50 protein-coding genes and 4 tRNA genes are annotated in these 55,541 nt (G+C 42.9%); 39 read left to right on the forward strand and 15 right to left on the reverse strand.

Going from position 1 to position 55,541, the window contains the following annotated elements:
• Positions 1-309: 309 nt before the first annotated feature.
• The 8 genes from ACTHRG_RS20770 to dnaA form a co-directional block, all read right to left on the reverse strand.
• Positions 310-1,380: an HD-GYP domain-containing protein gene (locus ACTHRG_RS20770; protein ID WP_076262902.1), complete on the reverse strand. Its 1,071-nt coding sequence runs from the start codon at positions 1,378-1,380 to the stop codon at positions 310-312.
• Positions 1,381-1,476: 96 nt separating this feature from the next.
• Positions 1,477-4,002 carry a DNA gyrase subunit A gene (gene gyrA / locus ACTHRG_RS20775; protein ID WP_076262904.1) on the reverse strand — a complete coding sequence of 842 codons (2,526 nt, stop codon included), beginning with the start codon at positions 4,000-4,002 and terminating at the stop codon, positions 1,477-1,479.
• A gap of 141 nt (positions 4,003-4,143) precedes the next feature.
• Positions 4,144-6,066, reverse strand: a complete 1,923-nt coding sequence (gene gyrB, locus ACTHRG_RS20780) for a DNA topoisomerase (ATP-hydrolyzing) subunit B (protein WP_076262906.1) — start codon at positions 6,064-6,066, stop codon at positions 4,144-4,146.
• 120 nt (positions 6,067-6,186) lie between these two features.
• Positions 6,187-6,435: an extracellular matrix regulator RemB gene (gene remB / locus ACTHRG_RS20785; protein ID WP_035328336.1), complete on the reverse strand. Its 249-nt coding sequence runs from the start codon at positions 6,433-6,435 to the stop codon at positions 6,187-6,189.
• Between the two features lie 9 nt (positions 6,436-6,444).
• Positions 6,445-7,563 carry a DNA replication/repair protein RecF gene (recF, locus tag ACTHRG_RS20790; RefSeq protein ID WP_440231885.1) on the reverse strand — a complete coding sequence of 373 codons (1,119 nt, stop codon included), beginning with the start codon at positions 7,561-7,563 and terminating at the stop codon, positions 6,445-6,447.
• Positions 7,564-7,604: 41 nt separating this feature from the next.
• On the reverse strand, positions 7,605-7,832 hold the full coding sequence (yaaA, locus tag ACTHRG_RS20795) for a S4 domain-containing protein YaaA (protein ID WP_274578479.1): 228 nt from the start codon (positions 7,830-7,832) through the stop codon (positions 7,605-7,607).
• A gap of 291 nt (positions 7,833-8,123) precedes the next feature.
• On the reverse strand, positions 8,124-9,260 hold the full coding sequence (gene dnaN / locus ACTHRG_RS20800) for a DNA polymerase III subunit beta (protein WP_076262910.1): 1,137 nt from the start codon (positions 9,258-9,260) through the stop codon (positions 8,124-8,126).
• A 176-nt stretch (positions 9,261-9,436) separates the two neighbouring features.
• Entirely contained in the window at positions 9,437-10,783 is a 1,347-nt protein-coding gene (dnaA, locus tag ACTHRG_RS20805) for a chromosomal replication initiator protein DnaA (RefSeq protein ID WP_076262912.1), read from the reverse strand.
• A 1,050-nt stretch (positions 10,784-11,833) separates the two neighbouring features.
• On the opposite strand from dnaA, the gene rpmH reads away from it, so the two are divergent.
• The 11 genes from rpmH (at position 11,834) to ACTHRG_RS20860 (ending at position 22,356) form a co-directional block, all read left to right on the forward strand.
• Positions 11,834-11,968, forward strand: a complete 135-nt coding sequence (rpmH, locus tag ACTHRG_RS20810) for a 50S ribosomal protein L34 (protein WP_019382473.1) — start codon at positions 11,834-11,836, stop codon at positions 11,966-11,968.
• A 138-nt stretch (positions 11,969-12,106) separates the two neighbouring features.
• On the forward strand, positions 12,107-12,472 hold the full coding sequence (gene rnpA, locus ACTHRG_RS20815) for a ribonuclease P protein component (RefSeq protein WP_048010274.1): 366 nt from the start codon (positions 12,107-12,109) through the stop codon (positions 12,470-12,472).
• Between the two features lie 141 nt (positions 12,473-12,613).
• Positions 12,614-13,399 carry a YidC family membrane integrase SpoIIIJ gene (gene spoIIIJ / locus ACTHRG_RS20820; RefSeq protein ID WP_035328319.1) on the forward strand — a complete coding sequence of 262 codons (786 nt, stop codon included), beginning with the start codon at positions 12,614-12,616 and terminating at the stop codon, positions 13,397-13,399.
• Positions 13,396-14,022 (forward strand): RNA-binding cell elongation regulator Jag/EloR, encoded by a 627-nt coding sequence (gene jag, locus ACTHRG_RS20825; protein ID WP_076262915.1) that lies wholly within the window; start codon positions 13,396-13,398, stop codon positions 14,020-14,022. Before spoIIIJ ends, jag begins: the two co-directional genes overlap by 4 nt.
• Before the next feature lie 340 nt (positions 14,023-14,362).
• Positions 14,363-15,748, forward strand: a complete 1,386-nt coding sequence (gene mnmE / locus ACTHRG_RS20830) for a tRNA uridine-5-carboxymethylaminomethyl(34) synthesis GTPase MnmE (protein WP_076262917.1) — start codon at positions 14,363-14,365, stop codon at positions 15,746-15,748.
• Positions 15,749-15,871: 123 nt separating this feature from the next.
• Positions 15,872-17,761 carry a tRNA uridine-5-carboxymethylaminomethyl(34) synthesis enzyme MnmG gene (gene mnmG, locus ACTHRG_RS20835; protein WP_076262920.1) on the forward strand — a complete coding sequence of 630 codons (1,890 nt, stop codon included), beginning with the start codon at positions 15,872-15,874 and terminating at the stop codon, positions 17,759-17,761.
• 43 nt (positions 17,762-17,804) lie between these two features.
• Positions 17,805-18,521, forward strand: a complete 717-nt coding sequence (gene rsmG / locus ACTHRG_RS20840) for a 16S rRNA (guanine(527)-N(7))-methyltransferase RsmG (protein WP_076262922.1) — start codon at positions 17,805-17,807, stop codon at positions 18,519-18,521.
• A gap of 140 nt (positions 18,522-18,661) precedes the next feature.
• The gene (gene noc / locus ACTHRG_RS20845) at positions 18,662-19,543 is read left to right on the forward strand and encodes a nucleoid occlusion protein (protein ID WP_076262924.1); all 882 of its coding nucleotides are present in this window, start codon (positions 18,662-18,664) and stop codon (positions 19,541-19,543) included.
• Between the two features lie 378 nt (positions 19,544-19,921).
• Positions 19,922-20,683 (forward strand): ParA family protein, encoded by a 762-nt coding sequence (locus ACTHRG_RS20850; RefSeq protein WP_048010276.1) that lies wholly within the window; start codon positions 19,922-19,924, stop codon positions 20,681-20,683.
• The gene (locus tag ACTHRG_RS20855) at positions 20,676-21,521 is read left to right on the forward strand and encodes a ParB/RepB/Spo0J family partition protein (protein WP_076262926.1); all 846 of its coding nucleotides are present in this window, start codon (positions 20,676-20,678) and stop codon (positions 21,519-21,521) included. The genes ACTHRG_RS20850 and ACTHRG_RS20855 overlap by 8 nt, the downstream gene beginning before the upstream one ends.
• A 121-nt stretch (positions 21,522-21,642) precedes the next feature.
• On the forward strand, positions 21,643-22,356 hold the full coding sequence (locus ACTHRG_RS20860) for a DUF554 domain-containing protein (protein ID WP_076262927.1): 714 nt from the start codon (positions 21,643-21,645) through the stop codon (positions 22,354-22,356).
• A 406-nt stretch (positions 22,357-22,762) separates the two neighbouring features.
• Here ACTHRG_RS20860 and ACTHRG_RS20865 read toward each other — a convergent pair whose 3' ends face one another.
• The gene (locus tag ACTHRG_RS20865; protein WP_076262930.1) at positions 22,763-23,110 is read right to left on the reverse strand and encodes a DUF4260 domain-containing protein; all 348 of its coding nucleotides are present in this window, start codon (positions 23,108-23,110) and stop codon (positions 22,763-22,765) included.
• 302 nt (positions 23,111-23,412) lie between these two features.
• The gene (yyaC, locus tag ACTHRG_RS20870; protein ID WP_076262932.1) at positions 23,413-24,042 is read right to left on the reverse strand and encodes a spore protease YyaC; all 630 of its coding nucleotides are present in this window, start codon (positions 24,040-24,042) and stop codon (positions 23,413-23,415) included.
• 277 nt (positions 24,043-24,319) lie between these two features.
• On the opposite strand from yyaC, the gene ACTHRG_RS20875 reads away from it, so the two are divergent.
• The 26 genes from ACTHRG_RS20875 to rlmH all read left to right on the forward strand — a co-directional run bounded on the left by ACTHRG_RS20875 (position 24,320) and on the right by rlmH (position 47,949).
• Positions 24,320-25,210, forward strand: coding sequence for a mechanosensitive ion channel family protein (locus ACTHRG_RS20875; protein WP_076262934.1), 891 nt, complete (start codon positions 24,320-24,322; stop codon positions 25,208-25,210).
• A gap of 2 nt (positions 25,211-25,212) precedes the next feature.
• The gene (locus ACTHRG_RS20880) at positions 25,213-25,410 is read left to right on the forward strand and encodes a DUF951 domain-containing protein (RefSeq protein ID WP_035328295.1); all 198 of its coding nucleotides are present in this window, start codon (positions 25,213-25,215) and stop codon (positions 25,408-25,410) included.
• Positions 25,411-25,437: 27 nt separating this feature from the next.
• The gene (locus ACTHRG_RS20885; protein ID WP_076262936.1) at positions 25,438-27,432 is read left to right on the forward strand and encodes a molybdopterin-dependent oxidoreductase; all 1,995 of its coding nucleotides are present in this window, start codon (positions 25,438-25,440) and stop codon (positions 27,430-27,432) included.
• Positions 27,433-27,595: 163 nt separating this feature from the next.
• Positions 27,596-28,696, forward strand: coding sequence for a redox-regulated ATPase YchF (gene ychF, locus ACTHRG_RS20890; protein WP_035328291.1), 1,101 nt, complete (start codon positions 27,596-27,598; stop codon positions 28,694-28,696).
• A 184-nt stretch (positions 28,697-28,880) separates the two neighbouring features.
• Entirely contained in the window at positions 28,881-29,168 is a 288-nt protein-coding gene (rpsF, locus tag ACTHRG_RS20895) for a 30S ribosomal protein S6 (RefSeq protein WP_076262938.1), read from the forward strand.
• A 36-nt stretch (positions 29,169-29,204) separates the two neighbouring features.
• Positions 29,205-29,717, forward strand: coding sequence for a single-stranded DNA-binding protein (gene ssb, locus ACTHRG_RS20900; RefSeq protein ID WP_076262941.1), 513 nt, complete (start codon positions 29,205-29,207; stop codon positions 29,715-29,717).
• A 58-nt stretch (positions 29,718-29,775) separates the two neighbouring features.
• Positions 29,776-30,015, forward strand: coding sequence for a 30S ribosomal protein S18 (gene rpsR, locus ACTHRG_RS20905; protein WP_009332461.1), 240 nt, complete (start codon positions 29,776-29,778; stop codon positions 30,013-30,015).
• A gap of 201 nt (positions 30,016-30,216) precedes the next feature.
• Complete coding sequence (locus ACTHRG_RS20910; protein WP_076262946.1) at positions 30,217-31,152, forward strand: YybS family protein; 936 nt, start codon at positions 30,217-30,219, stop codon at positions 31,150-31,152.
• A 31-nt stretch (positions 31,153-31,183) separates the two neighbouring features.
• A complete protein-coding gene (locus ACTHRG_RS20915; protein ID WP_076262949.1) occupies positions 31,184-33,157 on the forward strand; it encodes a DHH family phosphoesterase in 1,974 nt (657 codons plus the stop codon).
• Complete coding sequence (gene rplI / locus ACTHRG_RS20920) at positions 33,154-33,600, forward strand: 50S ribosomal protein L9 (protein ID WP_035328283.1); 447 nt, start codon at positions 33,154-33,156, stop codon at positions 33,598-33,600. Before ACTHRG_RS20915 ends, rplI begins: the two co-directional genes overlap by 4 nt.
• Before the next feature lie 185 nt (positions 33,601-33,785).
• Positions 33,786-35,150, forward strand: coding sequence for a replicative DNA helicase (gene dnaB / locus ACTHRG_RS20925; protein ID WP_076262951.1), 1,365 nt, complete (start codon positions 33,786-33,788; stop codon positions 35,148-35,150).
• Between the two features lie 203 nt (positions 35,151-35,353).
• Positions 35,354-36,646, forward strand: a complete 1,293-nt coding sequence (locus ACTHRG_RS20930; protein ID WP_048010217.1) for an adenylosuccinate synthase — start codon at positions 35,354-35,356, stop codon at positions 36,644-36,646.
• On the forward strand, positions 36,631-36,822 hold the full coding sequence (locus ACTHRG_RS20935; RefSeq protein WP_076262954.1) for a hypothetical protein: 192 nt from the start codon (positions 36,631-36,633) through the stop codon (positions 36,820-36,822). Before ACTHRG_RS20930 ends, ACTHRG_RS20935 begins: the two co-directional genes overlap by 16 nt.
• A 477-nt stretch (positions 36,823-37,299) precedes the next feature.
• A tRNA-Lys gene (locus tag ACTHRG_RS20940) sits at positions 37,300-37,375 on the forward strand.
• A gap of 15 nt (positions 37,376-37,390) precedes the next feature.
• Positions 37,391-37,462: transfer RNA gene (locus ACTHRG_RS20945), tRNA-Glu, on the forward strand.
• 61 nt (positions 37,463-37,523) lie between these two features.
• Positions 37,524-37,600, forward strand: a tRNA-Asp gene (locus ACTHRG_RS20950).
• Between the two features lie 152 nt (positions 37,601-37,752).
• Positions 37,753-37,825, forward strand: a tRNA-Phe gene (locus ACTHRG_RS20955).
• Positions 37,826-38,192: 367 nt separating this feature from the next.
• Positions 38,193-39,671, forward strand: coding sequence for a peptidoglycan DD-metalloendopeptidase family protein (locus ACTHRG_RS20960; RefSeq protein ID WP_076259550.1), 1,479 nt, complete (start codon positions 38,193-38,195; stop codon positions 39,669-39,671).
• A 229-nt stretch (positions 39,672-39,900) separates the two neighbouring features.
• Entirely contained in the window at positions 39,901-40,608 is a 708-nt protein-coding gene (gene yycF / locus ACTHRG_RS20965; RefSeq protein ID WP_048010220.1) for a response regulator YycF, read from the forward strand.
• A gap of 8 nt (positions 40,609-40,616) precedes the next feature.
• Positions 40,617-42,443, forward strand: a complete 1,827-nt coding sequence (gene walK, locus ACTHRG_RS20970; RefSeq protein WP_076259548.1) for a cell wall metabolism sensor histidine kinase WalK — start codon at positions 40,617-40,619, stop codon at positions 42,441-42,443.
• A complete protein-coding gene (locus tag ACTHRG_RS20975; RefSeq protein WP_076259546.1) occupies positions 42,440-43,780 on the forward strand; it encodes a YycH family regulatory protein in 1,341 nt (446 codons plus the stop codon). Before walK ends, ACTHRG_RS20975 begins: the two co-directional genes overlap by 4 nt.
• Positions 43,767-44,579, forward strand: a complete 813-nt coding sequence (locus tag ACTHRG_RS20980) for a two-component system regulatory protein YycI (RefSeq protein WP_076259544.1) — start codon at positions 43,767-43,769, stop codon at positions 44,577-44,579. The genes ACTHRG_RS20975 and ACTHRG_RS20980 overlap by 14 nt, the downstream gene beginning before the upstream one ends.
• 7 nt (positions 44,580-44,586) lie before the next feature.
• Positions 44,587-45,381: an MBL fold metallo-hydrolase gene (locus ACTHRG_RS20985; protein ID WP_076259542.1), complete on the forward strand. Its 795-nt coding sequence runs from the start codon at positions 44,587-44,589 to the stop codon at positions 45,379-45,381.
• A 238-nt stretch (positions 45,382-45,619) separates the two neighbouring features.
• Complete coding sequence (locus ACTHRG_RS20990; protein WP_076259540.1) at positions 45,620-46,846, forward strand: S1C family serine protease; 1,227 nt, start codon at positions 45,620-45,622, stop codon at positions 46,844-46,846.
• Between the two features lie 381 nt (positions 46,847-47,227).
• The gene (locus ACTHRG_RS20995) at positions 47,228-47,389 is read left to right on the forward strand and encodes a CxxH/CxxC protein (protein WP_076259537.1); all 162 of its coding nucleotides are present in this window, start codon (positions 47,228-47,230) and stop codon (positions 47,387-47,389) included.
• An 80-nt stretch (positions 47,390-47,469) separates the two neighbouring features.
• Positions 47,470-47,949 carry a 23S rRNA (pseudouridine(1915)-N(3))-methyltransferase RlmH gene (rlmH, locus tag ACTHRG_RS21000; protein ID WP_076259535.1) on the forward strand — a complete coding sequence of 160 codons (480 nt, stop codon included), beginning with the start codon at positions 47,470-47,472 and terminating at the stop codon, positions 47,947-47,949.
• Between the two features lie 429 nt (positions 47,950-48,378).
• Here rlmH and ACTHRG_RS21005 read toward each other — a convergent pair whose 3' ends face one another.
• The 3 genes from ACTHRG_RS21005 to ACTHRG_RS21015 form a co-directional block, all read right to left on the reverse strand.
• The gene (locus ACTHRG_RS21005) at positions 48,379-49,824 is read right to left on the reverse strand and encodes a DEAD/DEAH box helicase (RefSeq protein ID WP_076259532.1); all 1,446 of its coding nucleotides are present in this window, start codon (positions 49,822-49,824) and stop codon (positions 48,379-48,381) included.
• Positions 49,825-50,299: 475 nt separating this feature from the next.
• On the reverse strand, positions 50,300-51,235 hold the full coding sequence (locus tag ACTHRG_RS21010) for a sensor histidine kinase (RefSeq protein WP_076259530.1): 936 nt from the start codon (positions 51,233-51,235) through the stop codon (positions 50,300-50,302).
• A gap of 9 nt (positions 51,236-51,244) precedes the next feature.
• Positions 51,245-51,943 (reverse strand): LytR/AlgR family response regulator transcription factor, encoded by a 699-nt coding sequence (locus tag ACTHRG_RS21015; protein ID WP_076259527.1) that lies wholly within the window; start codon positions 51,941-51,943, stop codon positions 51,245-51,247.
• Between the two features lie 161 nt (positions 51,944-52,104).
• Here ACTHRG_RS21015 and ACTHRG_RS21020 point away from each other — a divergent pair, with 161 nt between their 5' ends.
• Both ACTHRG_RS21020 and ACTHRG_RS21025 read left to right on the forward strand, forming a co-directional pair.
• The gene (locus ACTHRG_RS21020) at positions 52,105-52,854 is read left to right on the forward strand and encodes an ABC transporter ATP-binding protein (RefSeq protein ID WP_076259525.1); all 750 of its coding nucleotides are present in this window, start codon (positions 52,105-52,107) and stop codon (positions 52,852-52,854) included.
• The gene (locus tag ACTHRG_RS21025; RefSeq protein WP_076259524.1) at positions 52,847-54,001 is read left to right on the forward strand and encodes an ABC transporter permease; all 1,155 of its coding nucleotides are present in this window, start codon (positions 52,847-52,849) and stop codon (positions 53,999-54,001) included. The genes ACTHRG_RS21020 and ACTHRG_RS21025 overlap by 8 nt, the downstream gene beginning before the upstream one ends.
• Before the next feature lie 358 nt (positions 54,002-54,359).
• Here the strand turns inward: ACTHRG_RS21025 and ACTHRG_RS21030 are convergent, their stop codons facing one another.
• The gene (locus tag ACTHRG_RS21030; protein ID WP_076259522.1) at positions 54,360-54,839 is read right to left on the reverse strand and encodes a PAS domain-containing protein; all 480 of its coding nucleotides are present in this window, start codon (positions 54,837-54,839) and stop codon (positions 54,360-54,362) included.
• Positions 54,840-55,336: 497 nt separating this feature from the next.
• The coding region (locus ACTHRG_RS21035; RefSeq protein ID WP_440231890.1) for a VOC family protein at positions 55,337-55,541 on the reverse strand (205 nt) is incomplete at its 5' end.

The following is a 55,541-nucleotide window of genomic DNA, read 5'->3' on the forward strand; positions in this document are numbered from 1 at the left end:
GATCAAACTCTCCATATAAGAGTTGATTAAGCTCGAGTTGTCTTTTCGAAAAAGACTAATGATTTAAACGTTGACGTTTTGTTCGTTCAGTTTTCAAAGATCAATCTGCCGCTTTAGGCGACTTAATTAATATATCATTTCTGATAATCAATGTCAACAAGTTTTTTCTCATCAATTTGATGTTGTTTATCTCTTGCTGACTTGAATAAGTATACCAGCCCTTCTCTATTAATTGCAAGTACTTTTTAATAGAAACTTAATTTTTTTTAAAGTAAAGGAATTATATAAAAAAATGACCGCGGGATGCCGTCATTTTAATACTTCATCAATAAATATCTGGCGGTTTTTCTCTAAATGAATAATATCGCCGGTTTCTAAGAGTTTTACAAGGGGTCTCGTTGGTGATTTATCTTCTATAAAAAGGATTTCTGCAGTCTGGCCATCCGAGAGCTTCACCAGGCTGCCAATGGAAAAAGTCATGATGCCGGAGCCCAGCGCCTGGATGGATGGAATATCAAATTTGCCGAAGCTGTCCTGTATCAGCATTTCAAGCACCTTGAACGGGGATTGCTTCCTTCTGTAGAGCCTTTGGGAAGTCATGGCATGAAATGCATCCGCAACAGCAATGATTCGTCCAGCCTGATTGATTTTGCTGCTTTGTTCTCCAAACGGATAACCGCTGCCGTCCAGACGCTCATGATGCTGAATAATGCCGATCTTAGTGCTTTCTCTTAACAAAGAGATATTTTGAACCATTTTAAAACTGAGGGTCAAATGCTTTTTTATTTCTTCAAATTCCTCGGAGTTTAATGTAGTGCTTTTGTGCAGAATGGATGGGTTTATTTTAGCCATGCCAGCATCAGCCAGGCACCCTCCCAGGGCAAGCTGCACAACTTCTCCCTTATTAAAATTCAGTTTTTTTCCTATAAAGGCGCTGATCATTCCCACTGCTACTGAATGCTGGTATAAATAATCTTCATTTGTTGAAAGATGATGCAGCGAAAAGATAATGGAGGGATTTTTCTCCATTTTTTCAATCAGCGGAATCATAATATTTCTTATTTTGGCGATATCCACCGGAAGGCCTGATTGCCAGGATGTGAATTCCCTTTTGAAATGCTGAACGCCTTTTAGGAATGTATTAATATAACTTGATTCCACTTCAATTTCGGTTTCATCCATGTTTCCGGCAGAAGTCATTGACTTTCCGCTGACCATGGTAGTTTCAACTTCTGCTTCCTCAATCAGAAATATTTTCATAATATCCAGCAGTTCCTTCGTCAGCACTGTTTTCTTGCTGATAATAGGGCGATTCGTCAAACTGAAAACATCCTCCGATAAGATGCAGCCTTCTCTTAATTCCTGTATGGGTACACGCACTGTTACCACACTCCAAATGTGAGTCTTTTTTACTATTTTACATTATTTGGACAAAAAAAAGGAACACAAATCTGTGTTCCTCGAAATTTATTCCAGTTATTCTTCGCTATTATCGCCAGTTACTTCTTCTTCTGGAAGTGAATCCGCATCTTCAAGAGGCTTTGTTAATTCTTCATCATCTTTTTCCTCTTCTTTTTCAACTCTGGCTACAGTCGATACCGCTTCGCCTGCTTCTTCATTTATGCGGATGAGTCTGACACCCTGCGTGTTTCTTCCCATGGTGGAAATATCACTTACTGCCATACGGATCAGTACGCCGCCTGTTGTAATAAGCATAACGTCTTCTTCCCCTGTGACAGCTTTCATGGAAACAAGGCTTCCGTTCTTATCAGTGATGTTGCAGGTCTTGATTCCTTTACCGCCTCTGCCCTGAACACGGTATTCTTCGGCAGGAGTACGTTTCCCATAGCCGTTTTTGGTTACAATCAGGACTTGGCTGTCATCCTCAAGAACTTCCATGCCTACAACTTCATCGCCATTGCTTAGGTTAATTCCCTTAACACCAGTTGCCGTTCTTCCCATTGAACGGACATCTTCTTCAGGGAATCGGATCAGCATGCCATGGCTGGTTCCAATAATGATCTCCTTGCTGCCATCTGTCAGACGCACTGAAATTAATTCATCATCTTCTCGCAGATTTAAAGCAATTAAGCCATTATTGCGGATATTCGCAAAGGATGATAATGGTGAACGCTTGGAAATCCCCTGTTTAGTGGTAAAGAACAGGAACCAATCATCGGCAAATTCTTCAACAGGAATTATCGCATTTACCCATTCATCTTTGTCCACTCCAAGAAGGTTAATGATTGGAATCCCCTTCGCTGTACGGTTGAATTCAGGTATTTCATATCCTTTAGCGCGATAAACCTTTCCTTTGTTCGTAAAGAAAAGAATGGTATCGTGTGTGGATGTGGTAATGAGGTGTTCCACAAAATCATCCTCATTTGTTCCCATTCCCTGGATTCCCCGCCCTCCGCGTTTTTGGGCGCGGTAAGTCGAGACTGGAAGACGCTTAATGTATCCCTTATGAGTTAGTGTCAGGACAATATTCTCGCGTGGGATCAGGTCTTCGTCTTCAATGTTTTCGATGCCGCCTGCGACTATTTCAGTCCGGCGTTTATCGTTAAATCTTTCCTTGATCTCCGTTAATTCTTCACGGATGATTTCCAGTACTTTTTCTTCGTCAGCCAAAATAGCTTTTAATTCTGCAATTAGGGCCAGAAGGTTTGCATATTCTTCTTCAATCTTTTCACGCTCCAAGCCTGTCAGACGCTGCAAACGCATGTCCAGGATAGCCTGAGCCTGTTTTTCGGAAAGATTGAATTTGGTCATTAAGCCTTCTCGTGCAATATCAGTTGTCTGTGAGCTGCGGATCAGACTAATAACTTCATCAAGATGATCAAGGGCGATCCTTAAGCCTTCTAAAATATGTGCGCGGGCTTCTGCTTTTCTTAATTCAAATTGTGTCCGCCGGCGTATAACAACCTTTTGATGTTCTAAATAATACTCAAGACACTGCTTTAAATTCAGAACCTTAGGCTGTCCATTCACCAATGCCAGAATATTAATTCCAAAGCTTGTCTGAAGGGCAGTTTGTTTATAGAGATTATTTAATAATACACTTGCATTTGCGTCTCTTCTGACTTCAATGACAATTCGCATTCCATTACGGTCAGATTCATCACGCAGGTCGGTAATACCATCAATTTTCTTATCTCTGACAAGTTCCGCAATTTTTTCAATCAGCTTTGCTTTGTTAACCTGATATGGAATTTCATGTACAATAATGGTCTCTTTGCCATTGGCCTTTTCTTCAATATCTACTTTAGCACGCAAAGTAATTGAACCGCGGCCAGTTTCATAGGCTTTGCGGATTCCGGTTCTTCCTAAAATCATTCCGGCAGTCGGAAAGTCCGGTCCAGGGATGATATCCATTAGTTCCGGAATAGTCATTTCAGGGTCTTTGCTTATGGCTAGAACCCCATCAATTACTTCACCAAGCTGGTGGGGAGGAATATTAGTGGCCATCCCGACAGCGATTCCTGAGGTTCCATTGACCAGCAAATTAGGGAATCGGGCAGGCAATACGACCGGCTCCTTCTCTTCCCCATCATAGTTATCCTGATAATCAATGGTGTCTTTATTGATATCCCGTAAAAGCTCCATTGATATTTTGGACATACGTGCTTCTGTATAACGCATGGCAGCTGCAGAATCGCCATCCACTGAACCGAAGTTGCCGTGTCCATCAACCAGCATGTATCGATAGTTAAAGTCCTGTGCCATACGCACCATTGTTTCATAAACAGCAGAGTCACCATGCGGATGATACTTACCAATTACATCTCCGACGATACGAGCTGATTTTTTATAAGGCTTATCTGAATGCATGCCGAGATCATGCATCGCATAAAGAATGCGGCGATGCACCGGCTTTAAGCCATCACGTACATCCGGAAGGGCACGTGAAACAATTACACTCATGGCATAATCCAGGAATGATGAACGCATTTCCTGGCTAATGTTAATTTCTTTTATTTGGGACCTTGGCGTATCAGCCATATAAAGAACCTCCCTTTTTGAGGGACTTGGAATTTACCCATAGCCTCTTAATTTGTAAAACATTTATTAGATTATCGTTGTACTCAGAAAGTGACGCTTTCTTATGTAAAAGCAGGATAGTCATCCTATCCTGGCTTTTGATCATATATCTAAGTTTTTTACATATTGGGCGTTTTCTTCAATAAAGTTTCGGCGTGGTTCCACTTTATCGCCCATTAATATTTCAAACGTTTCATCTGCTTCAATGGCATCTTCAAGGCTCACCTGCAGCAGTGTTCTTGTTTCGGGATTCATCGTTGTCTCCCACAGCTGGCCTGGATTCATCTCGCCAAGACCCTTATAGCGCTGAACATTCGGCTTAGGCTGGCTGGACATGGTGCTCATAACTTCTTCAAGCTGGCGTTCATTATAGGCATATTCAATCTTCTTGCCCTGCTGTATTTTATACAGCGGCGGCTGAGCAATGTAAATATAGCCCGCTTCTAAAATTTGTCTCATATAACGGTAGAAGAAGGTTAATAATAATGTTCGAATATGGGCTCCATCCACATCGGCATCCGTCATGATCACTATCTTATGATATCTGGCTTTTGCAATATCAAAATCTTCGCCAATCCCTGTACCGGCTGCAGTAATCATAGCCCGCACTTCATTGTTGGAAAGAATTCGATCCAGCCGGGCTTTTTCAACGTTAAGGATTTTCCCTCTTAATGGCAGGATTGCCTGGAAGTGACGGTCACGTCCCTGTTTGGCTGAGCCGCCGGCAGAGTCACCCTCAACGATGTAAAGTTCCGATATGGAAGCATCTTTAGATGAGCAGTCGGCCAGTTTCCCCGGCAGGCTTGATACTTCCAAAGCACTCTTTCTTCTGGTCAGTTCACGGGCTTTCTTAGCTGCCAGTCTGGCACGTGCGGCCATTAATCCCTTTTCGACAATTTTCTTGGCTACCGATGGATTTTCCAGCAGGAACTTCTCAAGAGCTTCCGCAAAAATCGTATCAGTTGCAGTACGCACCTCTGAATTGCCAAGCTTCGTTTTAGTTTGTCCTTCAAACTGCGGGTCTGGATGCTTAACAGATACAATCGCCGTTAAACCTTCACGGACGTCTTCCCCAGAAAGGTTCGCATCATTATCTTTGAATAAACCGCTTTTTCTGGCGTAGTCATTAATGACCCTTGTTAGAGCGGTTTTAAACCCTGATTCATGTGTTCCGCCTTCATACGTATTAATGTTATTGGCAAAAGAATAAATATTGCTTGTGTAGCCATCATTATACTGAATGGAGACTTCAACTGTAATGCCTTCACGTTCTCCCTCAATATAAATGGGTTCTTCATGAAGAACTTCTTTCGTTCTATTCAAATGTTCAACGTACGATTTAATGCCGCCCTCGTACATATATTGATTTTTCTTATTTTCCTCACGTTTATCTTCAATCGTAATGGTTAATCCTCTATTCAGGAAAGCCAGCTCACGAATACGGTTTGCAAGGGTTTCATAATCATATTCAAGCGTTTCAGTGAAGATTTCGCTGTCCGGCTTAAAGTGGATGGTAGTTCCTGTGTGATCGGTTTCCCCAATCACTTCAAGATCAGCACTTGGAACGCCGCGCTCAAATTTCTGATAATGTTTCTTGCCGTCACGATGAACAAATACTTCCAGTTCAGTTGATAGCGCATTAACTACAGAAGCACCAACACCATGCAGACCTCCGGAAACCTTGTATCCGCCGCCTCCGAACTTACCGCCTGCATGAAGAACCGTCATAATGACTTCGACTGCCGGGCGCCCCATTTTTTCATGGATTCCGACTGGGATACCACGTCCGTTATCCACTACCGTTATACTATTATCCTTTTCGATAATCACATTGATTTCAGAACAATAGCCTGCCAGTGCTTCATCTATACTATTATCGACTATTTCCCAAACAAGATGGTGAAGCCCTTTGGCACTTGTTGAACCGATATACATTCCCGGACGCTTCCGAACCGCTTCCAGACCTTCCAGTACCTGTATCTGATTCTCATCATAGGATTGTTCCTGCACTGCCTTTTGCTCCATTGCCACATCGGTCACCTGCACTTTCTATTTCACTAATCTATAAAAAAGCCTGGCATATGAATGAGCCAAACTATATTTTTCACCAGACTTGCCTCTTTCCCTAATGGATCCGGCAGGTCTTTAAAATTCATGAACACTTAATTTATGGGATCGTTTTTTTAACGTGCCTGAGGATAGCGGAGAAAAATAGATCTTTTCTGTTGTGACGACCACAGATTTATAGGAACCCTTCGCGAGGTTCACAACTGACTCCTCCCGGCTCTCCTTATGCTCTTTTGCATACTCGGAAGCAAGGACTGTTTCTTTATCAATAATAGCGACAATATCCCTTGCCCGGACCAGCACATCTTCACCTATATGGATGTACATGCGATCACCTCACTGAATCTTCTTGATTCTCCCTGATTCCACATTGAACGCTACTGCTTCTTTAAGTGTCTGATGGTCTATCCCATCAACGCTTGTAGTAGTAACAAACGTCTGTACTTTTCCTTGAATGGTATTCAATAAATGGGACTGGCGATAATCGTCCAATTCCGAGAGGACGTCATCCAGCAGCAGAATGGGATATTCCCCAATCTCAGAATGGATCAGTTCGATTTCAGCAAGCTTGACCGATAGAGCCGTCGTCCTTTGCTGGCCCTGTGAACCGAATGTCTGTACATCGCGCCCATTCACATGAAAAATCAGGTCATCGCGATGCGGACCAAACATAGTGACGCCGCGGTCTATTTCCCTGTTTTTCACTTTTTCGAATTTATCCTGGTATACTTTAACCATTTTCGACAAATCTTGTACTTCTGATACCTCAGCAGAAGGCTTGTACTCAATTTTCAAGGTCTCAAGCCCTCTTGAAATTCCTTCATGGATCGGCTGTGCCCAATTCTCGAGGAGTCTGAGGAACTCGTAGCGCTTTGAAACAATCTTTGCAGCCATTTCAATGAATTGCTCTGTTAAAATCTCAAGCATGGTATGGTCGGTCTGCTTTTTGATCTGGAGCATTTTCAGATAGTGGTTGCGCTGCTGGAGGATTTTCTGATACTGGCTGATATCATGCAAATAGACAGGTGAAACCTGCCCAATCTCCATATCAATAAAACGACGCCTTACTTGAGGGCTCCCTTTCACTAGATGGAGATCTTCAGGCGCGAACATCACAACATTCATGTTGCCGACATACTGGCTTAATTTCTGCTGCTCTATATGATTACATTTGGCTTTTTTGCCTTTTTTGCTGATGACTAATTGCATGGGCAGGGATCCTTGCCTTTTTTGAACCCTTCCCTCTATTTTAGCATATTCCTGATCCCAGCGAATAAGATCTTTGTCATTTGATGTCCGATGTGACTTTGCCATTGCCAGCACATAGATCGATTCCATGACATTTGTCTTTCCCTGGGCATTCTCTCCCAAAATTACATTCACTTTATTTTCGAAATTGACTTCAAGCTCTTCGTAATTCCGGTAATTCTTTAACAGCAACTGCTCTATATGCATAGACGCTACATCCTTTAAAATATTAACGCTAAAAACGGCGTTTAGACGATCGTAAATTCACCGACATCCGGAATTTCGATTTTATCCCCGGTTCTTAGCTTTCTTCCCCGTCTTTGATCCTGCTCGCCGTTGACGAAGACTTCGTATTCACTCAGGAACCATTTGGCCATTCCGCCTGTTTGAATCACATCAGCGGCTTTTAAAAATTGGCCCAGCGTAATATATTCTGTATCAATTTGAATTTCCGTCATATTTTCACTCTTTCCCATTGTCCGACTTCCAGCGCTGCAGTTTTTTTCTGCACTTTGGCAAAACAATTTCAGAATGGTATCTAATATTCTATTTTACTAAATAAATCTCAGATACACAAAGAAAAGTCGCATGCAGCCCGTTATTTTCATTATTCCCCTGGTGTTGGCCAATATTCTGGCAGCTTTTAAGCTAATGCAAAGTGCCGGGAGCCTCCTCAACGCTCCAATCAACTCAGTTATTGAAAAATGGTTATGCATCAAAGATCAGCTATAAAAAAGTAAGCCGCCGGCTCAGCCGGCAGCTTTTTCTTAATAAGTTCTAACTGGAAGAATCAATTGGAGTATTGATTCATCGTTTAACGGTTTGATGATGAATGGTCTCATGGCGCCGGTGAAGCTGATGGTAATTTCAGAGCCTTCAAGCGCTTTTAGGGCATCCATCATGAATTTCGCGCTGAAGGAGATTTTTAAGTCTTCGCCTTCTACGGATTTGCTCTGCACTTCTTCGACTACTTTTCCGACTTCAGGAGTGTTGGATGAAATTTCGATTACTCCGCCATCGATTGTAGAAAGCTTGACCACATTGTTACGGCCTTCTTTTGCAAGTAAAGAGGCACGGTCAATAGCCTGCAGGAATTCTTTAGTATTGACGACCACATCTGTTTTGCTGTCTGAAGGGATCAGCCTGGATGTATCAGGATAATTCCCTTCAAGCAGCCTTGAGAAGAACAGCAGATGCTCGGCTTTAAAGAGAACCTGGTTTTCAGTAATAACGATATCGATTAAATCATTGTTGTCATCAAGAATTTTGCTTAATTCACTTAAGCTTTTTCCTGGAATAACCACATTGTAGGTTTCGCTGGCCGTTGTTTCGATCTGCGCTTTTCGTAAAGCCAATCTGTGGCTATCTGTTGCAATACAGGTTAATGTGCCGTTTTCCACCTTCCAGTTTACACCTGTCAAGATAGGGCGTGTTTCTGAGGTGGACACTGCAAAAACAGTTTGGCGAACCATTGCTTTTAATAGGTCCGTAGGAATCTTAAACATTTTTTCTTCTTCAATTTGAGGCAGGTGCGGGTATTCCTCAGCATCCAGACCATTAAGATTGAATTCAGATTTACCTGAGCGGATGACTGTCTGTAAATGGTTTTCCACGCTTATCTCCACGCTGTCAGTTGGAAGCTTTTTAACGATTTCACTGAAGAACTTCGCTTGGAGCACGATGGCACCAGGCTGTTTGATCTCAACAATTTCATTTCCGTCTTCTTCTTTAGGAATAAAAGATTCAATGGAAATATCAGAGTCGCTTCCCGTTAATGTAACTCCTTCTTCAGAAGCAACGATTTTAATCCCCGTTAAGATGGGAATAGTCGTTCTGCTTGTTACAGCTTTCATAACATCCTGGACGCTTTGGACCAGCTGGTCGCGCTGGATTATAAATCTCATTTTTTAAATCCTCCAAGCATATTTTAATGGCGTATTGAATATATATATTTTTTATAAAAAAATAGTAGAAGTACTAGTAGGGCCTGTTAGTATGTGGATAACTGCATTTTTTGAAAGGAAACACAGCCTATCCACATGTGGACAGACTGTGTGTAAGTTAGGTCAAGTTATACACATTATACCTTGAGCATTTCATTGATTTCTTTCAGCTGCTTTTCAAATTGTGAATCAGACTGAAGCATCTTTGATATTTTTTCATGGGCATGAATGACGGTCGTATGGTCCCTTCCGCCAAATTCCTCTCCTATTTTAGGCAGAGAAAAGTCGGTTAATTCCCGGGACAGGTACATGGCGATCTGACGGGGGAATGCGACAGACTTTGTCCGTTTCTTCGCCTTAAAATCCTCAAGCTTTACATTAAAATGTTCCCCAACCACCCTTTGGATTTCATGAATGGTAATGACCTTTGGCTTGGAGCTTGGAATAATATCCTTTAAAGCTTCTGCAGCAAGGTCGGCATTAATATCTTTATTTATTAAAGAGGAGTATGCTACTACACGAATCAGAGCACCCTCAAGCTCACGGATGTTGGAGTCAATCTGATTGGCAATATAAAGCATAACCTCATTAGGAATATCAAGTCCCTCCGCTTTGGCCTTTTTACGCAGTATGGCAATACGCGTTTCAAGGTCAGGAGGTGTAATATCAGTAATTAGTCCCCATTCAAATCTGGAGCGGAGACGGTCTTCCAGTGTCGGTATTTCTTTTGGAGGACGGTCACTTGAAATAATGATCTGCTTGCTTTCTTCATGCAATGTATTAAAAGTATGGAAAAATTCCTCCTGCGTCTGTTCTTTTCCAGCCAAAAACTGAATATCATCGATAAGAAGAACATCCACATTTCGATATTTATCGCGGAAATCGCCCGCTTTGTTATCTCGGATCGAGTTAATAAATTCGTTCGTAAATTTCTCGGAAGATAAGTATACGACTTTAGCTGATGGATTATGATCTAATACATAATGGCCGATTGCGTGCATAAGGTGAGTTTTTCCAAGTCCAACTCCCCCATAAATAAATAAAGGATTATATGCCTTCGCCGGTGCCTCTGCTACAGCAAGTGACGCTGCATGGGCGAATCGGTTTCCGGATCCGATGACAAACGTGTCGAATGTATACTTCGGGTTCAGCATCGTTAAAGGCAGTTCCGGCTGTTCTTCCTCTTGTCTTTTCTTTTTTGGCGGAAGAGGAAGATCGACTTCTTCTTCACTCTGATTTTGCGGAATGATGAATTTCACTCCTAATTCTTCACCGGTAATGTCATAAAGAATTCCGGAGATCAGCTGGGAATAACGCTCTTCAAGCCAGTCACGGGCAAACTCATTCGGGGCCTTAACGACTAAAGTGTCTCCCTGCAGAGAATGTGCCTTTGTCGACTTCAGCCATGTATCAAAACTGGGCTTGCTGATTTTTTTCTCGATATTGGCCAGAGCATTATTCCAAAGATCCGCAATGTTTTCCAATGATATCCCTCCTTTTCCATCTAAAATTGATATTTAAATTACGTTCAAGCTCAAATGCCTTTCTATGGACATCTCGGCTTTTTCTTTGTTTCGCGCCACAAAAACGATAGGTTACACACGCTGTATAACCCTGAAGTTTATAAATATACGAAACTGTTTATGTGGAAAATCATATAATAAGGAAGTAAAGTGGAATTTCGACAGTATCCACTGTCTGTGGACAAACTTTTACAAACCCCTTGGATAACCTGTCCACATGTTATCCACAATCTGTGGATAATGAAGATATGCACAATGATTTATTAAGTGTGAAAACACATTTATGATAACAGATAATACTTTTGACTGCAATGCTTTTTAAACCCTTATCCACAACATGCCCATCCCTGTTCATAAAAATTGTCCACAGCCTCTGGTTGTGTGCAAAACCTGTCAATATGTGATGTGGATAATAAAAAACTTGTCGAAATTTTATCCACAGCCCTTTTTTTGGGGGGAAATCTATTCCGATGAACTTGGAATGTAATTGCCCTTTTTAGCGGACAGATCATCCCGCGTCCGGAAAAATTTGCAGTCTCCTAGAAAAGCTTTTACAATGGATAAATGAGAAAAACGTGGAAAAATGAAATTTTAGGATGACATTCAGGCGAAAAGAAGGTAAACTTTCTGAGTGGGTTCTTTCAGATATGCAAAAAGAGAAAGAGCAGCAAAGAATTTTTTTATATTGTCGTACGTTGTTTTTTATATAAATCTCAACTGCTGAGTTGATTGGAGCGGAGGGTACTTGACTCCTGCGGGAAGTGAGGGATCGAGAGACCCCGCAGGCGAAGCCGAGGAGGCTCTCGTTACTCCCCGCGGAAAGCAAGTGCCCGCAGCGGAAATCAACGGACTAACTTTATAAGAAAAACAATTTATGAAAGAAAGAGCCAAAACGAATATTTTTGCCATTGAAGGCAGATTGACTTATATGCATAGTTGACAATTTTCTAGTTACATCTATATAATTAGAAAGACTGTCTTTAACAGCAATTCCTCAGGGAGGTGTCATATATGAAAAGAACTTATCAACCAAACAAGCGTAAAAGAAGCAAGGTTCATGGTTTCCGCAGCCGCATGAGCTCTCCGAACGGACGTAACGTTCTAGCTCGCCGCCGCCGCAAAGGAAGAAAAGTATTATCTGCTTAGGCCACTGAAACGTCAGTGGTCTTTTTTTCCATGTAAAGATAAATGTCTAAATTAGATAATAGTCCAGCTCCAGCGCCAGCCCCCTCAAGATGCAGGGGGTGACCCTAGGCGCTTGCGCTTTTCTGAGTAGGTGATGACATGAAAAAAGAGTTCCGTGTAAAAAAGAATAAAGAATTTCAAGAGGCCTTTAAAAAGGGAAAGTCATTCGCCAACCGCCAATTTGTCGTTTACATCTTGAGAAAAGAGGAGCAGAACCATTTTCGCATCGGGCTTTCTGTCAGCAAAAAAATTGGCAATGCCGTCATGAGGAACCAGATCAAAAGGTATATCCGCCAGGCATTTTTAGAACTGGAGGAAGAAATAAAGCCGCAATATGATCTGATCGTCATTGCGAGGAAACCGGTGGCAGAAATGGATTTTCATGAGGTGAAAAAGAGTCTGATCCATGTATTGAAGGTTTCGCGGGTTTTGAATAAACCGGGACTTGGAAATACTAAAAACTAATAATCGTTATCTATCTTTATTATGAAGCACTTCATTTTAAAAGATGTTAAAATAAGATACATATGAGCATGTCCCTCTGGCCGGGGGATGAGCAAATGAAATCCATACTATTATCAGGAGCAATTAAGGAGGAAAAAACGGTTGAAGAAACGAATATTCCTACTAATCGGTTTAGTGTTTGTGATGGCTCTTTTATCGGGCTGTACAGAAATCAACCAGCCGATTACGTCTGAAAGCAAAGGCTTTTGGAACGAGTATATTGTCTACCCGCTTTCGCTGTTTATTATTAAGGTAGCGGAATTTGCAGGCGGCAGCTATGGACTATCGATCATTATTGTGACGATCATTATCCGTCTGGTCATCCTGCCATTAATGATTAAACAAACGAGAAGTTCAAAAGCGATGCAGGCGATTCAGCCAGAAATGCAGAAGCTTCGTGAAAAATACAGCTCGAAAGACCAGAAAACCCAGCAGAAGCTGCAGCAGGAAACAATGGCTTTATTCCAAAAGCACGGCGTTAATCCGCTTGCAGGATGTTTCCCGCTAGTGATTCAAATGCCGATCCTGATCGGTTTCTACCATGCGATTACACGTACGCGCGAAATTGCAAACCACAATTTCCTTTGGTTTGACCTTGGTTCTCCGGATCCAATATACTTATTGCCTTTAATTGCAGGTGTGACAACGTTCATTCAGCAGAAAATGATGATGGCCGGCACTCAGCACACAGGGCAAATGGCTGCACAAATGAAAATGATGCTTTATCTAATGCCGATCATGATCGTTGTTTTTGCCATTAACTTCCCGGCAGCTCTTTCTTTATACTGGGTAGTGGGTAATATCTTCATGATCATTCAAACGTATTTCATTAAAGGTCCGGACCTGAAAGCTGCAGCGGCCGGAAATGCAGGAGGAGCCAAAAAGTGAAACAAGTAACTGCTACAGGACAGACCGTCAAGGAAGCAGTAGAGTCAGCTTTAGCTCAATTAAACACAACAGAAGACCGCTTAGAGATTACTATTGTTGATGAAGGTAAAAAAGGCGTTTTCGGGATTTTCGGATCCCGGCCGGCCGTGGTGAAAGCTGTTAAAAAGCCTGATCCGATTGAGGAAGCTGAAAAATTCCTCAAAGATGTCAGTGCAAAAATGGGCGTGCCCATCGAAATTGAAACATTGCGTGAGGGAAAAAATGTTCAATTTATCTTATCCGGCGAAAAGATTGCTCTTTTAATCGGAAAAAGAGGGCAAACACTCAATTCTCTCCAGTATTTGACACAGCTGGTCATCAACCGCTATGCCGAGCAGTACTTAAATGTGGTGGTCGATGCAGAGGATTACCGGAAAAGACGCCAGGATACCCTGATTCAACTGGCTGAAAGGCTTGCTCAAAAAGCTTTGAAGACGGGAAAAGAAATTGCGCTGGAACCTATGCCTTCCTATGAACGCAAAGTGATCCATACCGCTCTCGTAAATAATAAGCGAATCAAAACCTATTCTGATGGCAATGACCCGCACCGCCATATCGTCATTGCACCAGCCAGAACAAAGTAGCATTTCGCAAAATCCCAATCCATTCCGGATTGGGATTTTTTTGTCGTTCTTTGTCAGAGCCCCGCAAATTATTAAATCTCAATTGGTTTTATTGTTATTCACATGTGGATAAGTTAAAATAGAGCATATTAATTTATGAGACGTGTGGATAATTTTTTCGCTGGCTTCCATGAAACGGGGTGTTGATAAGTAACATGCTGAACTGATGGACAAGCCGGAAATGCGGGCTGATATGCTTTTCTAAAAAAAAGCCTTGTGATATTCTATTAATTTGGGGAATCGAAAGCAGGATTCATTTTTTATATAGATGGAAGTATGAAAGAAAAGAGAGGTGAATGAATTGGAATTCGATACAATCGCTGCGATATCTACGCCGATGGGAGAAGGAGCCATTGCCATTGTCCGCCTGAGCGGGGATCAGGCATTTGACATTGCGGACCTTCTTTTCAGAGGGGTAGGAGGCAAGCGGCTGAAGAATGTGGCGTCCCATACCATTCATTATGGACATATTGTTGACCCGAAAACTGAACAGATTGCTGAAGAAGTAATGGTTTCAGCCATGAAGGGACCGAAAACCTTTACGAAGGAAGATGTCATCGAAATCAACTGCCATGGCGGACTGGTTTCCGTGAATCGCGTGCTGCAGCTTCTGCTGAATAATGGTGCTAGGCTTGCTGAGCCGGGTGAATTTACAAAGCGTGCTTTCTTGAATGGACGGATTGATTTATCACAGGCAGAAGCGGTCATGGATCTGATTCGCGCCAAGACGGACCGGGCTATGAACATGGCACTTGGCCAGATGGAAGGAAGGCTGTCAAAGCTTATTCAGAAGCTTCGGCAGGAAATTCTGGAGATCCTGGCTCACGTGGAAGTCAATATCGACTATCCGGAATACGATGATGTCGAGGAAATGACCCATCATATGCTGATGGAGAAGGCTTCTTATGTAAAAAAGGAAATCGAAAAGCTCCTTCAAACCTCACAGCAGGGGAAAATACTGCGTGAAGGACTTTCCACGGTCATCGTCGGACGGCCAAACGTTGGGAAATCCTCCTTATTGAATAGCCTTGTTCACGAAAATAAAGCGATTGTGACTGATATACCGGGCACTACCCGTGATGTTATTGAAGAATATGTGAATGTCAGAGGAGTGCCGCTTCGTCTGGTGGATACAGCCGGCATTCGCGAAACGGAAGATATCGTAGAACGGATCGGTGTCGAAAAATCGAGGCAGGTATTAAAGGAAGCAGATTTAATTTTGCTCGTGCTCAATTACTCGGATGAATTGACGTCTGAGGATGAAAATATATTTAAAGCGGTCGAAGGCATGGATGTCATTGTGATTGTCAATAAAACCGACCTTGATCAAAAGATCGACATGAATCGTGTCCGCGAGCTTTCAAAGCATCATAAACTGGTTACAACCTCTTTATTGGAAGACCAGGGGGTCGACGATCTGGAGGAAGCCATTGCCTCTTTATTCTTTGCAGGCTCCATCGAAGCCGGGGATATGACGTATGTATCCAATACCCGCCATATTGCTCTATTGAATCAGGCGCAAAATGCCATTGATGAAGCGATGCAGGGGGTTGAGATGGGAACACCAATTGATATTGTGCAGATTGATTTGACAAGAACATGGGAGCTGCTTGGTGAAATTATTGGCGACAGCGTCCATGAAAGCCTGATTGACCAGTTATTCTCGCAGTTCTGTTTAGGAAAATAGATTAGAGCAGGCTGTGTCAGCTGACGCAGCGGAAATAGATTTTTTAACTTTTGCAATCGGCCGGTCCAGCCTCTGCTGAGCTTGGGTCTGTGCTTGCCTGATTGCAGCAAAGGAGGCCGCATCATGACATATGAAGCTGGAAGTTATGATGTCATAGTAGTCGGAGCCGGACACGCGGGTGTGGAAGCAGGTCTTGCTTCGGCCCGTCTCGGCGCAAAGACATTAATGATTACAATCAACCTGGATATGGTAGCCTTTATGCCATGTAACCCTTCAGTCGGGGGACCGGCAAAAGGAATCGTTGTAAGGGAAATCGATGCTCTTGGCGGAGAAATGGGCAAGAATATTGATAAAACGCATATTCAGATGCGTATGCTGAACACAGGAAAAGGCCCTGCCGTACGTGCATTAAGAGCACAGGCCGATAAGTTCACATATCAGCATGAAATGAAAAAAACACTGGAAAATGAACGGAATCTGACGCTTATTCAGGGAATGGTTGAACGTCTGATTGTTGAAGATGGGGAATGCAGGGGCGTTGTCACCCAGACAGGCGCCGTGTATCATTCAAAAGCTGTCGTCATTACGACCGGAACCTTCTTAAGGGGAGAAATCATCCTTGGTGAACTGAAGTACTCAAGCGGCCCTAATAACCAGCAGCCATCCATTAAGCTCTCAGAGCATCTGCAGGAGCTTGGCTTTGATCTGGTCCGTTTTAAAACTGGAACGCCGCCGCGCGTCAACAGCCATACCATTGATTACAGCAAAACGGAAATCCAGCCTGGCGATGATGTGCCCAGAGCTTTTTCCTATGAAACGACCAAGTATATTACAGACCAGCTCCCTTGCTGGCTGACATACACCAATGAAGAAACACATACACTGATCGACAATAATCTTCATCGCTCGCCAATGTACTCCGGCATGATCAAAGGAACAGGACCGCGCTATTGTCCGTCCATTGAAGATAAGGTTGTCCGCTTTAACGATAAGCCGCGCCATCAAATTTTCCTTGAGCCTGAAGGCCGAAATACTCAGGAAGTATATGTGCAGGGGCTTTCAACAAGCTTGCCTGAGGATGTGCAGCAGCAGATTCTCAGAACGATCCCTGGACTTGAAAAGGTGCAGATGATGCGTGCTGGCTATGCGATTGAATATGATTCCATCGTCCCAACGCAATTATGGCCGACACTGGAAACCAAAAAGGTGAAAAATCTCTACACAGCCGGCCAGATTAACGGGACATCCGGCTATGAAGAAGCTGCCGGACAGGGATTAATGGCAGGCATGAATGCCGGATTGAAATCGCTGGATAAGGAAGAAGTTATTTTAAGCCGATCAGATGCTTATATTGGCGTTCTGATTGATGACCTTGTAACCAAAGGAACGAACGAGCCTTACCGTCTGCTGACTTCAAGAGCGGAATACCGTCTGCTGCTTCGCCATGATAATGCCGACCTGCGTTTAACAGAGCTTGGCCGCAAAGTCGGTCTGATCAGTGAAGAACGCTATGAAAAATTCCAGCTGAAAAAGCAGGCAATAGAAGACGAAAAAGCACGTCTTAAAGGTATTATCATTAAGCCTACGTCTGACGTGCAGGAGTTGATCAAAAGCCAGGGCGGAAGCGAGCTGAAAGACGGCATCCGCGCCTCAGATTTGCTGAAGCGTCCGGAAATGACGTATGAGCATATCGGGCAGCTCGTTCCGGCTGAAACTGCGCTTGATCCGGATGTAACCGAGCAGGTGGAAATCCAGATCAAGTATGAGGGCTATATTGAGAAGTCCCTTCAGCAGGTAGATCGTCTGAAGAAAATGGAAAACAAAAAGGTCCCTGAAAACATCGATTATGATGATATTAATGGACTGGCTTCCGAAGCAAGACAAAAGCTGAAGGAAGTAAGGCCGCTATCTCTCGCACAGGCTTCACGAATTTCCGGAGTTAATCCTGCCGATATCTCCATTTTGCTTGTTTATTTAGAACAGGGGAGAATTGCACGGGTTTCAGCTGAGTAAAGAGGAAAATCCGATTATGTCAGAGAACGGAAAGGATTACTAAATGAATACCGAACAATTTACTGAAATGCTGGCGGCGAAGGGGATTGCCCTTTCGCCACAGCAATTGCAGCAATATGACACCTACTATTCCACCCTGGTGGAATGGAATGAAAAAATGAATTTAACAGCCATTACGGAAAAGGAAGATGTGTATTTAAAGCACTTCTATGACTCCATTAGCGCGGCTTTTTACTTTGACTTCAGCCAGCCGCTAAAGGTCTGTGATGTCGGAGCGGGGGCAGGCTTCCCGAGCATACCGATTAAAATTGCTTTTCCGGGTTTACATATTACGATCGTTGACTCTCTTAATAAGCGCATCGGTTTTCTGGAGCATCTGGCGAAGAAGCTGGAGCTTGAGAATGTACGCTTTATCCATGACCGTGCGGAAACTTTTGGCCAGAACAAGGAATATCGTGAGTCTTTTGATGTGGTGACCGCAAGAGCTGTTGCCAGATTATCCGTTTTAAGCGAGCTGTGTCTGCCTCTTGCTAAAACAGGAGGCACATTTGTGGCCATGAAGGGCGCCAGTGCTCAGGAAGAACTGGATGCCGGCAAAAAGGCCGTCTCGGTTCTGGGCGGAAGACTTGTGGATTCCCACACGTTCACTCTCCCTGAGGAAGAAAGTGAGCGCAATATTTTAATCATTAAAAAAGAAAAGAGCACTCCTAAAAAGTACCCGCGAAAGCCGGGGACACCCAATAAAACACCAATTGAATAGGGTGCGCAATTTGCCATTGTATGACATAATGGTGTAAACGTTTCGATTTTTCCAGATATTTATATTGCTGATATCCGGCAGGATTTGTCATGATGATAGAGAATATGTTATAGGGAGTTTCGTAAAGGTGGTGCAGGGTGATGAAGCATTCTTTCTCACGCTTTTTTGGCCTAGGCGAAAAGGGAGAACAAGTTACAGCGGAAAAACCAGCAGAAGAACAGCTGGATATTGAAGACTTAAGCGACAGAGAAGAAGTTAAGAAAATTCCTATTGATCAAATCGTCCCCAACCGTTTCCAGCCAAGAACGGTATTTGATGATGAAAAAATAGAAGAGCTTTCCCGGACGATCCATACACATGGAATCATCCAGCCAATCGTCGTACGGGAATTTGAGGATGGCCAGTTTGAAATCATAGCCGGTGAACGCAGATACCGTGCCATGAAAAAACTGGGCTGGGAAGAAGCTCCTGCTATTGTCAAAAATCTTAGCGATACCGAAACGGCTTCAGTAGCTTTAATTGAAAATCTTCAAAGGGAAGAATTGTCACCGATTGAAGAAGCTGTTGCCTATGGAAAACTTTTAGAGCTGCATAGCCTGACACAGGAGGCATTGGCACAGCGCCTTGGAAAAGGACAGTCAACCGTTGCCAACAAGCTTCGGCTGCTGAAATTGCCGCAGCCTGTCCAGGATGCATTGCTAAACAAATCAATTACAGAGCGGCATGCCCGTTCACTCATCCCGCTGAAGGACCCGGAGAAGCAGGTCGCCCTGCTGCAGGAGATTGTGGAAAAGAATCTCAATGTGAAGCAGACGGAAGACCGGGTTGTCAAAATTCTCGAACAGAAAAATCCAAAACCGAAGCCGAAACGAAAGGCTTTCAGCAAGGATATGAGAATTGCGGTCAACACGATCAGGCAATCTTTATCCATGGTTTCTGACAGCGGCATTAATCTTGATTCTGAAGAAGAAGAATTTGATGAATTTTATCAAATCACGATCAAGATTCCTAAAAAGAAATAAATTTTTACGCGAAAAATAAAGCGGGGGCTCCCTGTTTTATTTTTCGCGTTTTTTGTTTGAAAGATAAGAGAAAGCATATAATTTTTGAACTTTTATAACTGTCTAGCACCAGCGCCTACCCCCTCGAGGTCACAAGCCAATCCTCCCAAAAAGGCAAAGAACGCCTTTCCGGGAGGCTCGTCTTGTGCTTGTCGGGGGTGGGCAAGGCGCTTGCGCTTTTCTTGAAGGACGATAAAAAGACTATTAGAATCTTCTTATTTTTTACAAAAAATTATTCTGTCCTGTTTTTCGTGATAAAATAGACTACGTGATTTAATGATACGAATGAATTCGCAGATAGATAGATTGGAATATTGATAGATGAAAGCAGGTGACACTGTGGGCAAGATTATAGCTGTTGCGAACCAGAAAGGCGGAGTCGGCAAAACGACCTCTTCCGTCAATCTTGGCGCATGCCTGGCATACATAGGCAAGAAAGTGCTGCTGGTCGACATTGATCCGCAGGGCAATGCCACAAGCGGAATCGGCATTGAAAAAGCGGATGTCGATCATTGCATTTATGACGTCCTCGTGGATGATGTGGAAGCATCCAAGGTCATTAAACCTACGTCGGTAGAGAACTTATATGCCATTCCGGCAACCATTCAGCTGGCAGGCGCAGAAATTGAACTGGTGCCGACGATCTCACGTGAAGTCAGGTTAAAGAGGGCTCTTGAGGAAGTAAAGGCAAACTTTGATTATGTGATTATCGACTGTCCTCCTTCCCTTGGATTACTGACGATAAATTCGCTGACCGCTTCGGATGCCGTAATCATACCCGTGCAGTGCGAGTACTATGCACTGGAAGGGCTGAGCCAGCTTCTGAATACAGTTCGTCTTGTGCAGAAGCATCTGAACCATGATTTGAAAATCGAAGGCGTTCTGCTGACAATGCTGGATGCCCGTACAAATCTCGGCATTCAGGTCATTGAAGAAGTGAAAAAGTATTTTCAGGATAAAGTCTATAAAACAATCATCCCCCGCAATGTGCGGCTGGGAGAGGCTCCGAGCCATGGAGAACCTATCATTACTTATGATCCGAAGTCACGCGGAGCTGAAGTATATTTAGAACTGGCAAAGGAAGTGGTTTCAAATGGCTAAAGGTTTAGGAAAAGGTCTGAATGCTTTTTTCAATAATGCTGAAACCGAAAGTGAAGAAACCGTACAGGAAGTAAAAATAAAGGACATTCGTCCAAACCCTTATCAGCCGCGCAAGGTGTTTGAAAAGGAAGCCATCGAGGAGCTGAAGCAATCCATCCTTGAACATGGAATTCTGCAGCCGATCATCGTCCGCAAAAGCATCAAGGGCTATGAAATTGTAGTCGGGGAGCGCCGCTTCCGGGCAGCAAAAGAAGCTAACTTGGAGAAAGTTCCTGTTGTTGTAAGAGAACTGACTGAACAGCAGATGATGGAGCTCGCTGTTCTTGAGAATCTTCAGCGTGAAGACTTAACGCCGATTGAAGAAGCGGCTGCATACCAGCTGCTGATGGAGAAGCTCAAGGTGACACAAGAGGAATTGGCCAAGCGCCTGGGAAAAAGCAGGCCGCATATTGCCAACCATATTCGCCTGCTATCCCTTCCTCCGAAAATTCAAGGATTGATTTCAGACGGCAAAATTTCCATGGGACACGGAAGAGCGCTATTGGGGCTGCGAAAAAAAGAAAAACTGCAGGCGCTTGTTGAAAAAACGGTTAAAGACGGCTTAAATGTCCGACAGCTTGAACAGCTGATTCAGCAGCTGAACGATGTTTCACGTGAAACGAAAAAGCCGGCAGTTCAAAAGGATATCTTCATTAAGGAACGCGAATCCTCCCTCCGGGAACGATTCGGAACGACCGTCCATATAAAACAGTCCAAAAACAAAGGGAAAATTGAGATTGAATTTTTCTCAAAAGAAGATTTGGAACGTATTATGGAGCTTTTAGAAACACATCAGTAAGCCATCTTTATGATGGTTTATTTTTTTACAGGATTTTATAAAAAAAAGATTGTAGGCTCAGACCTTTCGTGGTAATTTTAATAGAAAATAATTCGCATTGCGAAATAATAAGGTGAAGAGGATGTTTCTGCTAGGTACACTTGTGAATGGATTATTGATTATTATTGGAACACTGCTGGGGAAATTGCTCCATCGCATTCCCGAAAACATGAAGGGAACGGTCATGCATGCGATTGGCCTTGCGGTCATGGTGCTCGGACTGCAAATGGGCTTTAAAAGCGAGAATTTCCTCGTGGTGATTTTGAGCCTTGTGTTCGGAACGGTGATTGGAGAGTACTTTGCTCTCGAAGATAAACTCAACAAGCTTGGCGATTGGCTTGAAAGCAAAATTGGCTCCAAAGGACAAGGCAGCATTTCGCAGGGCTTCGTAACGGCTACACTTATCTTTGTCATTGGCGCTATGGCCATTATCGGAGCGCTTGACAGCGGCATCCGGGGCGACCACTCGGTGCTTTATACCAAATCGATTATTGACGGCTTCACCTCCCTCATCTTAACGACAACATTAGGAATCGGTGTGCTCTTTTCAGCTTTTCCGGTGATGCTGTATGAAGGACTCATTGCCCTTTTTGCCACCCAAATCGACCGGTTTGTCCCCCAGCTTCTGATGGACAGCTTTATCAAGGAAATGACCGCAACAGGCGGAATCATGATCTTTGCGATTGGACTGAATTTGACGGGCATTACGAAGATCAGGGTTGCGAACCTGCTTCCGGGAATTGTGGTCACGGGAATTATTGTGTCGGTTGTTTATTTTTATGGGATTTATTTTTAGATGAATGGTATGTGCACCGTGGGCACGGATGTTGGTGTGCTTGCGGTGCATTATTTATGCCGGTGAGGTGCTTTAAATGGCTGGAACCGCTTGAATTCACGAATTTAGTGCGTGAGATCCGAGCGCAAATCAGTTGTTTTTCGGGAAAAGGAGCGTGCTTGGCGGTTTATCTAACAGGCTGGGAATGTTATCTAGCATGTTTTGGGTTTTATCTAACAGGTTTGTGAATTTATCTAGCATGTTTTGAATTTTATCTAACAAGTTTCGGGTTTTATCTCACATTTGGCCCTATTTCCCCATGAAATCGAACGCGAAAATGATTTCACATCACTATTCACCATGCAAAAAGGGCTTAGAGAGTTCTAAACCCTTTTTTATGTGCTAAAGCTGGCTGTGAGTAAAAAACTTAAACTCTATTTAAATGTGTATCTTTGAAATTAGTTGAATATTTAAGCCCGTATCCAATTGCTCTATCCATTCCTATATGAGCTGACCAAATTACTCCTATCGCCATCACCAGCTGATTCGATAGAAGTAAACCTGCTATTACAATAGTAATCGACAAACTATAAGTATGAAAAATATTATAGCATTTCGCTCCAACATTATTGTTAATTAAATACCCTATCATTGAAATGTCAGGTGCCAGCAATAAAATGAAAAACATCCACCAACTGTATTCATATAACGCATAAAGATATACACTTAACACTAAAACTGCCAGCCCTTCCATGTGCAACAAAATTTTATTCAACTCTATTTTCCCTCACTTTTCAATGTAATGATAAAGTAATCGCCTTTTTTAAAGAGGCTTAAGTACATTACATCACAAAGTCTACGATATTAACATATTTATCCAAGTAATTTGATAGTAACCATATACTAAATCACAAAAAATCACACGCCCTCCAATAACTGAAAAATGACCTGTGAATTGATGTGTTATTTTATTGAAAAATGTTCCATTGATATAACAAGGAAAATCGAACGGTGAATTCCATGTTTACACCTCTTACGGCAAGCCGCAGGCTCACTCCCCTGCGGCTTTCCACTCTATTATGGTGTCTGCTCACGGTTCAGTTCCCACTTAAATGCAGGCCATGCCGGCGCTGTCCGGTGGGTCAGGCTGGCTTCATAGATCCCCTCCGCGATGGTTTTCGCCATTTTCAGGACGAGATTGAGCCTTGTGTTCTGGAGGACGAAGAATTCCATGAATCCGCTGACGTTGACGATGCCGGTGATGTGCATGTCCCCTACTTCCGGCAGGTCTTTATTGACTCCGGCGCCCGGCTTGACGGGTCCGTCTCCAATTTGGATGACTCCGACGCTTTTCAGGCGGCCCAGACATGCGTCGATTCCGATAATAAAGGGATTGAAATGCTTCTTTTTGATTTCGTTCAGTTTATCTTCCAGGTTCACGGCATGGATCGGGTCCTCCAATGTTCCGTATACATGGAAGGATGAAATGGATTTTTCCTCAAGGAGTGTGCCGACCAGCGGACCTAATGAATCACCTGTTGAGCGGTCTGTGCCAATGCAGACAAACACGATCGGACGGCAGCCGATGCCCGCAGGCAGAATATTCTTCAGCTCAGCAGCCAATTTTTCTGCAGAGTTTGTTTCTTCATGCGAGATTCTGGCAGAAGCCCCGCCTTTTTTGTCAAACAAGTTTGGTTTGAAGTTCATATAGGTCCACTCCCTTTTTAATCCTTGCCATGCCCGAAAAACAAGTATTTATACGTTTTTAACAGTATACGGAATTTTTGTGTAATCTATACATACCTGTATTATTTAATCGTTAAACAATCGGGTTTTTAACTGTTAAGCCATGAGAAAAATTGATAAAATAATTTTGTTTTACAGAGGGATTCGCACTGAGGGGCAAGATGCAGTATAATTTCATTCAAGCAATGGGCTTGAATTGCTTTCTGATTATTTTCACTAAATATGAGCAGGTGAAACCATGAGTCCTATTGAAAAAATGATAAACGGCATGATAGATAAGATTTCGAATGAAGAAACGTGGATAACCATTGGGGAAGGCATCTTTAAAGTTATGGCGATTCTGATCGTGACGAGCATCCTGATCAGGATCGGCAAGCTGGCCATCCGCAATATTTTTAAGGTGAGGACGCCGTCAAGGCTCCGAATCTCAGAGCGCAGGGAAGCCACCCTTCTGAAGCTGCTGGAGAATATGCTCACCTATGTGGTGTTTTTCGTTGCGGCGATCATGATATTATCGGTGCTGACAATTGATGTAAAAGCCCTTTTGGCCGGTGCCGGAATCGTCGGATTGGCTGTTGGGTTTGGGGCACAAAGTCTTGTAAAGGACATTATCACCGGATTTTTCATCATTTTTGAAGATCAGTTTTCAGTTGGAGATTATATCCGGATTGATCAATTTGAAGGAACCGTAGAAGAAATCGGGTTGAGGACCACCAAGATTAAAAACTGGACGGGTGAAGTTCATATCCTTCCGAACGGAAGCATTATGCAGGTGACTAATTTTTCATTAAATAATAGTGTGGCATTTGTGGATGTCAGCATTGCGTATGAAGGCGATATTGTGAAGGTTGAACAGGTCCTTCAGGAATTATTCGAAAAGCTCCCGGAAAAATATGAGGATATGGTCAAGCCGCCGGAAATTCTGGGCATCCAAAATATGGCGGCAGCTGACGTGATGCTGCGTGTAGTTTCAGAGACACTGCCAATGAGGCACTTTTATATTGCGCGCCAGCTGCGGAAGGAAATTAAGCTTTGTTTAGATGAGCATGGCATTGAAATTCCGTTCCCGCGCCTTGTGATGTACACACGGAATGAACAGGATAACCCAAAACTGAATGCGGAGGGATAAACATGGAGCAAAAAGAATTTGATTTACATGATGTGGTGGAAATGAAAAAGCCTCATCCATGCGGAGCTAACAAATGGAAAATCATCCGAATGGGGGCAGATATCCGCATTAAGTGCGAAGGCTGCGGACACAGCGTGATGATTCCAAGAAGGGAATTCGCCCGCAAAATGAAGAAAATTCTTGTTAAGCATGAGGAATAAGAGACAAACTGCAGGGAGATGAGGTTGTTGGCACAAACATTCAAGTCAGCCTGTCCCCTAAACTGCTGGGACAGCTGCGGCTTTCATGTAACAGTTGAAGACGGTAAAGTGACAAAGGTAGATGGCGATCCGGACCATCCGATAACAAAGGGGAAAATTTGCGGCCGCGGCAGAATGCTTGAAAGCAGAACCAATTCTCCGGAACGCCTGCTTCATCCGCTGAAAAAGGCAGATGGAGAATTTGTGCCCATTTCCTGGGAGCAGGCTTTGCACGATATTTCCCTGAAAATGAAGGAGCTAAAAGAAACGGATGGAACCACTTCAATCCTGCACAGCCATGATTATGCCAATGGCGGTTTGCTGACGAACCTGGATCAGCGCTTTTTCAACTGTTATGGCGGCGTGACTGAATTAGTGGGGTCAATCTGCTGGGGAGCCGGCATCGAGGCTCAGAGCTCGGATTTCGGAGATGCGTACAGCCATGGGCCTGAAGATATATTAAACAGCAGGCACATTGTCGTCTGGGGCAGAAATGTTGCCCGCACCAATATGCACCTGTATCAAAGGCTGCAGGAGGCAAAGAAACAAGGTGCCAAGTTGTATGTAATTGATCCAATTTATAATGCGACGGCTAAAATGGCCGACCGCTATTTTTCCATTAAGCCTGGGATGGATGGCTGGCTTGCGGCCGGCATCATGAAGGAAATGCTTCGTCTGGGATTGGAAGATAGAAGTTTCATAGATAGCTATTCAGTTGGTTTTGAAGATTTGATTGAATTGCTCAAAAGTGTAACGCTTGAGGAAATCGCAGAGAAAACGGAAGTGCCTGCTGAAGTGATGACCGAGCTTGCAGTGGTGTATGGCGATCGCCCCGTGTCCACTTTCTTTGGCCTGGGCATGCAGCGATACGAGAATGGCGGGAACACGATCCGGCTGATGGATGCTTTGATTGCCGTGAGCGGCAATATTGGGATTCCGGGCGGTGGTGCAAACTATGCCAACAGACAGGTAGGACAGAGTTTTGATGCGGCTGCCCTCACCCTCCCTGAGCGAAAAACGGCTTTCAGGCAATTTACGATGATGCGGCAGGCAGAAGGGATTTTAACAGCAAAGGATCCTGAGATTAAGATGATCTTCGTTACGTGCGGAAATCCTTTAACCCAGGTGCCTGACTCTTCAAGGGTACGCGAGGCTTTTGCAACTGTTGAGACTGTTGTCGTGATGGAGCAGTTTATGACAGACACGGCTAAAATGGCAGATTACGTTCTGCCCGTCGCAACTGTGTTTGAACAGGAAGATCTCTATTATTCTTCCATGTACCATCATTATGTCAACCATGGCCCGAAGCTGGCTGAACCGCCAGGCGAAGCGAAGCCTGATTTATGGGTATGGACCGAGCTTGCCAAGCGTCTCGGATTCGGAGCTGATTTCGATTTTACAAGAGAAGAATTCATCAGCATGGGTCTCGGTTCGCTTAAAAAGCAGGGGATCACGCTTGATAGCATACGGAATGCCCATCATATGGAGCTTCCAGTTGATACGGTGCCTTGGAGAGACCGCCAGTTCAAGACGACAAGCGGCAAGTATGAATTTACCTCGTTCCGAAAGGGTTCCGAAAACAGGCTGACACTCGCTCTTCCCCGGGAAACAAAGTGGACCGATAAAGAGCGTGCCGAACAGTTTCCTTTTACCCTGCTGACGATTCATCCGCTCCGCTCCAATCATTCGCAGCATTATCACCTGTTGAAGCCGGAGCCTAAGGCAAAGGTGGAAATTGCCGATAATATTGCTGAAAAGCTTGGCCTGCAGGAGAACGATTACGTCAAAGTGTGGAATGACCGCGGAGAAATGAAGGGCTATGTCCATATTATGAAAAAAGCCCATCCGGATACCATCAATATCGATGAAGGCATCTGGGCAAAATTAGGCGGCCCCGTCAATAACCTTACATCCAGCAGGGAGTCGGACAACGGTCTTGGCAGCACATTGTATGACTGCCTTGTGAATATTGAGAAGGTTTAATAATAGCGGTGACAGGCACCTATACCAGTCAGGCAAAGTGGTATAGGTGCCTGTCACCTTTTCTTTACATTTCTCCGGCAACTATCTATAATTGTTAGAGGCTTGTTTAAATGAGAAACAATCGTATTTTTAATAGATGAAATAATGTTGAGGAGTGACTTGGATGGCTTTAACAGCTGGTATTGTAGGTTTGCCGAACGTCGGAAAGTCTACGTTGTTTAATGCAATTACCCAGGCGGGAGCGGAGTCTGCGAACTATCCGTTCTGTACAATTGATCCGAATGTGGGAATTGTGGAAGTGCCTGATCACCGTTTGAATAAACTAACTGAATTGGTTCAGCCGAAAAAAACTGTGCCAACGGCTTTTGAATTTACGGATATCGCCGGCATCGTAAAGGGTGCGAGCAAAGGGGAAGGTCTTGGGAATAAATTTCTGTCCCATATCCGTGAAGTGGATGCCATCTGTCAGGTTGTCCGCTGTTTTGCGGATGACAATATTACACACGTTGCGGGGAAAGTGGACCCGATCGATGATATCGAAGTCATCAACCTGGAATTGATTCTGGCTGATCTTGAGTCGGTTGATAAGCGAATTGGCCGTGTGAGCAAGCTGGCTAAGCAGAAGGATAAAGATTCTGTGATCGAGCTTGAAATTCTGGAGAAATTAAAAGAAGCGTTCGAAAATGATAAGCCAGCCCGTACTGTCGAGTTTACAGACGAGCAAATGAAGATTGTAAAAGGTCTTCACCTGCTGACAATCAAGCCGGTGCTTTACGTTGCAAACGTAAGCGAGGACGATGTAGCGGATCCTTCTTCTAACGAATATGTGCAGCAGGTAAAAGAATTTGCCGCAAAAGATAATGCGGAAGTCATCGTAATCTGTGCAAAAATCGAATCTGAAATTGCAGAGCTTGACGGGGAAGAAAAAGAAATGTTCCTTCAGGAGCTGGGCATCGAAGAATCCGGCCTTGATCAGCTGATCAGAGCAGCCTACAACCTGCTTGGACTGGCAACTTACTTCACAGCAGGCGTACAGGAAGTCCGTGCCTGGACATTCCGAAAAGGCATGAAAGCTCCTCAATGTGCGGGAGTGATTCACTCCGACTTTGAAAAAGGCTTCATCCGTGCAGAAACAGTTTCCTATGACGACCTTGTCGCTGCAGGAAACATGACAGCTGCGAAAGAAGCAGGAAAAGTCCGCCTAGAAGGCAAAGAATACATTGTTAAAGACGGAGATGTCATGCACTTCCGCTTTAACGTTTAATTATTTAGGGACCTCTATTTTTAGGGGTTCTTTTTTAATGATTCTTTCAAAATAATCTTCCATCTTCCAATTCACTCTAGTGTTATTGCTTTTGCATATTTAATGTGCTATAATTTCAACTTGTGAGTAATGTATATTGCTCCTTGCCCTTTGTGGGCCGTTAGACCAAAAGGAGGTGAAAGTGATGAGAAAGTACGAAGTTATGTACATCATCCGCCCAAACATTGAAGATGAGGCTAAAAAAGCCCTAGTTGAGCGTTTCAACACAATCTTAACTGACAATGGTGCGGAGGTTTCTGAATCAAAGGATTGGGGTAAGCGTCGCCTTGCATACGAAATCAATGATTTCCGCGATGGCTACTACCAGCTTATGAACGTTAATGCTGAAGCAACAGCTGTTGACGAGTTCACTCGTTTAGCTAAAATCAGCGAAGACATCATCCGTTACATCGTTGTTAAAGACGAAAAATAATAGATATAGACATTTTACCGAGAGGAGTTGATTCTGATGATGAACCGTGTTGTTCTTGTCGGACGTTTGACAAAGGATCCTGATTTGCGGTATACCCCGAACGGAGTTCCTGTCGCTTCATTCACTCTTGCCGTGAATCGTACTTTTACGAATCAGCAAGGTGAGCGGGAGGCAGACTTTATCAACTGTGTGGTATGGAGAAAGCCAGCTGAAAACGTAGCGAATTTCCTTAAAAAAGGAAGTCTTGCAGGTGTAGATGGCCGGATTCAGTCCCGCAGCTATGAAGGCCAGGATGGAAAGCGCGTTTACGTGACAGAAGTCCAGGCTGAAAGTGTGCAATTCCTTGAGCCGAAGAATAGTTCTGGCGGCCAGGGCGGCGGTAATCCGAACTACGGCGGTCCAAAAGATCAGGATTTCCCATTTGGAAATAACAGCAATCAGAATCAACGCCAGGATAATCGTAATCAGGGCAACTATACTCGCGTGGATCAGGACCCATTCGCAAATGACGGCCAAATCGACATTTCCGATGACGACCTGCCATTCTAATAGTGCCCGATTATGAACGGAAATATATAAAATAAAAAGCTAAAGGAGGTAACTGACCATGGCTGGAGGACGCAGAGGAGGACGTGCTAAACGTCGTAAGGTTTGCTTTTTCACTGCAAACGGAATCACTCACATCGACTACAAAGATGTGGATCTTCTAAAAAAATTCATCTCTGAGCGCGGTAAGATTTTACCACGTCGTGTAACTGGCACTAACGCTAAATACCAACGTAAATTAACGATTGCTATTAAGCGCGCTCGCCAAATGGCATTACTGCCATACGTTTCAGGTGAATAATTAATATGAAAAGACGCTGGTATCCGGCGTCTTTTTTATTATGTTCTCCTTTAGTACGGGGTTGTGTTAAAGTTAAAACCCCTTCTGAAATCGCGAAGGTTGAACCTGCATTTAATACTAGCTACAATAGAGCTTATATGGGTTCAAAAAGCCGGGAACAGATTTCCTCCTTTTTGGATACACAGTTTGAGGGGTGTATCAATGAATAATGTACATAAATTAACAGAAGGTGCCGTGCTTCTCGCAGTTTTCGCCGTGCTGCTTCTGATTTCGCTCTATGTGCCGATTCTCGGTACCGTTTCGGTTTTCTTCCTGGCTCTTCCGTTTATTATGTTTGCGGCAAAAAATAACCGGATGAGCGCGATTGTCTTTCTGACGGGAGGCGTCCTGCTTTCCCTGATTATCGGGTCCATCAAGGGGATTCCGCTTGCCCTGACATTCGGATTGACCGGTACGGTAATCGGTATTTTCATAAGGGAGAATAAAGGACGGGCTTCTTCCTTTATTGCGGGCACGCTTGTATTCCTTGCAGCCCTTTTGCTTCAGTATGCTGCAGCAGTTGCCTTTTTTAATATCAATATCATTAAAGAAGGCATCAGCATGATGGAAGAGTCCATTAAAATCTCACAAGGAATGCTCGAAGGATTCGGACAAAACGCAGATAAGGCAGTCGAGCAGCTGACAGCAGGCCTTAAAATGATTGAAACCTTAACGCCAAGTTTATTTGTCATGACATCGGTCATTTCTGTTTTTATCATTCAGCTTGTTTCCTTTCCGATCGCCAAACGATTCGGTATTAAGATTGAAGGCTTGAAGCCATTCAGGGAAATGAGCCTGCCGAAAAGCATATTATGGTACTATCTCATAACCATTATTGCTTCGTTCCTTTTTAATCCGTCAGAAGGAAGCTACTGGTTTATGGCCCTTGTCAATATTGCCTTCATTCTGCAGATTTTCATGGTCATTCAAGGCCTGTCCCTGATTTTCTTTTTCAGTCATTTAAAGGGGTGGCCGAAAGCGGTGCCTGTACTTGCTGCTGTATTTACATTTCTTATGCCATTTCTCCTTTATATTGTGAGGATATTAGGTATAATTGACTTAGGATTCGATTTAAGGCAAAGATTAGGAAAAAAGTGATGAACAACACTACTGTTTAGGAGCTGAAAACATGCCTTCGTATTTAGAAAAGCGGTCCATACGCTATCCGATTTTTGGATTGATGGGCATAACAGTGGTGCTTCTCGGTATATTGGCGTACTACAATTGGCTTTTTGCATTAATTGGGCTGTTTCTGGCCATCCTTCCTTTCTACTACCTTTTTCAGCTGAATCAAAAGCACCGGAAGGAGACGGAAGAATACATCTCTACCCTTTCCTACAGGGTGAAAAAAGTCGGCGAAGAAGCTCTGATGGAAATGCCGATCGGAATCATGCTGATTAATGATGATTATTACATTGAATGGACCAATCCCTTTTTAGCATCCTGCTTTGATGAAGATACGCTAGTCGGAAGATCGCTTTATGATGTCGCGGATTCGCTTGTTCCGCTTATCAAACAAGAAGTGGAAACAGAAATTATTACGCTTCATGACCGCAAATTCCGGGTGATCCATAAACCGGAAGAACGCCTTTTATACTTTTTTGATGTCACGGAACAAACTGAAATTGAGAAAATGTATCAGGAAGAACGGACAGTGATCGCCATCATCTTCCTTGATAATTATGACGAACTGACCCAGGCGATGGATGACCAGACGAAAAGCAGCCTCAACAGCCTGGTGACCCAGATATTGAATAAATGGGCACAGGATAATGGAGTCTTTCTGAAGCGGGTATCATCTGAGCGCTTTATCGCCGTATTTAATGAACATATTCTGCAGCTTCTTGAAAAAGGGAAGTTCACGATTCTAGATGATGTCCGGGAAACCACATCCAAGCAAAATGTTCCGCTTACGTTAAGCATAGGTGTCGGCACGGGGGTTTCCTCCCTTCCTGAGCTCGGTTCACTGGCCCAGTCCAGCTTAGATCTGGCATTAGGCCGCGGAGGAGATCAGGTGGCCATCAAGCAGACTAACGGGAAAGTCAAATTCTTCGGGGGCAAGACCAATCCTGTTGAAAAAAGAACCCGGGTCCGTGCACGCGTCATTTCCCATGCGCTGAAGGAATTGATTTCCGAAAGCGATAAAGTCATTATCATGGGCCACAAAAGCCCGGATATGGATGCAATTGGAGCCGCCATCGGGATTCAGAAGGTGGCGCGCCTGAATCAGCGTGAAGGCTATGTAGTGGTGAATTTCAGTGAACTGGATACAGGCGTCAGAAGGATGATGAAGGAAATTGAAAAGAATGAAGAACTCTTTTCAAAATTCATCACACCGGAACAGGCGATGGAAATCGCCACGGACGATACCCTGCTCGTGGTTGTTGATACCCACAAGCCATCCATGGTAATTGAGGAAAAGCTGCTTCATGCGATTGAACATGTGGTCGTCATCGACCATCATCGCCGCGCTGAAGAGTTCATTCATAATCCGCTGCTGGTTTATATGGAGCCATACGCTTCCTCTACAGCAGAACTGGTGACAGAGCTTCTGGAATATCAGCCGAAAAACGGCAGAATCGAAATGCTGGAAGCGACGGCACTGCTTGCCGGGATCATTGTCGATACGAAGAGCTTCTCACTGCGGACAGGATCGCGGACGTTTGATGCGGCTTCCTACCTGCGCGGACAGGGTGCAGATACCGTGCTCGTTCAAAAGTTCTTAAAAGAAGATGTAGATACCTACATCAAGCGGGCGAAGCTGATTGAAACCGTACAATTTTACAAAGAAGGCATTGCGATTGCCAAGGGTGAGCCGGATCAGATATTTGACCAGGTGCTGATTGCCCAGACGGCAGATACCCTGCTGACGATGGATGGCGTGGTTGCTTCATTTGTCATCTCAAACCGCTCTGAAAACATGATAGGGGTCAGCGCACGTTCCCTCGGGGATATCAATGTCCAGGTGATCATGGAAAACCTCGAAGGCGGCGGGCACTTAACAAATGCTGCCACACAGCTTCAGGATGCAACACTTGATGATGTTGAAGTCCGATTAAAAGAGGCTATAGATGAATACTTTGAAGGGAGAAAAAAGGAATGAAAGTAATCTTTTTAAAAGACGTTAAAGGCAAAGGGAAAAAAGGCGAAGTAAAAAATGTAGCAGATGGCTATGCACATAACTTTTTAATTAAGCAAGGGCTTGCTGTCGAAGCAAACCAATCGAGTATCAGCAGCCTGAATGCTCAAAAGAAGAAAGAAGAAAAGCTTGCTGCTGAAGAGCTTGCTGATGCAAAAAAACTGAAAGAAACACTTGAAAAGCTGACAGTTGAATTTACTGCAAAATCAGGTGAAGGCGGCCGCCTGTTCGGCTCCATCACAAGCAAGCAAATTGCTGAAGAGCTTCAAAAGAAGCACAGCATCAAAATCGACAAACGCAAGATCGAAATGGAAGATGCGATCCGCACACTTGGATACACAAAGGTTCCAGTCAAGCTTCATACTGAAGTAACGGCAACATTAAACGTACATGTAAAAGAAGCATAAAGCTAAGCTTCCATTAGTCGGATAAACTAATATTGGAAGTGGCTTTTGCCGATAAACATGTTAAAATAAAAGGGTTGATTAAAAATGTGATCAGTTTTTGCTGGTCACATTTTTTAAAGGGATTATAAGGGATTTTTATATAAATATAGATTTGCTTAATGTTTATTTTAAGGAGGTTTAATGAGATGAGTGATTTATTCGCGGATCGGCTCCCGCCTCAGAATATCGAAGCGGAACAGGCTGTGCTTGGGGCAATCTTTCTTGAACCCTCCTCTCTTACACAAGCATCTGAGATCTTGATACCTGAAGACTTCTACCGTGCGGCCCACCAGAAGATTTTCAATGTTATGCTGAAGCTGAGCGATCAGGGTAAAGCGGTCGACTTAGTGACCGTGACAGAAGAGCTCAGCGCAGCAAAACTGCTCGAGGATACCGGAGGGGTCAGCTATTTAAGTGAACTGGCCGGATCTGTTCCGACAGCGGCGAATATTGAGTACTATGCAAAGATCGTGGAAGAAAAATCACTGCTTCGCAGGCTGATCCGGACGGCGACGGGGATTGCACAGGACGGCTATACGCGCGAGGATGAAGTGGAAGTTCTGCTGGGGGAAGCAGAGAAAAATATCATGGAGGTTGCACAGCGCAAAAACGCCGGTGCCTTTCATAATATTAAGGATGTATTGGTGCGGACCTACGATAATATCGAGGAAATGCATAACCGTAAAGGGGATATTACAGGGATTGCGACTGGATTTACCGAGCTCGACCGCATGACAGCCGGCTTCCAGCGAAATGATCTCATCATTGTCGGTGCCCGTCCTTCCGTAGGTAAAACAGCCTTCGCCTTGAATATCGCGCAAAATGTGGCAACGAAAACCGGAGAAAACGTCGCGATCTTCAGTCTGGAGATGGGCGCCGAACAGCTGGTCATGCGTATTCTCTGTGCTGAAGGGAATATTGATGCCCAGAGACTTCGTACCGGCTCTCTGACAGATGAGGACTGGGGAAAGCTGACGATGGCGATGGGAAGCCTGTCAAATGCGGGTATTTTCATCGATGACACGCCGGGTGTCCGCATCCAGGATATCCGTTCCAAATGCCGCCGCCTCAAACAGGAGCAGGGGCTTGGCATGATTCTGATCGACTACCTGCAATTAATCCTCGGAAGCGGACGTTCAGGAGAAAACCGCCAGCAGGAAGTATCTGAAATCTCACGTTCCCTAAAACAGCTGGCACGTGAACTTCAGGTCCCTGTGATCGCACTGTCTCAGCTTTCCCGTGGTGTGGAACAGCGTCAGGATAAGCGTCCGATGATGTCAGACATCCGTGAATCGGGAAGTATTGAGCAGGATGCCGATATCGTGGCATTCCTGTACCGCGATGATTACTATGACAAAGAATCCGAAGATAAAAACATCATCGAAATCATCATCGCCAAGCAGCGTAACGGCCCGGTTGGAACCGTTCAGCTGGCATTCGTAAAAGAGTATAATAAATTCGTAAACTTAGAGAAACGCTTTGATGATTCATTCGCGCCGCCTGGTGCATAAAGAGGGCCTGCATATTGCAAGTCCTCTTTTTATATTTGTATTTTCATTGTTTCACGAACATATTTTCATATTTTTATTAAAATTGTTCGTGTTTTATTGACTATCACACATCACCTTGTTAAACTAAGATGGTTGAAATAAGTTACTTAATTAAAAATGAAAATAAATTTTAAAACCATGGGATTCCCGGAGGTGCTTGTTTAATGTCATCAGTAGTAGTAGTTGGAACACAGTGGGGAGATGAAGGGAAAGGAAAGATTACAGACTTCCTTTCTGAAAATGCAGAAGTAATCGCACGTTACCAAGGCGGAAACAATGCAGGACATACAATCAAATTCAATGGCGAGACATATAAGCTTCATTTAATTCCATCTGGAATATTCTACAGCGATAAAATTTGCACAATCGGAAACGGAATGGTTGTCGATCCAAAAGCGCTTGTAAAAGAATTGGCGTACCTTCATGACAAGGGAGTTACAACAGACAACCTGCGCATTTCAAACCGCGCACATGTCATCCTTCCTTACCACCTGAAGCTGGATGAAGTGGAAGAAGAGCGCAAAGGTGCAAACAAGATCGGTACAACGAAAAAAGGCATCGGTCCTGCTTACATGGATAAAGCAGCCCGCAACGGAATCCGCATCGCGGACCTTCTAGACCGTGAAGTGTTTGAAGAAAAGCTTGCGCGCAACCTGGAAGAAAAGAACCGCCTGCTTGAGCGCTTCTATGAAACAGAAGGATTCAAAATCGAAGACATCCTAGATGAATACTACGAATACGGCCAGCAAATCAAACATTATGTCTGCGACACGTCTGTTGTGCTTAATGATGCATTAGATGATGGCCGCCGCGTTCTGTTCGAAGGTGCACAGGGAGTTATGCTTGATATCGACCAGGGTACTTACCCATTCGTTACATCCTCTAACCCGGTAGCCGGCGGTGTAACAATCGGTTCTGGTGTTGGCCCTACAAAAATCAAGCATGTTGTCGGTGTATCAAAGGCCTATACAACTCGTGTAGGAGACGGCCCATTCCCGACTGAACTTGATAATGAAATCGGCAGCCAGATCCGTGAAGTAGGCCGTGAATACGGTACAACAACTGGACGTGCCCGCCGTGTCGGCTGGTTCGACAGCGTGGTTGTCCGCCATGCCCGCCGTGTCAGCGGAATCACAGATCTTTCTCTTAACTCCATCGACGTTCTGACTGGAATTGAGACATTAAAAATCTGTACAGCTTACCGTTATAACGGAGAAGTAATCGAAGAATTCCCTGCAAGCTTAAAAGTACTGGCTGAATGTGAGCCTGTATATGAAGAGCTTCCAGGCTGGACAGAAGACATCACAGGCTGCAAATCACTCGATGAGCTTCCTGCCAATGCCCGCCACTACCTGGAGCGCGTTTCCCAGCTGACAGGAATTCCATTATCCATCTTCTCAGTCGGCCCGGACCGCACTCAGACAAATGTAGTGTTAAGCCCATGGAGACAAAACTAATACTTGATTGGAAAAGCCCTGATTGGGGCTTTTCTTTTTTTGTGTGGCTGGACAAGGCGGGTGCGGTTGGTTTGGTTGTTTGGCCGCAGGTTCGGACTGTGGGAGGGGAAATTGCCGTCTTTGAGTCCGAAGTTGAGTCAGGTTCAGACAGAGAAAAGAGAAATGGCGGGTGCTGAGTCCGAAGTTAGGTCAAGTTCAGACAGAAAAAGGAGAAATTGGTGTTTTTGAGTCCGAACCCACATCTGATTTTTAATGGAGAAAAAATTAAAAAAGAGGAGTAAACAAAGAGAATTAGGGAAATGAATCCATAAACCGGGGAAAAGAACGCAAAAGAATACTCTTTTTAGGGAAAACCCATCCCAGCCAAGTGGCTGCAATCTAGCATTCAAACACCTACAGCTGCAGTCTTCCCAGCAAAAAAGAATTTTTTATAAAAAAGTTATTGCGCTTTTATAAAACTCTATGATATTATAAAAAGCGTCGCCAAGGTAGCAACCTTGGAAACACTAGAGCATGAGCCATTAGCTCAGTCGGTAGAGCAGATTGCAGCATCAGTGAATTGCTTCACCGAATAGCAATCTGTGACAAAGCACGCAGGGCTTTGGAACATCTGACTTAGCAGTATCAGGCTTTAGGCAACAGAATTTTAGTACGAGCCATTAGCTCAGTCGGTAGAGCATCTGACTTTTAATCAGAGGGTCGAAGGTTCGAGTCCTTCATGGCTCACCATTTATACTTTTTTATGGCCCCTTGGTCAAGCGGTTAAGACACCGCCCTTTCACGGCGGTAACACGGGTTCGAATCCCGTAGGGGTCATGGCGAATAACCGTCAGCAAACGGCTGGCAAGCCCAGCTTACTTGCTGGCGGTTATTATTTGGTCCGGTAGTTCAGTTGGTTAGAATGCCTGCCTGTCACGCAGGAGGTCGCGGGTTCGAGTCCCGTCCGGACCGCCATTTACATATTTAGACTCAAAACAAAATAAGGCTCAGTAGCTCAGTCGGTAGAGCACGACCGAATAAGCTCCCTTGAATCACTTCAGCGTACCGATTGCCAAATCGGGACGAAGGACGAAGCCAAACGTTGTTTAGGCATAATAATTTAATAAGGCTCAGTAGCTCAGTCGGTAGAGCAAAGGACTGAAAATCCTTGTGTCGGCGGTTCGATTCCGTCCTGAGCCATCCTAAGAAGGAGTATGTAACCAAGCATGCTCCTTTTTGTTATATTTCTGTAATATAAGAGCTTTTCTGAAGAAAGACCGTGTAATTTAGACGCACACTCTCCTCTATTTTTCGCAGTCCTAACAAACCCTTGCCAATAGGGATTATTTCCTATCCTTCATTCGACAAAAACCATCCACTTGCTTTGCCATTAAAAGTCATAAAATGTCAGCTATTATACAATTTTGTTACATTCCCGAGTCTCGTAATCTATTTGCTTTGCTATATGGTAAAGTAGGTATTGTGAAAAAATCAGACTCACAAAATCGTAGTTACATAGCACTATATGAAAGTGTTCTTTGTTACCGTAGTCTAGGGGGATGTAACCATGTTCAAATGGATGAAAAAAGGTACCTCATCATCAGAATTTACAGCGAAAAGCTTTAAGAAAACTATAAATAGAACGATTGCGGCCGGCTTTGCAGCGGCGGCTCTGACATTTGCAGGCGGCATATCCGCTTCTGCCAATGATGATAAGCTTGTAACCGTTTATTATGTCTATATGGGTGACGAATATATTGGAACGGTGTCGGATAAAAGTGTCATCGAAGAGTTGGCTGATAAAAAGATCAGTGAGGCTGAAGGTTCCCATAAGGGACTAAAGCTGGCGCTGGCATCGGAGCTTTCCTTTGTTCCTGAGCAGGTTTTTGAATCCAGCTCACAAGTGAATGAATCAGAAGCTGTGAATGGACTCAAAGACAAGATGGAAGTTCATGCCGAAGCAGCTGCCTTAGTGATTGGCGGCAAGGAAATCGCTTATATGGAAAATGAGGAGCAGGCAAAAGCGGCCCTCCAGAAAATCAAGACTTCCTATGTTTCAGAAAAAGACTTAAAGGCACTCGAAGATAGAAAAGCATCTTCTGCAATTCCTTTACCACAGCTGAAGGAAGATGAAACACGTCTTTTAGATGTCCGCTTTACGGAAGATGTATCCATCTCTGAATCAACCGTGAAACCGGACCAGATCATCAATGCAGAGGAGGCTGTAAAGCTTCTGCAAAAGGGAACCCTGGAGGAAAAGAAATATGTGGTTAAAGAGGGCGATGCACTAAGCAATATCGCCAGTGCCCATGATCTCGAGATGAAGCAATTGATCGAACTGAACAGCGGTCTTAAGAAGGATTCTGTCATTAAGGCAGGACAGGAATTAAATGTGACTGTCTACAAGCCGTATGTAAAAGTGTTAGCAGATAAGGAAGTTTTCAAAAAAGAAAAGATCGATTTTGAAAAAGAAGTCATCGAAGACAGCAGCATGCCTAAAGGCGAAACGAAAGTGAAGCAGGAGGGCAAGGAAGGCGTTCGTGCTGCAACTTATCTGATTACAGAAGAAAACGGCCAAACGGTCAAAAAAGAAGTAAAAGAAGAGAAGGTTCTTGAAGAGCCAGTGAAGCAGATTGTCATCAAGGGAACAAAGGTGATTCCATCCCGCGGTGGAGGCAGCTTTGCCTATCCGGCAGTTGGCGGTTATATCTCCAGTAAAATGGGATACCGCTGGGGCAAAATGCATAAAGGGATTGACATTGCAAGACCGAGCGACCGCACGATCAAAGCAGCCGATAACGGTACGGTTGTATCCGCAGGCATGGATGGCGGCTATGGCAATAAAATTGTCATCGACCATAACAATGGCTTCCGCACGATTTATGCCCATCTGGATTCCATCAGTGTCAGCGCTGGCCAAACCGTCTCAAAAGGCTCAAAAATTGGCATAATGGGAACTACTGGTGATTCAACCGGTGTCCACCTGCACTTCGAAGTATACAAAAACGGTAAAATGCAGGATCCGCTGAAATATATAAATAAATAATACACGCAAAAAAGTCTCTAGTTTTCATGCTAGAGACTTTTGTGGTTAAGAATAAGAAATAAAAACATCCAGCCTCTTGAGGTGTGTCGGAGGCAGGCAGGGCGCTCCCGCTTTTCGTAATAGGTGAATTCTCACTGTTAACATGGTAAAGTAAAGTAGAGAACATATGCATGAAACTGACTTCTACTGCTCGAAAAATAAATAAATGAGCAAGAAAAAGGAGATAGGTATGGATAAAAAAATTCTAGTTGTAGACGATGAAAAACCAATTGCAGATATACTGCAGTTCAATTTAAAAAAAGAAGGCTATGAAGTGGTGTGTGCCTATGACGGCAATGACGCCCTGGAAAAAGTAGAAGAAATCAAGCCGGATTTAATTTTGCTTGATATCATGCTTCCCCAGAGGGATGGCATTGAGGTTTGCCGCGAAGTGCGCAAGAAATACGATATGCCGATCATTATGCTGACAGCAAAGGATTCTGAAATTGATAAAGTTCTGGGTCTTGAGCTGGGTGCAGATGATTATGTTACAAAGCCGTTCAGCACGAGAGAATTGATTGCCCGTGTGAAGGCGAATATGAGGCGCCATCAGCAGGTTGCCAAGGCAGAGGAAGAAGATGAATCCAACGAAATCGAAGTGGGTTCACTGATTATCCATCCGGATGCCTACGTGGTTTCCAAACGCGGTGAGACGATTGAATTAACACACCGTGAGTTTGAGCTCCTTCACTATCTGGCCAAGCATATTGGACAAGTCATGACGAGGGAACATCTTCTTCAAACCGTATGGGGCTATGATTATTATGGTGATGTCCGCACAGTTGACGTAACTGTCAGAAGACTGCGGGAGAAAATCGAAGATAATCCAAGCCACCCGACATGGATCGTGACAAGAAGAGGAGTCGGTTATTACTTGCGGAATCCTGAACAGGAGTAAAAGGGTACATGGAAAAGGTGGGTTTTTTTCGGTCCATTCATTTGAAGTTTGTGATCATTTATGTTCTTCTCATCCTGGTAGCGATGCAGATTATCGGAGTCTACTTTGTCAGGCAGCTGGAATCGACCTTACAGGAAAATTTCAAAGATGCCATTCAGGAGAGGGTTAATCTTCTCAGCTATTATGTGGAGGAACAGATGACCAAGGTAAGGCTTCCCGATGAGGAGCCCTCGTCCCAGGAGGAAGATATCAGAAGGCTGTTAAGTGATTACAATTCGGCGGATATATCCGAAGTCCGTGTGGTTGATGAATCACTGAAAATTCTTGGCACCTCCGACCCCGATAATCAGGGGGTTGTCGGAGGAAGGTCTACCGATAACCTGATCAAGATGGCCATCGCCACCAAACAGCCGGTAACGGAGGATCTGGTTGACCAGGGACAGCGGATATGGGTTCTCGTCACCCCTATTAAAAATAATAATGGGGATGTCAACGGGGCTATCTATCTGGTTGCTAAAATAGAAAACATCTATGAACAGATGAGAGAAATAAATAATATTTTTACATCCGGAATCGCTATTGCGTTAGCCATCACAGCAATTCTGGGAATACTCCTTGCCCAGACGGTAACACGCCCGATTTCCGATATGCGGAAACAGGCGCTGGCCATGGCAAAAGGAAACTTCTCCCGTAAGGTTAAAGTTTATGGGTATGACGAAATTGGCCAGCTGGCCATTACTTTCAACAGCTTAACAAAGAAACTTCAGGAAGCTCACGCCACAACGGAAGGCGAACGGCGGAAATTATCCTCTGTTCTTTCCTATATGACAGATGGGGTCATCGCAACCGACCGGAAAGGGCGCGTCATTCTCATTAATGAGCCTGCAGCAAAAATGCTGAATGTTTCACGTGAAACGGTCCTGTCTTCACCGATTGTATCCCTTTTAGGACTTGAAGAGGATTATACCTTTGAAGAGCTGTTAGACGAGAAGGATTCAGTCATCCTGGATTACAGCAGCAAAACGAAAACGCTGATTCTCCGTGCGAATTTCTCGGTTATTCAAAAAGAAACCGGTTTTGTGAACGGCTTAATTACCGTTTTGCATGATATCACCGAGCAGGAGAAAATTGATATGGAACGCCGTGAATTTGTGGCGAATGTATCTCATGAACTCAGAACGCCGCTCACGACGATGAGAAGCTATCTGGAGGCTCTTGCAGATGGCGCCTGGAAAGATGAGGAGATTGCTCCGAATTTCCTGGATGTCACCCAAAATGAAACAGAGCGGATGATCCGCCTGGTTAATGATCTGCTGCAGCTTTCTAAAATGGACAGCAAGGATTACCGTTTAAGCAAGGACTGGATTGATTTCATTTTCTTCTATAATAGAATTATAGACCGTTTTGAAATGACGAAGCAGCAGAATGTTACATTTGAAAGAAGGCTTCCGGACCATTCGGCTTTTGTGGAAATAGATGAAGACAAGCTCACCCAGGTACTGGACAACATCATCTCAAATGCCCTGAAATACTCTCCGGAAGGCGGAAAGGTGACGTTTGGCATTGAGGAAAAAGATGAATTCATTGTCGTCAGCGTTTCTGACCAGGGTGTGGGGATACCAAAAGAAAATATTGAGCAGATTTTCGAGCGTTTTTACCGGGTGGATAAAGCCCGTACAAGAAAGCTTGGCGGAACAGGCCTCGGTCTTGCCATTGCGAAAGAAATGGTGGAAGCTCATGGCGGGAAAATTTGGGCAGCGAGTACAGAAGGGAAAGGGACAACGATTTCATTCAGCCTCCCATATGTTCGCTCGGAAGAGGATGATTGGGAATGAGATATGAAAACATAAAATCCATCATACTGACCATTCTAGTCGTGACAAGTGTCCTCCTGACCTGGAATCTCTGGACCTACCAGCCGACTTTTGAGCGAATTGAAAAAGAAGCAAACACCATTCAGGAAGTAACAATCGCGGAGAAAAAAGAAGTAAATCAGATCGTAAGACCGGACACCCTTCTATTCCATCTCGACGAAAAACAGACCTTTGGCACGGTCAGTCCTGGTGAGATTGATAAGGTTATAAACGAAATCAGTGATTGGAACTTTGCCGACTTTGAAAATATCACAGAGGAAGCTGACATCCTTCCATCGTTTGTTCATAATGAAGGAAAAGCGGTTCTGGCGTTTCAGGATTCTGTTCCGATTGACTTATACAAATCCGTCATTAAAATTGGCGATAAAAATCTCGCTGATTTTCAATTTGATCATATTGTTATTGATACCAGGCAAACAGGTAAAAAGGAAGGAATTGTTGATTTTGTCTCATTGGATAACCGGCAGATTTATCGAAGCCATGTGCCTGTTTCCTTTATTCAGAATTTCAAGAGCCAATACTTCAATCTGTCGGAATATAACCCGGAATACAGAGCCTATCTTGCTTATAAGCCATCTGATAAAAGAACCATTTATCTGCCCGCACAGGATACCAAAATGCTAAGATATCAATACCTCGAGAAAAAATTGGACTCTGAACAATACAAAAATGCCTTGTTCAGTGATCCGAGTGTCGTACAGAAAAGTTTTCAGCAATCAGAGGATGAATATAATGATACCTTAAGCCTGCTGAGGGTGAATTCTGATAAAAATACCCTTCGTTATATTAAACCGGCTGCCGGGGATAATCCGGCATTTCCGTCAGGCGACCTCCTGAAAAGGAGCATCGACTACATTAACGGACATTCGGGATGGACAGATAATTACCAATTCTCCGAAATAGATGAAGTGAACCATCGGGTTGTATTCCGGATGTATGAATCTTCAGGCTATCCTATTTTCAGCGATGATCCGAAACTGTCCGAGATCCGCCAGATTTGGGGGCAAAATGAAATTTATGAGTATGTTCGAAGCAGCTTCCAGCTTGGCGTGAGTACGGAAACGCCAACAGAAGTAACTCTCAGTTCCGGAAATCGCGTAATGGAGTATCTGTTGGCCCTGGACGGATTCAATCCTGAATTGCTGGAGGATGTAAGACTGGGGTATCAGATGATGCTGGTCAAGGAAGCGCAGACCACATTCATCCGCCTTGAGCCTTCCTGGTTTTACCGTTATGAAGGAACGTGGAAAAGCATTTCGCTTGATGAGACAGGGGGCATGAATAATGGATTGGAGTAAGATTAAAACAATCTTTATTTTAACCTTCCTGGTGCTGGATATTTACTTGATGTACGAGTTTTTTAAATTAAAGGAAGCCAGTGAATTTGAACCGGTCGCCCAGGCATCCCTGGAAAAACAGCTTAAGAGTGCCGAGATCACATTTGAGTCGCCCCTTCCGAAAAGCAACCCGAAAGACCGTTATTTGAGGGCTAAGCCGGTGGAATTTGATATTGAAGAGCTTGAGAGGCTGAAAGATACAAAGCTTGAAGGCCAGGATATTACGATTTCAGAAGGAACCACTTTGAATTCAGTCCTGGATGAGCCGATTAAAATCAGTGACAAATTCAGTCCATCCGAATTATCCGCTTTTATCAAAAACAGGGTGCTATATGGGGATCAGTACCGCTTCTGGGAAAAGCCTCATGACAGCAATAAAATCACGTATTATCAGGAATTTGAAGACAAAATGTTTTATATGAATTTGAATGGCGAGCTCACCTTTTATTTGAATGACGAAAATAAAATTGTCTCATATACGCAGACGCTTCTGGAAAAGATTGAGTCGAAGGAAGAAAGCGAAAAAGTCATTCAGCCGATAAAGGCTGTCGAGACCCTTTACAAGAATGGCTCGCTTCTGCCTAAGTCAAAAATTACAAATGTAGAGCTGGGATATTTCACCTTTGTGCATTTGAGCTCTTCACAATTATTGACGCCTGCCTGGCGATTTGTCATTAATGGCGAGGAGAATTTATTTGTGGATGCGTTTGAAGGGAAAATTATTCAGCTGAGTAACGAAGAGAAAAAAATAGTGGAGTGAGGAGAATATGTCTTTACAATTCAGCGTTCTCGCGAGCGGCAGTACAGGGAATGCGATCTTTGTCGAGACGGAGGGACATTCCTTTCTGGTTGATGCCGGTTTAAGCGGAAAGCAAATGGAAGGATTATTTCAGCATATTGGCCGGGACATCGGCAAGCTTTCAGGTATACTGGTGACCCATGAGCATAGCGACCATATCAAGGGTGTCGGGATTCTTGCCCGCAAGTATAACCTCCCGATTTATGCGAATGAAAAAACATGGCTGGCCATGGACGGACTGATTGGACAAGTCCCGGTTGATCAGAAGTTTCATTTTGATATGGAAGCAGTGAAAACATTCGGATCCCTGGATATTCAATCCTTCGGGGTTTCCCATGATGCGGCCGACCCGATGTTTTATGTGTTCCATCATAACGGGAAAAAGCTTGTTCTGATTACCGATACAGGCTACGTCAGCGACCGTATGAAAGGCCTGATTTCCAATGCAGAGGCTTACGTCTTTGAAAGCAATCATGATGTCCAGATGCTTCGCATGGGCCGCTACCCGTGGAATATAAAGAGAAGGATCTTAAGCGATGTCGGCCATGTATCCAATGAGGATGCAGCGCTGGCGATGAGTGAAGTGGCCGGCGACCGGACAAAGAGCTTTTATCTTGCTCATTTAAGCCAGGATAACAATATTAAAGATCTGGCGAGAATGTCTGTCGCCCAGACACTGGAAAGCCGAGGCATTATTGTCGGCGAACAATTCGACCTTTTTGATACCGATCCGAAGGTGCCGACGATTTTAACAGCCGTTTAAACATTAATCAGAAGAGGAATACACAGAGAGACAGCTGTCTTTCGTGTGTTCCTCTTTTTCTTTTTGAGGAAATTTTAATAAAGTATGAACAAAGTCGTAAGATTGCGTCAGCGAGTGCGTTTTTGTTAGATTTCTAAAAACAGAAGAGTATAATATTGGGTATAAAGGAAGACTAAGTTTTAGCATTTATATTAAAAACAGCCGTTTTTTTGCAAAAGAAAGAAAGGATGGGTGCAGTTTGGGCTATTATGATCAAGATCATCAGAACCGTTATAAAGGGCAAAAAGGCAACAAGGGCGGATACTTTCTGGCCAGCCTTGTTGGCATCATACTAGGGGCCATTCTGGTCGTGGTTGCAGTCCCAAAGCTGGCAGACTACGACGTGCTCCCTTATACGGTTGAACCGGATGAAAAGCTGCAGGATGAAGCAGCCGGGGACAATAATGCCAGGACGCAGAATATCTCAGTCGACGTGACAACCGATGTAACCAAGGCCGTCGACAAAGCCGGGGATGCGGTTGTAAGCATTACGAACATCCAGACAGCCGGCTTTTGGTCGAATGAAGGAAACGGCAGTGCCGGACAGCCTGCCGGAACAGGTTCAGGCGTTATTTATAAGAAGGAAGGAAATACAGCCTTCATCGTCACAAACCACCATGTGGTCGAAGGTGCTCAGGAATTGGAAGTAAGCCTGGAGGATGGCACCAAGCTGCCGGCAAGACTGGTTGGCAGCGATATTTGGACGGATCTTGCCGTGCTTGAAGTAGAAGCAAAGGAAATTAAAACAGTAGCCGAATTCGGCGATTCAGACGCACTGAAGCCAGGCGAGCCGGTCATTGCCATCGGAAACCCTCTTGGCCAGTTCTCCGGCTCTGTCACACAGGGAATCATCTCTGGGCTTGAGCGTGCGATACCGGTTGATATTGACCAGAATGGAACAGTAGACTGGCAGGCAGAGGTTCTGCAGACAGATGCCGCGATCAACCCGGGTAACAGCGGCGGAGCGCTGGTGAATATCAGCGGCCAGCTCATCGGCATCAACTCCATGAAAATTGCGGAGAGCGCCGTAGAAGGAATCGGATTGGCGATTCCCATTAACTACGCAAGGCCAGTCATTGATGACCTGGAAAAGTTCGGAGAAGTAAAACGTCCGTATATGGGCGTGCAGCTGGCATCTGTTAATGAGATTCCTGGCTACTACCAGCAGGAAGCACTGAAACTGCCGAAGGACGTGAAATCAGGTGTAGCCATCACATCTGTAGAACCGAATTCTCCAGCAGCACAGGCAGGACTGAAGGAAATGGATGTCATCGTTGAGATGGATGGACAGGAAATCAAAGACATCATTGAATTGCGCCAACATCTCTATACGAAAAAATCAGTTGGCGACAAGATGAAAATTAAAATTTACCGCGACGGCAAAACCCAGGAAGTAACGATGAAGCTGAGCGGGGAGACATTTTAATGAAATGGGAAAGCGATAATCGCTTTCCTGTTTTTTATTGTAGATGAAACATTAAATTGAACTATGAAAGCATTTTAGGAAAAGTTATCTGCATCCAGCGCCTAGCCCCTCGGGTCATAGGCCAAATCACTCCAGAAATCAGGATTACCTGCGTGATTCGTCTTATGCCTGTCGGACTTGCACAGGATGTGCTGACTTCAACGTTCGCCACAGGACGTGGCGGTTTTTAGTTGAAGATCATCTAATTTCAAGGCACTTCCGCTTTTGATTGTGTTTTGTTAGTATGAGATGTGGATAACTTAAATACATAAACGAAAATAAAAATTATCCACAATTCGGATAAAAAAACAGGCTGCCAGCCTAAAAAGGAGTTAGCTGAAAATGATTTACTGCTGTGACGAACACGTTGATCTGGCAATAGATATAGTGGTGGATGAGTACGAAACATTCCCGCAATTAACAAAACTTGAAGATGAAAAAAAGTTATCAACAACCTGTGAATATTGTCAAAATACCGCAATATATGTTGTAGCGAACGAATGATCTCATACAACATGTGGATGAAAAATGTGGACATGTGGATAACTTCTGTGGATATCTTGTTTGTAAAGTGAGGACATGCTGTGAATATCTCAATTATTACGGTTGGAAAGCTAAAAGAAAAGTACCTGAAGCAAGGAATTGACGAATACCTGAAAAGACTGTCGGCCTACTCCAAAATGGACATCATCGAAGTTCCCGACGAAAAAGCCCCTGAAGAACTAAGCGAAACGGAAATGATGCAGGTCAAGCAAAAAGAGGGCGAGCGGATCCTGGCGAAAATCCATCCGGATGCCCATGTTATTGCTTTGGCAATTGAAGGGAAGATGAAATCTTCGGAAGAGCTTGCGGATACTCTTGATAAACTGGCTACTTATGGGAAGAGCAAGATTGCATTTGTCATTGGCGGGTCTCTTGGATTGAGCCAAGAGGTTTTGCAGCGTGCGGATGATAAGCTGTCTTTTTCGAAAATGACTTTTCCGCATCAGTTGATGAAGCTGATCTTGCTGGAGCAGGTTTATAGGGCTTTTCGGATTAATCGGGGTGAACCGTATCATAAGTAAATGAGGTTTATTAAAAGTGGCCGTATAGGAATTTAATTAAACCTGCCAGTGATGGGCTTGTCATAAATAGTGTAATGTCATTAGAATCTTTGGTTTCTGTTGAATTAAAATCCTAATGGAAGCAAGTATCCCCCTCACTTATTAAAGTGAGGGGGATTTAAGGTTTTAAAAAGTATAAAAATTTGTGGTTCGGAAATTAGGAGGCGGTTCTGAATCCGGCTCCAGCGCTACAACGGCTAGTGTACTGTCCGTACGCAACTAAGCGGGTCGCTTGCGCTTTTAAATGATTCCAGCGGAAGCGCCCGAGGGTCCGTACCAACTGGAACGGACCCTCGGGATCAAATAACCCAAAGAGAATTAAAGGGAAAGACCACCCTTTTTTTCTTTGGAACATTTGCCTTTCGGGGCTAAACGGGTGCTTGTGCTTTTTTATTTAATGGCTTTACTCACTTTTAACTTCTTTCCTTTGATAGTCGCATTCTCCATGGCTTCTAAAACTAGTGAGCCTTTTCCATTCAGAATATCAACATATGACATATGATCCTGGATGGTTATAATGCCGATATCCTCTGCTGTGATTCCAGGAATTTTTGCAATCGTTCCAACAAAATCTAAAGCACGAATTTTCTTCTTTTTACCACCGTTGAAATGGAGTTTCATAATATCTTGATTGATTCGGGCTGTTTTATTATTTCTTACAATTCGCCTGCCGCTAAGTTTTTCTTCGAAAGCAGCTTTTCCACCAGCCACTTCCAGATGGCTGGGGCCTTCTTTAGCAGGTAGCTCAAAGCCGATGTACCTTTCAATGGCTTTAATGAATTTTCCTTCAAAAGGTGTCGAAAACGTAATGGCCTTTCCTTTCTTTCCAGCACGGCCTGTTCTTCCGGTTCGGTGTACATAGCTCTCTTTTTCCATGGGAACGTCATAGTTGATGACAAGTGTCACATTATCAATATCAATACCTCTTGCAGCTACATCAGTGGCCACGAGATAGCGGAAGTTCCCCAGTTTGAAACCTTCCATAACAGAGAACCGGTCTTCTTGTTCTAAACCCCCATGGAGTCTCTCACAAGGATATCCTGCTCTATCTAGTTCGCTATACACAGTATCGACGTGTTCTTTGGTTCGGCAGAAAATCAGGCAGCTGTCTGGGTTTTCTACAACCGTGACGTCTTTAAGGAGTGAGATCTTTTCTTCTTCTCTCACTTCAATTAAAGAATGTTCAATGGTATCGGCTGTCACCCTGGTCGATTCAATCTCAATCTGAATAGGATCTTTCATATATTTATGGCAAAGACTTTCAACATCTTTAGGCAGAGTTGCAGAAAAAACCATTGTTACTCGGTTTGAAGGCAGCTCTTTGATGATCGCTTCCACTTCATCGATGAAACCTCTATTAAGCATCTCATCAGCTTCATCTATGATAAGATACTTTATTTGATTCAAAACTAAGGTTCCTCGTTCAATATGGTCCATGACTCGTCCAGGGGTACCAACGACTATATGAGTTTTTTGTTTCAATTCATCCTTTTGTTTTGAAAAAGGTTCTTTTCCATAGACGGCCACTGCTTTAATGCGTTTAAACCTTCCGATATTCGTAATATCTTCGCGGACTTGAACCGCAAGCTCCCTAGTTGGCGTAAGAATTAAGGCCTGTGGTTTTTTTTCTTCCCATTCAATCATATCCGAAACAGGAATACCAAAGGAGGCAGTCTTTCCACTTCCAGTTTGGGCTTTTACGACAAGATCTTGATTTTTCATTGCTAATGGTATGACTTCTCTTTGAACTTCTGTTGGAGTTTCGTATTTTAACACAGCTAGTGCTCTTTTTATTTCTTCACTTACATGATAGTCCTCAAAACTTCTATTACTCATTTTTAAACCTCGTTTTTTGTTTTTTCGTCATATGGATAGAATTCTCTCCAAGAATTATTATATGCATTATCTGAATATGGTTCATTATACTTGAAAAGTGCGGAACAAAACGGCTTTTATTTTAAATCTTAAAAAGTAACAGATAAGGATGCGTTATTGATCTTAGATAACTTGAGGGAAAAGATAATGAACAATACAATGCTTCTTTTTACAATAATATTAAAAAATAACTCAGTTCTATTAGGTAAGCCAAAAAACCTCATTTAGATATTTTACGGAGAACCATATCATAAGCAAGTGCGGTTTCAAAGCCGTTTCAATTATTATATTGAAGCTTTTTTTTGATTATTGACTAGAGATTTGAACATGGAGAAATTGAACTTTGAAGAAGTATATGAAGCATTAAATAAATCAAAGCTTCAATAATCTGCATCTCGTGAGACAATCATTAGGTGTAGATTATTAAAGCTTTTTTTTATGAAACGAAATTAGGGATTTTACACGTTATTGTAAATGTTTGCTTCTCTGCTATAAATTCTAAATATCCGTTATGCTGCTCTATAATTTGCCGAATAATTGAAGTACCTAAACCATTATGATTTGGTTTTGTTGTAACACCAGTCTTGGCAAACAATTGGTCAGCAATTTCTTTCAGCAAGGGGATCGTATTGTTTGAACAAGTTAATATATATAGACCGCTTTTTTTACGAAGGCTTAATTCAATAAAAGCTTGTTTGTTATACTTCGTTTGCCATTCAATGCTTGCATCAATCGCATTTTCTAATATATTGCCTATTAGCCGAACGATTTCATCAGATGGAAGTGATAAATTTGATACAGGTATTTCAAGCAAATAATTAATAGCAATATTGTGGCTTCGTGCCTTTTCGTAATTCGTATATAATACTGCTGCTACTGCCCCCTGCTCTCCCTTTATCGACAAGTTCGTCTGTTCATATCGCTTTACTAACCCTTGCATATAGGTTTTCGCTTCATCAACCTCATCTTTTTCCAGTAAATAAGCAATTGCTGATACATGCTTTAAGTAATCGTGACGTTCTTTACGTACCTCTTGAAATGTACGATTAAATTCTACTAGCTTTTCATTTACTTCTAACTGTAATGTTGAAGTCTTAAATAGCGCTTTCTGCTTTTGTGAACTATAAATAACCACAAGCAATGCGCCAAAAAGTAAGAGTAGATTTTGTACACTCTTACCATTTAATACATAGACCCCATACATACATAAATGAATTATTACACTCCAATCAAGCTTTAACGTAAATCTTTTCATAGCTGCTAATGCTAATATGATGCTTATTGGAATGCTAATATAGAAGGAAAAATAGTCTACTGTTGCGAGGGCAAAATGGGTACAACAAATGATGAAAAAATATAGTTTATGCTTCATATTGCCACCTCAAAAGTAATTTTTTTGTATAATATCTAAGTTTTCCTTTGTAATAACTGCTTTTTCTTCAATTCCTTCAAAGGACACTAAATAGGAATTCTTCGCGTATAACGAAAAATTTAATATGTATTGAATATTTATAATAAATGAGCGATGAGCCCTTATAAACAAACGGTCCCTTAGCTCTCCCTCTAATTCATTTAAGGTTTGATAGGTTTTTACAGGACCATTTTTTGTATAGATCGTTGTAGCACGACCTGAACGTTCAATAAATATAATGTCCTTTTTTTGTACGATATGAATATCAGATTTTTGCTTAATAAAGATCCGGCCCGATAACTCGGCTTTTTGTTGCTTCGCTAACAATCTTTCAACAGAAGATACAAGTCGTTCTTTCGTATAGGGCTTCATTATGTAATCATGAACGTTCAATTCAAAAGCATGAACAGCGTACCCACTATTGCCTGTTACAAAGATAACCATAATTTGTAAGGCGTGTGTATATATAATATCAGCTAATTCGTAACCCGATAATTCTGGCATTTCTATATCCGCAATAAGTAAATCAATTGATTGCTTTTTTATTTCCTCATAGGCTTGCTGTGCACTTGTAGTAGCAAATACAATATTAATTTCTTCGATTGGCTCTATAATTGCTTTTAATTTATCTAAATCAATCGCTCGGTCATCTACTAATCCTACTCTCATGTTATACACCTCGTAATAAATATACACTATACGTAATTTTTGACAGTTCTACAATTAATTCCCCCTTTTCACGACATAATAAGGCATTTTTGCGACAACATAGCAGACACCTCTTGTATTTGTTTGTACGATGAAGACATCAAATAAACGAGGTGACGGACATGATTGAAATTACAGAAGTAACAAAACAATTTCAAAATAAGAAACAATATATAACTGCCTTAAAGCAAGTTTCTTTAGAAGTTCATGAGGGTGAGGTACTTGGGCTCCTAGGTGAAAACGGTGCTGGGAAAACAACCTTACTACGAACAATCGCTACTCTAATTGAACCGTCTTCAGGCAGCGTTGAAGTAGCAGGTTATCATACCGTAAAGCAATCTGATGAAGTGAAAAAACGTATCGGCGTGCTGTTTGGTAGTGAAACAGGACTTTATGAGCGACTAACAACACGTGAAAACTTAGAGTATTTTGGTTCACTCTATGGCTTAGGTAAGCATGAAACAAAAGTACGTATTGAAAAATTAGCGAAAATGTTTGGTATGCGAGACTATTTAGATCGCAAAATTGGAGGCTTTTCAAAAGGTATGCGTCAAAAAGTGGCCATTGCAAGAACATTATTACATGATCCAGATATTGTACTCTTTGATGAACCAACGACAGGACTAGATATTACATCATCTAATACTTTCCGTCAGCTTGTGCACCAACTGAAACGTGAAGGGAAAACCATTATATTCTCTAGTCATATTGTAGAGGAAGTAACGATGCTATGTGACCGAGTAGCAATGATTCATAAAGGTGAGCTTGTCTATGATGGCACTCTTGAACAACTTTATGTAGAAGAAGGCTCAAGCGATTTAAACTATATTTTCATGAGTAAATTAGTACGTGGAGGAGATGAAGATGCTTAATATATTCAAAAAAGAGTTAAAGGATACATTTCGAGATCAACGCACATTACTTTTAACTGTATTTTTACCAATAATTTTAATGTCAGCATTAGTATTTTTCTATGAAAAAATGATGGCACCGGACGAGGAAATCCAACTTCATATCGTGACAGAAAAAGAGCACCTTGATTTTGTGAAAGTATTACTTGATGGAGAAGAAAATTTACAACTTCGTGCTGTTGATGATGTTGAAGCTGCCATTAAAGAAGGTGAAGCAGTAGCTGGACTTGTTCTTTCTGACGATTTCGAACAGCAAATCGCTTCGGGGAATATGCCAACGATTCAAATTTTAGGCGATGAATATAGTGAAAATAGCTTTATAGCGATGTCAGAAATAGAAATGGCATTAACTCAATACAGTCAGACAATTGTTTCAGAACGTTTAGGAGAACAAAATATCGAGATATCAATTTTAACACCTTTTACAGTTAATAAAGTACAAGTAATCGAAGGTGATCAATCTGTACAAATGATGAGCTTCCTTATTCCAATGATGCTAGTTATTGCAGTAGGTGTAGGTATTTCATCTTCAGCAGCAGATTTTATTGCAGGTGAAAAAGAACGCCGTACGATGGAAGCTTTATTAATGACACCTGTAAATCGCAGTTCATTTTTATTAGGCAAATGGTTAACACTCGTTATTCTCGCTACGATTACAGGCATTTTAACGTTAGGAATTGTATTTATTGAAATCTACTTCTTTACAGAACAGTTAAAAGCCGGCTTAACAATGGAAGGAAGTGTTTGGTTAATTGGTACGGTCGCTCTTTTAATTATCATTAGTTTCGCTGCATTGATGGCTTCAGCGCTATTGCTGACAAGTGTTTTTGGTAAGACGGTAAAGGAAGCACAAAGCTACGGAACACCCATAATTATGGTTGGAATTTTACCAGCCTTATTCATCACAAGTGTCGGGCTAAATGAATTAACTACTACACATTTTTTATTACCAATCTTAAATGTCTTTGCAACTTTTAAAGAATTATTTGTTGGAATCATAGATATCGAGCATGTGTTTCTTACACTTGGAGTTAACATAGTGTTAGCGTTAGTAATTCTAGCAGTAGGTCGTATTTTATTTGCGAAAGATAAATGGGTGTTATCATAAAATAAATAATACCAAATCCCTTGTGGTTACATGCAAGGGATTTATTTTTTATTAACTTCATTTTTTCTATTGAAATTACAGCTATTCTACTTTTTGTTTTAGATGATTCGATCGAAGATTAGACTGCACCTAGCCATATTACGAAGAACCGTATCATAAATAGATGCGGTTTTTTCGAAGAACTCGTTTATAGGATAATTTATAACTATATTCTTAATTTTGTCTTTGAGTAGTGTTTACGACAATAACTTAACACTTCAAAGAGTCAAAGATTTGGAAGACCCTATACAAAGAAAAACACATTGAATTAGGGAATCCAGTGTGTTTTTCAGCGGCCTTTCAAATTGAAAAGATATTTTTATTCAGGCTTAACAGCTATAAATTCTTCAATAGTTTCAGGGGTATTTTTACCTTCTTTTCCTGTGAAAATGTCCAAATTAACGGTTACATCCATACAGCCAAGGTATTTTCCATTTTCATCACGTACCGCCATGAATTTTTGGTAGATCTGTCCAGTCTCTACGCCGGAGCGTTTTGGAAACCAAAATTCCCATTCATCGCGTGCTCCTGAACGGAAATCATTCAACAGCTTTTCAACGTGATGAGCCACTTTTGGGTGAAGCTCAAGCACATGGCGACCAATTGCTTCTTTACGGCGACCATGAACGCGGTCTGGATTATTAGAATACCACCGGAAAATATCGTTAGCGTCGCAAAAACCCATTTCAAATGGTAAGAGATTGATAATTGAATCCAAAGTGCTTGCTTTAATTGCACCAGTTTCAAAGTTAATGACAGCTTCAGGACTAATTAATTCTGACAATTTATCTACTGACATTTCTAACTCTCCTTTATGCGATCCCTCTTTATGAAAAAAATACAATAGTACAAATAATAAAGAGGAAAAATCGTCTTTTTTAGGTGATTATTATCTAACCTCATTAATAATGGTAGCATTAATCATTATCGTGCATTGTGATTTATCTCACAAAATTTATTTTAAATCATTCCCTGTATTTGAGGGACTGGCCAATTGCATATTAAAAAATAACCAAGCTGGGTGAAGGATGAACGTTTTTCAGGTATGACCCCGTTAGAGGAAGCGCGGGGACGGTTCCCACGCTACTCAATATTATTAAATATTCCTAACAGGATATTTCTGCCCGTTCTTTTCAATCTTCTGTTCTATTATCTCTTTTACATCCGGATACAGGTGCTTGACCTCAACTATACTATCGCTTTAAAGTGTCGGGGGTCAGGCGCCATTACTTCAAAAAAGGCTAATTAAAATTGAAGGAGACCGTTGGTTATTGAGACGGTCTCCTTTTGGTTTACTTATTCTTGTACTTCACTCATTAATGCATGAGTATTATCTTCTGTATCTTTAAAAAATGCCATCCATGTTTCTGTTTGTCCCATTTTCGCTACAACATGTGGTTCATCGATAAAGATAACTTCTTTAATTACTAATCGCTCATAAGTATCTTTAATATTAGTTACTTGAAAATAAATAACTGAACTTGAATGGGCGAATTCATCT

This window comes from Cytobacillus sp. SAFR-174 (genome assembly GCF_051964675.1).
Classification (GTDB): domain Bacteria; phylum Bacillota; class Bacilli; order Bacillales; family Cytobacillaceae; genus Cytobacillus.

Coding starts and splice junctions, on each gene's coding strand:
- ACTHRG_RS20910 (WP_076262946.1), top strand. CDS start 30,217: ATGAATAATGTACATAAATTAACAGAAGGTGCCGTGCTTCTCGCAGTT.
- rsmG (WP_076262922.1), top strand. CDS start 17,805: ATGAATACCGAACAATTTACTGAAATGCTGGCGGCGAAGGGGATTGCC.
- gyrA (WP_076262904.1), bottom strand. CDS start 4,002: ATGGCTGATACGCCAAGGTCCCAAATAAAAGAAATTAACATTAGCCAG.
- ACTHRG_RS20985 (WP_076259542.1), top strand. CDS start 44,587: ATGTCTTTACAATTCAGCGTTCTCGCGAGCGGCAGTACAGGGAATGCG.
- rnpA (WP_048010274.1), top strand. CDS start 12,107: ATGAAAAAAGAGTTCCGTGTAAAAAAGAATAAAGAATTTCAAGAGGCC.
- yaaA (WP_274578479.1), bottom strand. CDS start 7,832: ATGGGAAAGAGTGAAAATATGACGGAAATTCAAATTGATACAGAATAT.
- ACTHRG_RS21025 (WP_076259524.1), top strand. CDS start 52,847: ATGCTTAATATATTCAAAAAAGAGTTAAAGGATACATTTCGAGATCAA.
- ACTHRG_RS21030 (WP_076259522.1), bottom strand. CDS start 54,839: ATGTCAGTAGATAAATTGTCAGAATTAATTAGTCCTGAAGCTGTCATT.
- ACTHRG_RS20980 (WP_076259544.1), top strand. CDS start 43,767: ATGGATTGGAGTAAGATTAAAACAATCTTTATTTTAACCTTCCTGGTG.
- yycF (WP_048010220.1), top strand. CDS start 39,901: ATGGATAAAAAAATTCTAGTTGTAGACGATGAAAAACCAATTGCAGAT.
- recF (WP_440231885.1), bottom strand. CDS start 7,563: ATGCATATAGAGCAGTTGCTGTTAAAGAATTACCGGAATTACGAAGAG.
- ACTHRG_RS20855 (WP_076262926.1), top strand. CDS start 20,676: ATGGCTAAAGGTTTAGGAAAAGGTCTGAATGCTTTTTTCAATAATGCT.
- rplI (WP_035328283.1), top strand. CDS start 33,154: ATGAAAGTAATCTTTTTAAAAGACGTTAAAGGCAAAGGGAAAAAAGGC.
- rpsR (WP_009332461.1), top strand. CDS start 29,776: ATGGCTGGAGGACGCAGAGGAGGACGTGCTAAACGTCGTAAGGTTTGC.
- ACTHRG_RS21020 (WP_076259525.1), top strand. CDS start 52,105: ATGATTGAAATTACAGAAGTAACAAAACAATTTCAAAATAAGAAACAA.
- ychF (WP_035328291.1), top strand. CDS start 27,596: ATGGCTTTAACAGCTGGTATTGTAGGTTTGCCGAACGTCGGAAAGTCT.
- gyrB (WP_076262906.1), bottom strand. CDS start 6,066: ATGGAGCAAAAGGCAGTGCAGGAACAATCCTATGATGAGAATCAGATA.
- ACTHRG_RS20995 (WP_076259537.1), top strand. CDS start 47,228: ATGATTTACTGCTGTGACGAACACGTTGATCTGGCAATAGATATAGTG.
- rpsF (WP_076262938.1), top strand. CDS start 28,881: ATGAGAAAGTACGAAGTTATGTACATCATCCGCCCAAACATTGAAGAT.
- ACTHRG_RS21010 (WP_076259530.1), bottom strand. CDS start 51,235: ATGAAGCATAAACTATATTTTTTCATCATTTGTTGTACCCATTTTGCC.
- ACTHRG_RS20960 (WP_076259550.1), top strand. CDS start 38,193: ATGTTCAAATGGATGAAAAAAGGTACCTCATCATCAGAATTTACAGCG.
- ACTHRG_RS21015 (WP_076259527.1), bottom strand. CDS start 51,943: ATGAGAGTAGGATTAGTAGATGACCGAGCGATTGATTTAGATAAATTA.
- dnaN (WP_076262910.1), bottom strand. CDS start 9,260: ATGAGATTTATAATCCAGCGCGACCAGCTGGTCCAAAGCGTCCAGGAT.
- remB (WP_035328336.1), bottom strand. CDS start 6,435: ATGTACATCCATATAGGTGAAGATGTGCTGGTCCGGGCAAGGGATATT.
- mnmG (WP_076262920.1), top strand. CDS start 15,872: ATGACATATGAAGCTGGAAGTTATGATGTCATAGTAGTCGGAGCCGGA.
- walK (WP_076259548.1), top strand. CDS start 40,617: ATGGAAAAGGTGGGTTTTTTTCGGTCCATTCATTTGAAGTTTGTGATC.
- ACTHRG_RS20860 (WP_076262927.1), top strand. CDS start 21,643: ATGTTTCTGCTAGGTACACTTGTGAATGGATTATTGATTATTATTGGA.
- noc (WP_076262924.1), top strand. CDS start 18,662: ATGAAGCATTCTTTCTCACGCTTTTTTGGCCTAGGCGAAAAGGGAGAA.
- ACTHRG_RS20880 (WP_035328295.1), top strand. CDS start 25,213: ATGGAGCAAAAAGAATTTGATTTACATGATGTGGTGGAAATGAAAAAG.
- ACTHRG_RS20875 (WP_076262934.1), top strand. CDS start 24,320: ATGAGTCCTATTGAAAAAATGATAAACGGCATGATAGATAAGATTTCG.
- rpmH (WP_019382473.1), top strand. CDS start 11,834: ATGAAAAGAACTTATCAACCAAACAAGCGTAAAAGAAGCAAGGTTCAT.
- dnaB (WP_076262951.1), top strand. CDS start 33,786: ATGAGTGATTTATTCGCGGATCGGCTCCCGCCTCAGAATATCGAAGCG.
- ACTHRG_RS20915 (WP_076262949.1), top strand. CDS start 31,184: ATGCCTTCGTATTTAGAAAAGCGGTCCATACGCTATCCGATTTTTGGA.
- ssb (WP_076262941.1), top strand. CDS start 29,205: ATGATGAACCGTGTTGTTCTTGTCGGACGTTTGACAAAGGATCCTGAT.
- ACTHRG_RS20935 (WP_076262954.1), top strand. CDS start 36,631: ATGGAGACAAAACTAATACTTGATTGGAAAAGCCCTGATTGGGGCTTT.
- ACTHRG_RS20930 (WP_048010217.1), top strand. CDS start 35,354: ATGTCATCAGTAGTAGTAGTTGGAACACAGTGGGGAGATGAAGGGAAA.
- yyaC (WP_076262932.1), bottom strand. CDS start 24,042: ATGAACTTCAAACCAAACTTGTTTGACAAAAAAGGCGGGGCTTCTGCC.
- ACTHRG_RS21005 (WP_076259532.1), bottom strand. CDS start 49,824: ATGAGTAATAGAAGTTTTGAGGACTATCATGTAAGTGAAGAAATAAAA.
- ACTHRG_RS20975 (WP_076259546.1), top strand. CDS start 42,440: ATGAGATATGAAAACATAAAATCCATCATACTGACCATTCTAGTCGTG.